58 protein-coding genes, 1 tRNA gene and 1 riboswitch (2 of these 60 only partly in view) are annotated in these 54,159 nt (G+C 72.2%); of the genes, 38 read left to right on the forward strand and 21 right to left on the reverse strand.

The genetic code is table 11. From position 1 onward, the window contains the following. The 7 genes from ACE101_RS19135 to ACE101_RS19165 form a co-directional block, all read right to left on the reverse strand. On the reverse strand, positions 1-114 hold the start of the coding sequence (locus tag ACE101_RS19135) for a TadA family conjugal transfer-associated ATPase (protein WP_379132719.1). The gene continues 1,338 nt to the left of window position 1, outside the view; only the first 114 of its 1,452 coding nucleotides appear in the window; it begins with the start codon at positions 112-114; the stop codon falls past the left edge of the window. A 112-nt stretch (positions 115-226) separates the two neighbouring features. Next, positions 227-1,471: a CpaE/TadZ family protein gene (locus ACE101_RS19140; protein ID WP_379132722.1), complete on the reverse strand. Its 1,245-nt coding sequence runs from the start codon at positions 1,469-1,471 to the stop codon at positions 227-229. 102 nt (positions 1,472-1,573) lie between these two features. After that, the gene (locus tag ACE101_RS19145; RefSeq protein ID WP_379132725.1) at positions 1,574-2,314 is read right to left on the reverse strand and encodes a CpaD family pilus assembly protein; all 741 of its coding nucleotides are present in this window, start codon (positions 2,312-2,314) and stop codon (positions 1,574-1,576) included. 56 nt (positions 2,315-2,370) lie between these two features. After that, a complete protein-coding gene (locus ACE101_RS19150) occupies positions 2,371-3,864 on the reverse strand; it encodes a type II and III secretion system protein family protein (RefSeq protein ID WP_379132727.1) in 1,494 nt (497 codons plus the stop codon). 38 nt (positions 3,865-3,902) lie between these two features. Continuing rightward, entirely contained in the window at positions 3,903-4,706 is an 804-nt protein-coding gene (cpaB, locus tag ACE101_RS19155; protein WP_379132730.1) for a Flp pilus assembly protein CpaB, read from the reverse strand. 167 nt (positions 4,707-4,873) lie between these two features. Beyond that, on the reverse strand, positions 4,874-5,380 hold the full coding sequence (locus tag ACE101_RS19160) for an A24 family peptidase (protein ID WP_379132732.1): 507 nt from the start codon (positions 5,378-5,380) through the stop codon (positions 4,874-4,876). Positions 5,381-5,581: 201 nt separating this feature from the next. Further along, a complete protein-coding gene (locus ACE101_RS19165; protein ID WP_379132735.1) occupies positions 5,582-5,746 on the reverse strand; it encodes a Flp family type IVb pilin in 165 nt (54 codons plus the stop codon). Between the two features lie 298 nt (positions 5,747-6,044). On the opposite strand from ACE101_RS19165, the gene ACE101_RS19170 reads away from it, so the two are divergent. Beyond that, complete coding sequence (locus ACE101_RS19170; protein ID WP_379132737.1) at positions 6,045-6,527, forward strand: pilus assembly protein N-terminal domain-containing protein; 483 nt, start codon at positions 6,045-6,047, stop codon at positions 6,525-6,527. A gap of 88 nt (positions 6,528-6,615) precedes the next feature. Here ACE101_RS19170 and ACE101_RS19175 read toward each other — a convergent pair whose 3' ends face one another. After that, positions 6,616-7,137: a retropepsin-like aspartic protease family protein gene (locus ACE101_RS19175; protein WP_379132739.1), complete on the reverse strand. Its 522-nt coding sequence runs from the start codon at positions 7,135-7,137 to the stop codon at positions 6,616-6,618. 323 nt (positions 7,138-7,460) lie between these two features. Here ACE101_RS19175 and ACE101_RS19180 point away from each other — a divergent pair, with 323 nt between their 5' ends. The 3 genes from ACE101_RS19180 to ychF all read left to right on the forward strand — a co-directional run bounded on the left by ACE101_RS19180 (position 7,461) and on the right by ychF (position 9,979). After that, positions 7,461-8,114, forward strand: a complete 654-nt coding sequence (locus ACE101_RS19180) for a 50S ribosomal protein L25/general stress protein Ctc (protein WP_379132742.1) — start codon at positions 7,461-7,463, stop codon at positions 8,112-8,114. A gap of 83 nt (positions 8,115-8,197) precedes the next feature. Next, positions 8,198-8,809: an aminoacyl-tRNA hydrolase gene (gene pth, locus ACE101_RS19185; RefSeq protein WP_379132745.1), complete on the forward strand. Its 612-nt coding sequence runs from the start codon at positions 8,198-8,200 to the stop codon at positions 8,807-8,809. Between the two features lie 72 nt (positions 8,810-8,881). After that, positions 8,882-9,979, forward strand: a complete 1,098-nt coding sequence (gene ychF / locus ACE101_RS19190) for a redox-regulated ATPase YchF (protein ID WP_379132748.1) — start codon at positions 8,882-8,884, stop codon at positions 9,977-9,979. Positions 9,980-10,154: 175 nt separating this feature from the next. Here the strand turns inward: ychF and ACE101_RS19195 are convergent, their stop codons facing one another. Then, positions 10,155-10,349 (reverse strand): hypothetical protein, encoded by a 195-nt coding sequence (locus tag ACE101_RS19195; protein ID WP_379132751.1) that lies wholly within the window; start codon positions 10,347-10,349, stop codon positions 10,155-10,157. 50 nt (positions 10,350-10,399) lie between these two features. Here ACE101_RS19195 and ACE101_RS19200 point away from each other — a divergent pair, with 50 nt between their 5' ends. The 8 genes from ACE101_RS19200 (at position 10,400) to ACE101_RS19235 (ending at position 17,792) form a co-directional block, all read left to right on the forward strand. Then, a complete protein-coding gene (locus ACE101_RS19200; RefSeq protein ID WP_379132753.1) occupies positions 10,400-10,726 on the forward strand; it encodes a hypothetical protein in 327 nt (108 codons plus the stop codon). 81 nt (positions 10,727-10,807) lie between these two features. Beyond that, positions 10,808-11,473, forward strand: coding sequence for a deoxyribonuclease V (nfi, locus tag ACE101_RS19205; RefSeq protein ID WP_379132755.1), 666 nt, complete (start codon positions 10,808-10,810; stop codon positions 11,471-11,473). Between the two features lie 130 nt (positions 11,474-11,603). Beyond that, positions 11,604-12,608 carry a MaoC family dehydratase gene (locus ACE101_RS19210; protein WP_379132758.1) on the forward strand — a complete coding sequence of 335 codons (1,005 nt, stop codon included), beginning with the start codon at positions 11,604-11,606 and terminating at the stop codon, positions 12,606-12,608. A 283-nt stretch (positions 12,609-12,891) separates the two neighbouring features. After that, positions 12,892-13,902 (forward strand): transglycosylase SLT domain-containing protein, encoded by a 1,011-nt coding sequence (locus ACE101_RS19215; RefSeq protein ID WP_379132761.1) that lies wholly within the window; start codon positions 12,892-12,894, stop codon positions 13,900-13,902. A gap of 109 nt (positions 13,903-14,011) precedes the next feature. Then, entirely contained in the window at positions 14,012-15,226 is a 1,215-nt protein-coding gene (gene pcaF / locus ACE101_RS19220; protein ID WP_379132763.1) for a 3-oxoadipyl-CoA thiolase, read from the forward strand. A 217-nt stretch (positions 15,227-15,443) separates the two neighbouring features. Further along, positions 15,444-16,439, forward strand: coding sequence for a helix-turn-helix transcriptional regulator (locus ACE101_RS19225; protein WP_379132765.1), 996 nt, complete (start codon positions 15,444-15,446; stop codon positions 16,437-16,439). Between the two features lie 150 nt (positions 16,440-16,589). Next, a complete protein-coding gene (gene cysE / locus ACE101_RS19230; protein ID WP_379132767.1) occupies positions 16,590-17,447 on the forward strand; it encodes a serine O-acetyltransferase in 858 nt (285 codons plus the stop codon). Between the two features lie 147 nt (positions 17,448-17,594). Further along, entirely contained in the window at positions 17,595-17,792 is a 198-nt protein-coding gene (locus tag ACE101_RS19235) for a DUF3126 family protein (protein ID WP_379138797.1), read from the forward strand. A 168-nt stretch (positions 17,793-17,960) separates the two neighbouring features. Here the strand turns inward: ACE101_RS19235 and ACE101_RS19240 are convergent, their stop codons facing one another. After that, positions 17,961-18,620, reverse strand: coding sequence for a hypothetical protein (locus ACE101_RS19240; RefSeq protein WP_379132769.1), 660 nt, complete (start codon positions 18,618-18,620; stop codon positions 17,961-17,963). Between the two features lie 238 nt (positions 18,621-18,858). Between ACE101_RS19240 and ACE101_RS19245 the strand changes: the two genes are divergently transcribed. Next, positions 18,859-19,188: a DUF6949 family protein gene (locus ACE101_RS19245; RefSeq protein ID WP_379132772.1), complete on the forward strand. Its 330-nt coding sequence runs from the start codon at positions 18,859-18,861 to the stop codon at positions 19,186-19,188. A 261-nt stretch (positions 19,189-19,449) separates the two neighbouring features. Here the strand turns inward: ACE101_RS19245 and ACE101_RS19250 are convergent, their stop codons facing one another. Beyond that, entirely contained in the window at positions 19,450-20,142 is a 693-nt protein-coding gene (locus ACE101_RS19250) for a transglutaminase-like cysteine peptidase (protein WP_379132775.1), read from the reverse strand. A gap of 146 nt (positions 20,143-20,288) precedes the next feature. After that, a complete protein-coding gene (locus ACE101_RS19255) occupies positions 20,289-20,900 on the reverse strand; it encodes a transglutaminase-like cysteine peptidase (protein ID WP_379138800.1) in 612 nt (203 codons plus the stop codon). Positions 20,901-21,197: 297 nt separating this feature from the next. Here ACE101_RS19255 and ACE101_RS19260 point away from each other — a divergent pair, with 297 nt between their 5' ends. The 10 genes from ACE101_RS19260 (at position 21,198) to ACE101_RS19305 (ending at position 29,120) form a co-directional block, all read left to right on the forward strand. Beyond that, complete coding sequence (locus ACE101_RS19260; RefSeq protein WP_379132778.1) at positions 21,198-21,824, forward strand: cysteine hydrolase family protein; 627 nt, start codon at positions 21,198-21,200, stop codon at positions 21,822-21,824. Positions 21,825-22,054: 230 nt separating this feature from the next. Continuing rightward, positions 22,055-22,282 carry a hypothetical protein gene (locus ACE101_RS19265; protein ID WP_379138803.1) on the forward strand — a complete coding sequence of 76 codons (228 nt, stop codon included), beginning with the start codon at positions 22,055-22,057 and terminating at the stop codon, positions 22,280-22,282. A 96-nt stretch (positions 22,283-22,378) separates the two neighbouring features. Continuing rightward, a complete protein-coding gene (locus tag ACE101_RS19270) occupies positions 22,379-22,765 on the forward strand; it encodes a PilZ domain-containing protein (RefSeq protein WP_379132780.1) in 387 nt (128 codons plus the stop codon). Positions 22,766-23,262: 497 nt separating this feature from the next. Next, positions 23,263-24,324 carry an MBL fold metallo-hydrolase gene (locus ACE101_RS19275; protein WP_379132783.1) on the forward strand — a complete coding sequence of 354 codons (1,062 nt, stop codon included), beginning with the start codon at positions 23,263-23,265 and terminating at the stop codon, positions 24,322-24,324. 176 nt (positions 24,325-24,500) lie between these two features. Then, positions 24,501-25,964 (forward strand): PAS domain S-box protein, encoded by a 1,464-nt coding sequence (locus ACE101_RS19280; protein WP_379132785.1) that lies wholly within the window; start codon positions 24,501-24,503, stop codon positions 25,962-25,964. Then, the gene (gene fixJ, locus ACE101_RS19285; protein WP_379132787.1) at positions 25,954-26,565 is read left to right on the forward strand and encodes a response regulator FixJ; all 612 of its coding nucleotides are present in this window, start codon (positions 25,954-25,956) and stop codon (positions 26,563-26,565) included. The genes ACE101_RS19280 and fixJ overlap by 11 nt, the downstream gene beginning before the upstream one ends. Before the next feature lie 115 nt (positions 26,566-26,680). After that, positions 26,681-27,055 carry a response regulator transcription factor gene (locus ACE101_RS19290; RefSeq protein ID WP_379132790.1) on the forward strand — a complete coding sequence of 125 codons (375 nt, stop codon included), beginning with the start codon at positions 26,681-26,683 and terminating at the stop codon, positions 27,053-27,055. Positions 27,056-27,297: 242 nt separating this feature from the next. Beyond that, positions 27,298-27,954 (forward strand): hypothetical protein, encoded by a 657-nt coding sequence (locus ACE101_RS19295; protein ID WP_379132793.1) that lies wholly within the window; start codon positions 27,298-27,300, stop codon positions 27,952-27,954. A 265-nt stretch (positions 27,955-28,219) separates the two neighbouring features. Beyond that, positions 28,220-28,933, forward strand: coding sequence for a hypothetical protein (locus ACE101_RS19300; RefSeq protein ID WP_379132795.1), 714 nt, complete (start codon positions 28,220-28,222; stop codon positions 28,931-28,933). Positions 28,934-29,043: 110 nt separating this feature from the next. Continuing rightward, positions 29,044-29,120, forward strand: a tRNA-Arg gene (locus tag ACE101_RS19305). A 25-nt stretch (positions 29,121-29,145) separates the two neighbouring features. On the opposite strand, the gene ACE101_RS19310 is transcribed toward ACE101_RS19305, so the two are convergent. Then, positions 29,146-30,603: a cobyric acid synthase gene (locus tag ACE101_RS19310; RefSeq protein ID WP_379132797.1), complete on the reverse strand. Its 1,458-nt coding sequence runs from the start codon at positions 30,601-30,603 to the stop codon at positions 29,146-29,148. A 162-nt stretch (positions 30,604-30,765) separates the two neighbouring features. Here ACE101_RS19310 and ACE101_RS19315 point away from each other — a divergent pair, with 162 nt between their 5' ends. After that, positions 30,766-31,620, forward strand: coding sequence for an outer membrane protein (locus ACE101_RS19315; protein WP_379132800.1), 855 nt, complete (start codon positions 30,766-30,768; stop codon positions 31,618-31,620). Between the two features lie 60 nt (positions 31,621-31,680). Here the strand turns inward: ACE101_RS19315 and cobO are convergent, their stop codons facing one another. Both cobO and cobU read right to left on the reverse strand, forming a co-directional pair. Continuing rightward, entirely contained in the window at positions 31,681-32,286 is a 606-nt protein-coding gene (gene cobO / locus ACE101_RS19320; RefSeq protein WP_379132803.1) for a cob(I)yrinic acid a,c-diamide adenosyltransferase, read from the reverse strand. A gap of 2 nt (positions 32,287-32,288) precedes the next feature. Further along, positions 32,289-32,822 carry a bifunctional adenosylcobinamide kinase/adenosylcobinamide-phosphate guanylyltransferase gene (gene cobU, locus ACE101_RS19325; RefSeq protein ID WP_379132805.1) on the reverse strand — a complete coding sequence of 178 codons (534 nt, stop codon included), beginning with the start codon at positions 32,820-32,822 and terminating at the stop codon, positions 32,289-32,291. A gap of 77 nt (positions 32,823-32,899) precedes the next feature. Then, a riboswitch (cobalamin riboswitch) is annotated at positions 32,900-33,100 on the forward strand. A gap of 30 nt (positions 33,101-33,130) precedes the next feature. On the opposite strand from cobU, the gene ACE101_RS19330 reads away from it, so the two are divergent. The 9 genes from ACE101_RS19330 (at position 33,131) to cobJ (ending at position 42,782) form a co-directional block, all read left to right on the forward strand. After that, on the forward strand, positions 33,131-33,307 hold the full coding sequence (locus ACE101_RS19330; RefSeq protein WP_379132807.1) for a CbtB domain-containing protein: 177 nt from the start codon (positions 33,131-33,133) through the stop codon (positions 33,305-33,307). Between the two features lie 82 nt (positions 33,308-33,389). Beyond that, entirely contained in the window at positions 33,390-34,154 is a 765-nt protein-coding gene (locus ACE101_RS19335) for a CbtA family protein (RefSeq protein ID WP_379132810.1), read from the forward strand. Continuing rightward, the gene (locus tag ACE101_RS19340) at positions 34,151-34,507 is read left to right on the forward strand and encodes a DUF1636 family protein (RefSeq protein WP_379132813.1); all 357 of its coding nucleotides are present in this window, start codon (positions 34,151-34,153) and stop codon (positions 34,505-34,507) included. The genes ACE101_RS19335 and ACE101_RS19340 overlap by 4 nt, the downstream gene beginning before the upstream one ends. Next, on the forward strand, positions 34,504-35,538 hold the full coding sequence (gene cobW / locus ACE101_RS19345) for a cobalamin biosynthesis protein CobW (RefSeq protein ID WP_379132815.1): 1,035 nt from the start codon (positions 34,504-34,506) through the stop codon (positions 35,536-35,538). Before ACE101_RS19340 ends, cobW begins: the two co-directional genes overlap by 4 nt. Before the next feature lie 171 nt (positions 35,539-35,709). Beyond that, positions 35,710-39,096, forward strand: a complete 3,387-nt coding sequence (gene cobN, locus ACE101_RS19350) for a cobaltochelatase subunit CobN (RefSeq protein ID WP_379132818.1) — start codon at positions 35,710-35,712, stop codon at positions 39,094-39,096. Beyond that, positions 39,093-40,574, forward strand: coding sequence for a ferredoxin-like domain-containing protein (locus tag ACE101_RS19355; protein ID WP_379132821.1), 1,482 nt, complete (start codon positions 39,093-39,095; stop codon positions 40,572-40,574). The genes cobN and ACE101_RS19355 overlap by 4 nt, the downstream gene beginning before the upstream one ends. Then, positions 40,571-41,203 carry a precorrin-8X methylmutase gene (locus tag ACE101_RS19360; RefSeq protein ID WP_379132824.1) on the forward strand — a complete coding sequence of 211 codons (633 nt, stop codon included), beginning with the start codon at positions 40,571-40,573 and terminating at the stop codon, positions 41,201-41,203. Before ACE101_RS19355 ends, ACE101_RS19360 begins: the two co-directional genes overlap by 4 nt. Beyond that, positions 41,203-41,994, forward strand: a complete 792-nt coding sequence (locus tag ACE101_RS19365; RefSeq protein ID WP_379132827.1) for a precorrin-2 C(20)-methyltransferase — start codon at positions 41,203-41,205, stop codon at positions 41,992-41,994. Before ACE101_RS19360 ends, ACE101_RS19365 begins: the two co-directional genes overlap by 1 nt. Then, positions 41,991-42,782 (forward strand): precorrin-3B C(17)-methyltransferase, encoded by a 792-nt coding sequence (gene cobJ, locus ACE101_RS19370; RefSeq protein ID WP_379132829.1) that lies wholly within the window; start codon positions 41,991-41,993, stop codon positions 42,780-42,782. Before ACE101_RS19365 ends, cobJ begins: the two co-directional genes overlap by 4 nt. Here the strand turns inward: cobJ and ACE101_RS19375 are convergent. Then, entirely contained in the window at positions 42,749-43,510 is a 762-nt protein-coding gene (locus tag ACE101_RS19375) for a cobalt-precorrin-6A reductase (RefSeq protein WP_379132832.1), read from the reverse strand. The two genes, cobJ and ACE101_RS19375, sit on opposite strands and share 34 nt — an antisense overlap. Between ACE101_RS19375 and cbiE the strand changes: the two genes are divergently transcribed. From cbiE to cobM, 3 genes are read left to right on the forward strand one after another with little or no spacing between them, the layout of a single operon-like run. Beyond that, positions 43,509-44,753 (forward strand): precorrin-6y C5,15-methyltransferase (decarboxylating) subunit CbiE, encoded by a 1,245-nt coding sequence (gene cbiE / locus ACE101_RS19380; RefSeq protein ID WP_379132835.1) that lies wholly within the window; start codon positions 43,509-43,511, stop codon positions 44,751-44,753. The genes ACE101_RS19375 and cbiE overlap by 2 nt on opposite strands. Further along, positions 44,750-45,274, forward strand: a complete 525-nt coding sequence (locus tag ACE101_RS19385) for a cobalamin biosynthesis protein (RefSeq protein ID WP_379132837.1) — start codon at positions 44,750-44,752, stop codon at positions 45,272-45,274. Before cbiE ends, ACE101_RS19385 begins: the two co-directional genes overlap by 4 nt. Then, entirely contained in the window at positions 45,271-46,044 is a 774-nt protein-coding gene (gene cobM, locus ACE101_RS19390) for a precorrin-4 C(11)-methyltransferase (protein ID WP_379132840.1), read from the forward strand. Before ACE101_RS19385 ends, cobM begins: the two co-directional genes overlap by 4 nt. A gap of 166 nt (positions 46,045-46,210) precedes the next feature. Here the strand turns inward: cobM and ACE101_RS19395 are convergent, their stop codons facing one another. The 5 genes from ACE101_RS19395 to ACE101_RS19415 all read right to left on the reverse strand — a co-directional run bounded on the left by ACE101_RS19395 (position 46,211) and on the right by ACE101_RS19415 (position 52,514). Next, the gene (locus tag ACE101_RS19395) at positions 46,211-46,540 is read right to left on the reverse strand and encodes a hypothetical protein (protein ID WP_379132843.1); all 330 of its coding nucleotides are present in this window, start codon (positions 46,538-46,540) and stop codon (positions 46,211-46,213) included. A 327-nt stretch (positions 46,541-46,867) separates the two neighbouring features. Further along, positions 46,868-48,937: a transketolase gene (gene tkt / locus ACE101_RS19400; RefSeq protein ID WP_379132846.1), complete on the reverse strand. Its 2,070-nt coding sequence runs from the start codon at positions 48,935-48,937 to the stop codon at positions 46,868-46,870. A 34-nt stretch (positions 48,938-48,971) separates the two neighbouring features. Continuing rightward, on the reverse strand, positions 48,972-50,801 hold the full coding sequence (locus ACE101_RS19405) for a glycoside hydrolase family 15 protein (RefSeq protein ID WP_379132848.1): 1,830 nt from the start codon (positions 50,799-50,801) through the stop codon (positions 48,972-48,974). Positions 50,802-50,874: 73 nt separating this feature from the next. Further along, positions 50,875-51,540 carry a hypothetical protein gene (locus ACE101_RS19410; RefSeq protein WP_379132850.1) on the reverse strand — a complete coding sequence of 222 codons (666 nt, stop codon included), beginning with the start codon at positions 51,538-51,540 and terminating at the stop codon, positions 50,875-50,877. A gap of 137 nt (positions 51,541-51,677) precedes the next feature. Next, on the reverse strand, positions 51,678-52,514 hold the full coding sequence (locus tag ACE101_RS19415; RefSeq protein ID WP_379132852.1) for an alpha/beta fold hydrolase: 837 nt from the start codon (positions 52,512-52,514) through the stop codon (positions 51,678-51,680). A 368-nt stretch (positions 52,515-52,882) separates the two neighbouring features. Here ACE101_RS19415 and ACE101_RS19420 point away from each other — a divergent pair, with 368 nt between their 5' ends. Both ACE101_RS19420 and ACE101_RS19425 read left to right on the forward strand, forming a co-directional pair. After that, positions 52,883-53,497, forward strand: a complete 615-nt coding sequence (locus ACE101_RS19420; RefSeq protein WP_379132855.1) for an ANTAR domain-containing response regulator — start codon at positions 52,883-52,885, stop codon at positions 53,495-53,497. Next, a protein-coding gene (locus tag ACE101_RS19425) for a CmpA/NrtA family ABC transporter substrate-binding protein (protein WP_379132858.1) crosses the window boundary here: on the forward strand, positions 53,494-54,159 show its 5' portion. 342 nt of this gene lie beyond the right edge of the window; 666 of the gene's 1,008 nt are visible here — the first part of the coding sequence; its start codon is at positions 53,494-53,496; its stop codon lies off the right edge, out of view. Before ACE101_RS19420 ends, ACE101_RS19425 begins: the two co-directional genes overlap by 4 nt.

Genomic DNA, 54,159 nt, shown 5'->3' on the forward strand with positions numbered 1-54,159 from the left:
CGCGCGCGGCGGGCTCGCGTCCTGAAGGACGGGCGCGATCGCCGCCTGCGGAGCGGGCGCGGCGGGCGCAGCCGCGGGCTTGGGGGCCGTCGCTCCGGGTCTCCTGCCGAACATGGGTCCTGCGACACCTTCGCTTCGGTCGTGCCCGGTCCTCCGCGACCCGCCACGACCGGCACGGGATCACGGCCTCGTCCGGCCCCCGGAATGCCCCCGCCGCCCGGGGAGCTCAGGAGGCCTTGCGCCGCGCGAGCTTGGCGAGGAGCGGCTCCAGCAGCGTCGGACGGGTCTTCTTGGTCTCGGCGCGCCCGGTCACCGTGCCCGCGAGATCGGCGAGGATGTCGGTGACCCGGCTGCCGGCCTGCACCTCGGCCAGCATCTGGCCGTTATTGGCGGCGGCACCGAACAGGGCGGGATCGAACGGCACCACGGCCGCCGCGGTGACGTCGAGGGCCTTGGCGAACTCGGCCGCGGCGATCTCCGGCCGCTTGGGCATGCCGACCTGGTTGAGCACGAGGCGCGGCGCCCGGTCGTTGGGCCGGGACTGGCGCAGCAGATCGAACAGGTTGCGGGCGTTGCGCAGGGAGGCGAGTTCGGGGGCCGCCACGATCAGGATCTCGTCGGCGCCGATCACCGTCTTGCGGCTCCAGGCCGTCCAGACATGCGGCACGTCGAGGACGATGCAGGGCACCATCCCGCGCAGGATGTCGACGAGCCCGTCGAAGGCGCCCTCGCCGAAATCGTTGGTGCGGTCGAGCGTCGCCGGCGCCGCGAGCAGGCTCAGGTTGTCGGTGCATTTCGACAGCAGGCGGTCGACGAAGTTCGCGTCGATGCGCTCGGGCGCGAACAGCGCCTCGGCGATGCCCTGGGGCGGGTCCTGGTTGAAGTTGAGCCCGGCCGTGCCGAAGGCGACGTCGAGATCCGCGATCACCGTCGAGGTGGCATGGTCGCGGGCGATCGCCCAGGCGAGGTTGTGGGCCAGCGTCGAGGCGCCGACGCCGCCCTTCGCCCCGACGACCGCGACGGTCCGGCCGAGCGGGTCGGCGCCGGGCTCGGCGAAGAGGTCGGAGATCGCGCCGATCACCGTCACCGGATCGACCGGGGCGATCAGGTACTCGCTCACCCCGCGCCGGATGAAGTCCCGGTAGAGCAAGACGTCGTTGATGTGGCCGATCACCACCACCTTGGTGCCCGAATCGCAGACCTCGGCGAGGCTGTCGAGCTGGGCGATCGGGCTCGTCTTGCCGCCATGCATCTCGATCAGCAGCACGTTCGGGGTCGGCGCGCTGCGGAAGGCCTCGGTGGCGGCGGCCGTGCCGCCCATCTGGACCTTCAGATGCGCCTTCTGCATCCGGCGGTCCTCGGCCGCGCTCTCGATCACGGCAGCGACGTCCGGGGTCTCGCAGAAGGCCTGGATCGTGATGCGGGGAACCGGGGCGATCACCCGTTCGGCCGGGTCGGTTCTGTCAGGCATGGAGCGGCTCGCGGACTTCCCCCAGGTAATCCTGGCCCAGGTGTTGCTGGTTCCTGTGTTGCAGGCGACGGCGGTGCCGGCGCGGCACCGGATCCCCGCGAGTCACTGCCCGACCTGCGACCTCACGCTGGCCTGCCCATCCTGCTTCCAAGTGGTTGACGGATCCTTGCCGGTGCGCAGGCTCTCGATGTTCTGCGTGCGCGTCACCGTGTCGATGCGGCCCTCCTGGCGGCCGCGCACCAGATCGACCGGGTCGGCGACTTGGCTCGCGAAGTTCGAGCGCGTGGAGCAGCCGTAGTTCCAGGGCGACTCGTTGCGCAGGTCGAAGCCGGCATCGCTCACCCCGAGATCCTGGGGCCACAGCCCGCAGGCGCCGCTCACCTTGGCCTGCATGCGCTGGAAGCTCAGCCGCACCGGCGCCGTCACCGCGGGGTTGGCCACCGCGTAGGGCGCGACGACGAGTTCCCGCGCCGGGACGCCCCGGCTCACCGCCCGCTCGCGCAGGGAGGCGGCCGTGCGGGCGACGGCGGGGCCGGGCACCTGCGCGCCGCGCGGCACCTCGATCACCAGGACGCCGCGGCCGTAGCGGCGGTATTCGAGCAGGAAGGCGTCGACGTCGTCGGCTTGGCGCGGGTCGATGTGGCCGATGCCGGTCACGAAGACGTCGAGGGAGCGCGGCGCGTCGGCGAGGACGATCGGGTGACGGGCCGCCACGGAGGAGGGGTAGATCGACCCGGTGGTGGCGGCGCGGTTGCCGACGCAGGCGCCGAGCGACAGCGCGAGCGCTCCGATGCCGGCGGCGCGCACGGCGGGCCTGGAGACTTTGCGCAGGGTGCGGATCATCGCGGGCGTCCGTGGTGTCGGGGGCGAGAGGGCGGGCGAGGGGGGCTGGACGGACGCTAGTCGGTGATGAAGCCGAAGCGGCCGTGATAGGCCTTCGCGGCGAGGGGCGCGGCGCCGACCACGCCGTAGAGCCGGTTGAAGCGCCCGAGCAGGACCGCCTGGCCGTCCGTCGCCTCGACGAAGCCGTCGTCGGGCCGCTTGATCTCGGCCGGGTCCATCGGCTTGGCGATGAAGGGCGTCACCATGATCATCAGCTCGGTCTCGTCGCGCTGGTAGTCGCGCGAGCGGAACAGGGCGCCCAGGACCGGCAGGTTCATCAGCGCCGGCAGGCCCGTGATGGCCGCGCGGTTGCGCTGCTGGATCAGACCCGCCGTCATCATCGTGGCGCCGGAGGCGAGTTCCACCGTGGTCTCGGAGTTGCGGACGGTGAAGCCCGGGATCGCCGTCGTCTCGCCGCTGAAGTTGATGTTCAGCGTGTTCTGCTGGTCGATCTCGGTGACGTCGGTCCCGACCCGGATCGAGATCCGGTTTTCCGACAGGACGACGGGCGTGAAGGTGAGGCTGACGCCGTAGGGCTTGAAGGTGACGCTCGGCGTGCAGACCTGCGAGCCCGTCGTGGCGGCCGAGCAGGCGAGGCTCCCCGGGACGGGGAGCTGGCCGCCCGCCGTGAACTTGGCGGCCTCGCCCGAGATCGCCGTCAGGGTCGGCTCGGCGAGGATGCGCGACACGCCCGCCTGCTCGAAGGCCTTCAGAGTGGCCTTGAGGGAGGCGCCGCCCCCGAAATTGACGGTGCCGGTGATGGCGTTCCCGCTCGGGAAGCGCCCGCCGTTGAGGGCGAGCGGCGCCACGTTGGTGAAATCGAGGTTCGACCAGCCGCCGCTCAGGTTGACGCCGAACTGCTTCAGCACCGAGCGGGACACTTCGACCACGGTGACGCGCAGCATCACCTGATCCTTGCCGCGGATGGTGATGTTGTTGATCACCGTGCCGCGGGCCGGCGTGCCGCCGCCGCCGATCCCCACGAAGGCGTTCGCGACGTCGATCGCCTGCTGCGCCTCCGCCGCGGAATTGACCGTGCCCGAGAGCAGCACCGAATCCCCGGCCGCGCGGACGTCGAGCCGCGCGGCGGGAAGGCTGGTGGCGAGGGTCTGGCGCAGGACGTTGAGGTCGCGGCCCACCGTCACGTCGAGGGAGGCGATCTGGCGCCCCTCGGCATCCATCACGAAGATCGAGGTGGCGCCGTTCTCGACGCCGATGATGAAGACCTTGCGGGTCGAGCGCACGACGGCGTTGGCGACCTTCGGGTTGGCGACGAAGACCTCCTTGGCGTCGCGCGGCAGATCGACCACCAGGGAGCGCCCCTGCGTGAGGTCGACGCGCCGGGCGATGTCCGCCTCCTGCGGCCCGACCGACAGCACGGGGGCCGGCATCGCCGGGGCGCGCTGCGGCGCGGGACCGGGCGCCGCCTGGCTCGCCGTCCCGGGGGCGGCCGCGAGGAGCCCGGCCGCGATGCAGGCGTGGAGCGGCCGGAGGAAGGGAAATCTCGTCATGACGCGGGCTTTCTCGGCGCGGCTCACAGGTCTGCGGCTCACCGGCGGGGCGCTTGGTTGGAGACGCCGTAACGGACCACGGTCAGGCCGGCTTCCCTCGGGGTCTCGGGACTCTCGGGCGGCGCCTGACTGGCGTCCGAGAGGCTGCGCAGGGCGAGGGAGAGCTGGCCGGTCTTCTGGGCGAGGGTGATCTGCTCGGCTTGGGCGGGGGTCAGTTCGAGCGTCGCGGTGTCGCCGGTGACCACGCGCTCGCCGTTGCGCTCCTGGATCGTCTGCCCGACCGCCAGCACCCGCACGTTCTGCAGGATCGTCCCGGCGGTCTGGACCTCGGCGGAGGTGGCGCGGGAGGCTTCCTCGTCGCGGGCGGTGCGCAGCACGTCGACGCGGTCGTTCGGCAGGATGAACCCGCCCGCGGTGTTGCTGCCGCGCGAATCGATGGAGATGGCGACGGCGCGCATGCCCGAGGGCAGGATCGCCGAGAGGAAGCCGCTGCCGTTGGCCTTGATCAGCTTCTCGCGCCGGATCGGCTCGCCGCCGAGGAACGGGTTGCGCACGAAGGAGCCGACCGTCTCGTCGAGCGCCTTCGGGTTCTGCTCGCGCTGGACGAAGCCGTCGTTGAGGGCCGTCTTCGGCCAAGCCTGCCAGCGCAGATCCGCGGGCTTGAGGATCTGTCCCATCGGCAGGTCGGCCGCCGCCACCAGCACCTCGGCCGTTTCGGCGGCCACCGGGGCCGCGGGCATCGGCGCCGGCGGAGGGAGCGGTGGGCTGCCGCTCATCATGTAGAACGCCGCCAGGCCGGTAACGGCGGCGACGCCGATGAGGAGGGCGCGGGAAGAGTTCATGGACGAACCGGAACGGACGCGGACGGCACGGCGCCGTCGTCCCGCCCAGGTGACCATCCATTCCTCAAATTAAGGTTAACCGTTTCCTGCCGACCGCTTGGCGGCCCTGTTCCACGATCCGCCCCGCGGCATCGGCCGCAGGATCGAGGATCCGGGTACGGTCCTGTTCAGCTTCCGAGCAGCGGCCGCCACATCGGCGCCGCCGGGCAGACGATCAGGGCCGCGATGGCCAGCGCGATGCCGTAGGGCACGCCAGTGCGGCGATCGTGCAGGCGCAGGGCCCAGGGCCACGACAGGGCGATGCGGGGCAGGGGATAGATCCGCGCCTGGAGGATCAGCAGCGTGAGCAGGCCGCCCGCCAGGGAGGCCACCACCACGTAATCCGCCAGCGGCTCGAAGCCGAGCCACAGGGCGGTGGCCGCCGCGAGCTTGGCATCGCCGCCGCCGATCAGGCCCAGGGCGAACAGCGTGAAGGTCAGGGCGAGCGTCAGCGCTCCGGCCCCGAGATGGAGCCCGACCTCGCCCCATGACAGCCCGAGCGCCAGCGCGGCGGCCGGGAACGCCGCGACGAGGATCAGCGAGAGGGCGTTGGGGATCGTCATCGTCAGGAGGTCGCTCGCGGCCGCGTAGGCCATGACGAACGGGAAGACGACGAGGAGGGCGATGCTGGCCATGCCGTCGGGGCTCGCGCGTGGTCCAAGGGTGCCGCGCCATCCGGCGGCAGGCGCGGAACGCGGCGGGGTCGTCGGTGACGGGCCCCCGAAGCGGCCGACGCGCCGGGCGACCGGATCACTCGCGGTCCACGCGGATGATCCGATCTCCGTCGCCGGGGATGAGGGCGAGACGGCCGCCGCCTGGGGGCCGGCCCGTAGCCGTCACTTGAGGTTGCCGGCGACCTTCATGAACATCGAGTTGAGGTTGGTGCCGACCGTGTTCGCGGCGGTGATCAGCGCCACGGCGATGAGGGTGGCGAGCAGTCCGTACTCGATGGCGGTGGCGCCGCTCTCGTCCTTGGCGAAACGCTTCAGCATGGTCTTCATGGCCCTGTTCCTTGACCTCTTTGCCGGTACATTCCCTCGACCTGCGTCTCACCGCCGAGCGGAACTGACGAGACGCTAAGTCGGGTCCCGTTGAGGTTGAGTTAAAGCGATCGTCGCCGCGGCCCATTCAAGGCGGAGCGGGGCGATTGGTTAATGAAGGATGAGGCCGACGAGCGCGGATTCTGCGTCCGCTGCCGGCCTTCGCCCGATTTGAGCGAGCGGAGAGCGGGTTAGCACTTCCTCAACCATCCCTGCCCCTATGATGCGACCGCCCTTTGACCGCCCGAGGCCCGATACGATGCGTCCGCAGACCGCACGACCGCGCGCTCCGTCGAGCGCCGCCGCGCTGCTTCTCGCGGCGCTGGCCTGCGCCCCGGGCGCCGGGCGCGCCGCCGAGACCGATTCGTCCGTGGTCGTGGTCTCGGTGGACAACGCGAAGATCATCCGGCTGCCCGACCGCACGGCGACGGTGGTGGTCGGCAATCCGATCATCGCGGACGTCTCGCTGCAACGGAACGGCATCGTCGTCCTCACGGGAAAGAGCTTCGGCAGCACCAACCTGATCGCGCTCGACGCGGCCGGGACGATGCTGGCGGAATCCTTCATCAGCGTGCAGGCGGCGAACTCGTCCGTGGTGACGGTGCAGCGCGGCCTGGAGCGCGAATCCTATTCCTGCACTCCGGCCTGCCAGCCCTCCGTTCAGCTCGGCGACGCCCAGCGCTACTTCAGCGAGGTCAGCACCCAGGCGGGCCAGCGCAACAGCCTCGCCACCCCCAAGTAATTCTCCCCCAAGTAATTCTCCCCCAAGTAATCTCGCCATCCCCGCGTAATCGGGCCGAAGTGATCCCGCCGAGGTAATCCGCTTCCGGTCAGCCGCGCAGGGTGAGGCGCCCGCCCGCGACCTCGAAGCCGCGCAGCCGGCGCAGGAACGACATGCCGAGCAGGCTCGTCTGGAGCCGGCCGCGCGGCAGGACCACCGCTTCGACGTCGCGGACCGTGATTCCCTCGATCCGCATCTCGCCGATCCGCACCGCGGCGGCGTTCACGACACCGTTGGCGGTGTGCATCGGCTGCCGGAAATCCCGCTCGCTCACCCGGATGCCGGCCTGTTCCGCATCCTCCTGGGTGAAGGCGCAGAGCGTCGCACCCGTATCGACCAGCATGCGCACCCGGCGTCCCGCCACGCGGGGATGCACGGCGTAGTGGCCGTTCCAGTCCGGTTGCAGGACGACGCTGGCGGGGCCGCCCGCTGCGGAATCCGGGGCGGCGGCCAGGACCGCGGTGTCCGGCCGCTCGCGCGGCAGGGCCGCGGCGAAGCGCTCGACGACGCTGCTGCCGAGGCAGGCGGACACCACCAGAACACCGAGCGCCCAGCGCAGCGGACTCGTCATCGCCGTTTCCTCGTCGGGGCGCCCATCCTCTGCCGGCCATGCTTAAGGACTCGGCGTGGCGATGCCGCAGGGGCGGGGGTGGGCGCCCGCCATGGTTTGAGAAGGCTTTCCGCGACCGGGGACCTCTCCCGGGAGGCCGGCCGGGCCGATGCCGCACGATCCTTGCCCGATCCTTGCCTTCGCGGAGGGGCGGCGCTATAAGCCCGCCCGCGCAGCCGGACACCCTTGGAGGCCGGGGCGCGGCGACGTCGGTTCACAAGGCCGCTCTCCATCGGGGCGGCCTTCGGCGTTTGAGCCACTCACACAATCTGAAGGATCACGCCATGAGCGCCGTGAAGCCGCTTGAGGCCGTGGCACGCGACCGGGTCGGCAAGGGGGCCGCCCGGGCCGTTCGTCGCCAGGGTCGAGTACCCGCCGTCATCTACGGGGGCAACCAGTCGCCGCAGTCGATCTCGCTCGATGCGAACCAGACCCACCACCTGATCTACGGCGGCGGCTTCCTGACCACCGTGTTCGAGATCTCGGTCGGGGGCCGGAAGATCCGGGCGATCCCGCGCGACTACCAGCTCGATCCGGTCAAGGACTTCCCGCTGCACGTCGATTTCCTGCGCGTGACGGCCGGCCAGAGCGTCGCGGTCGAGGTGCCGGTGCACTTCGTCAACCAGGACGCCGCGCCGGGCCTGAAGCAGAAGAGCGGCACGCTCAACATCGTCCACCACACGGTGGCCCTCGAAGTGTCGCCCGACGCGATCCCCGACGCGATCGACGTCGACCTGACCGGCAAGGACATCGGCGACACCATCCACGTCTCCGATCTCGTGCTGCCGGCCGGCGCCAGCCTCGCGCTCGATGCGTCCGACACGGTTGCGACCATCGTGCCGCCGACCATCCTCGGCGCCGAGGCCGAGGCCGAGGCGGCTGCGGTGGCCGAGGCCGCCCGGGCCGAGTCGGCCGCCGAGGCCACCAAGGAGGGCTGAGCCCCGCGGCTCGGCTGCCCTCCAGTCCCAGCGCCCCGGCTCACGGCCGGGGCGTTTTTCCGTTCGGGGAGCGTTGATCCGGCATGCGGCTGTTCGTCGGCCTCGGCAATCCCGGGTCCCGCTACGCGGGCAACCGGCACAATATCGGCTTCATGGCGCTCGACGCCGTCGCGCGCCGCCACCGCGCCGCCCCCTGGCGCCGCAAGTTCCAGGGCGAGGCGAGCGAGGCCGTTCTCGGCACGGAGCGCGTGCTGCTGCTCAAGCCCGAGACCTACATGAACGAGTCCGGCCGGGCGGTCGCGGAGGCGCAGCGCTTCTACAAGATCGCCCTCGAGGACGTGGTGGTGTTCCACGACGAACTCGACCTCGCCCCCGCCAAGCTGCGGGTGAAGCGCGGCGGCGGCAATGCCGGGCACAACGGCCTGCGCTCGATCACGGCGCTCTGCGGCAACGAGTATTGGCGCGTGCGCCTCGGCATCGGGCATCCGGGCGACAAGGCGCTGGTGCACGCCTACGTGCTCAACGATTTCGCCAAGGCCGAGCGGCCCTGGGTCGACGATCTCTGCGACGCGATCGCCGATCACGCGGCCGTCCTCGCCGCGGGCGAGGACGCGAATTTCCAGAACAAGGTCCACCTCGCCCTCCAGGGCCGGGGCTGGGACGAGGTGAAGCGCGTCGGTGACAAGCAGGCTTGACCCGACCGCCCCAGACCACAATCCGGGAGGATGCGCCGGTGGCCGGCCGCTCCCCGCCACGAGGATGAACCGATGGGCTTCAAATGCGGCATCGTCGGCCTGCCGAACGTCGGCAAGTCGACGCTCTTCAACGCGCTGACGCAGACGGCGGCCGCCCAGGCGGCGAACTATCCCTTCTGCACCATCGAGCCGAATGTCGGCGAGGTGGCGGTGCCCGATCCGCGCCTCGACGACCTCGCCCGCATCGCCGGCTCGCGCGAGATCATCCCCACGCGCCTGACCTTCGTGGACATCGCCGGCCTCGTGCGCGGCGCCTCGAAGGGGGAGGGGCTCGGCAACCAGTTCCTCGCCAACATCCGTGAGGTCGATGCCATCGCCCACGTGGTGCGCTGCTTCGAGGACGGCGACGTCACCCATGTCGAGGGCAAGATCGATCCGATCGCCGATATCGAGACGATCGAGACCGAGCTGATGCTCGCCGATCTGGACAGCCTGGAGAAGCGCCTCACCGCTCTCGAGAAGAAGGCCAAGGGCTCCGACAAGGAGGCCAAGGAGGTGCTCGACCTCGTGCAGCGCGCGCTGCCGCTCCTGCGCGACGGCAAGCCGGCCCGCCTCGTGGAGCGCAAGCCCGAGGAGGAGCGCCTGTTCTCCCAGCTCGGCCTGATGACGGCCAAGCCCGTCCTCTACGTCTGCAACGTCGAGGAAGGTTCGGCGGAGAGCGGCAACGCCCAGTCGCAGGCGGTGTTCGCGCGGGCCGCCGCCGAGGGTGCCAAGGCGGTCACCGTCTCGGCCAAGATCGAGAGCGAGATCGCCGTGCTGCCGCCCACCGAGCAGGCGGAGTACCTCGACGCCATCGGCCTCACGGAGCCCGGTCTGAACCGGGTGATCCGCGCCGGCTACGACCTCCTCGGCCTCATCACCTACTTCACGGTGGGGCCCAAGGAAGCCCGGGCCTGGACCATCACCCAGGGCACCCGCGCCCCCGCCGCGGCCGGCGTGATCCATACCGACTTCGAGAAGGGGTTCATCCGGGCCGAGACCATTGCCTACGCGGATTACGTCTCGCTGAAGGGCGAGGCGGGCGCCCGCGAGGCCGGCAAGCTGCGGCTCGAAGGCAAGGATTACTTGGTGCAGGACGGCGACGTGCTGCATTTCCGCTTCGCGAACTGACCGGCGAGGCCGCAAGCCGGCCTCGCGAGATCCATCGGGCTTCACCGAGCGCCTCTCACGCGCGTGAGAGGCGCTTTTCGCTGGGCGTGCCGGAGAGCCGGGACCGGCCTCCGCCCGGCAATCGCCGGGCCGTCCTCGTGGAGGTCCCCGCGCCGACGCGATCGCCGGATGAGCTTCATATGTCGCGCCGAATTCCTTCTCTTAGCTTCATGATGCCGATCCCGGTATCGCGATCGCGTCGCAAGCCATCGATCGGGTCGGCATCATGAATGCTCTGGTGAAAATACGAAGTTTCCTGTGCGATGACCGGGACGCCAAGATTGATGCGGCGTGCGTGGTCTTCCGGCTCGGTCCCGGCTTCGCCATTCATGCCGTCTATGGAATGCGGCAGGCGACGTGACGGCGTGCCGGATCGGCAGGATGACCAAATTGCTCGCCATCGAATTTGACATCCGCCCAATCCGGCCGTGCGGTCTCGATCCGAGTCGGAGGTTTTTGCGCCGGGGCGTGGTTTGTCGGTTTGAGAATGTCATGAAAAAGGAAGCAAGACGACAATCTCTATTGCTGCGGTCGGGACGGGAGGGCGACTCGGGAACCTATGCGGTGCGAGCCAGCGACGGCGCGACCGCGATTGCGGGCACTGCGAAACACGTCCACCGGTTCGATCACATCGAAGTCTGCGGCTCGATGTCGGGCAGGCCGGCGCATGGGCTGATGGGCAGGCCCGGCCATTCCGCACGCGTTTGAGCGGGGTTCGCCGGCTCCGGGGCATTCTCACGCCGGTGCCGCGCGGTATGTCATCCCGATGCTGCAACCCGAAGTGTGCCCATGAGGATTCATCCGCGCCACGCCTGGGACGTCACCCCAGCCGAGGCTGTCGCCCTGCAAAGACAGCTGGCCCGCGAGGTGGTCGCGGACCGGCCGATCGACCTCTCCGCCGTGCGGGTCGTCGCGGGCGTCGATGTCAGCGTGAAGGAGAACCGCTCGCACGCGGCCGTGGTGGTCTCGACCTTCCCGGATTTCCGCGTGGTCGAGACGGTGACGGTCGAGCGCCCGACACCGTTTCCCTACGTGCCCGGCCTGCTCAGCTTCCGCGAGGGGCCGGTGCTGGAGGAGGCCTTCGAGCGGCTCACCAGCGAGCCCGACGTCTTCCTGTTCGACGGCATGGGCACGGCCCATCCGCGGCGGATCGGCATCGCCTGCCACATGGGCCTGTGGCTGGAGCGGCCGACGATCGGCTGCGGCAAGACCCGCCTCTGCGGCCGCAATGCGCCGCTGCCGGAGGAGAAGGGCGCGCAGGTGCCGCTGATCGACCGGGGCGAGACCATCGGGGCGGTGGTCCGCACCCGCACGGGCACGCATCCGCTCTTCATCTCGCCCGGCCATCGCGCCGATATTCCGAGCGCCGTCGCCCTCGTCCTCGCCTGCTCGCCCAAGTTCCGGCTGCCCGAGCCGATCCGCCAAGCGCACAAGGCCGCCGGCGCCTTCGGCTGAGGCTGGCGGCGCTTTCGGCCGAGGCTGGCGGCGCCTCCGTCCGAGGCGGGCGGCGCCTGCGACTGAGGCTGGCTCCGGACGCGGCCGGATGGTAGCCGGAACATCGGTCCCGGCTGCCCGGTTGCGCACGATGATCCGCTATCATTTCGAAGATCTCGATCCCGGCTTCACGCTCTCGGGCGGTCCGGTCACGATCACGCGCGAGGACATCGTCGGCTTCGCGCGCGCCTTCGACCCACAGCCGTTCCATCTCGACGAGGAGGCAGCCCGTGGCAGCCTGCTCGGTGAATTGATCGCCTCCGGTTGGCACACCTGTGCGCTGGGCATGCGGCTCGTCGCCGAGAGCTTCATCCTGCAATCGAGTTCGATGGGCGCACCGGGGGTCGACGAGGTGCGCTGGCTGCGTCCGGTCCGGCCCGGCGACAGGCTCACCTCGCGCCTCACCGTCCGCGAGAGCCGACCCTCCGCCTCGAAGCCCGATCGCGGCTTCGTGCGCTTCCGGCTCGACCTCGCCAACGGCGCGGGCGACGGAGTGATGACCCAGGATTTCTGGGCGATGTTCGGCCGCCGCGGTGCCGCCCCGCTGCCGCCCCGCGCGATGCCGCCCGCGACCGACGCGCCCGTCCCGGCCGAGGATCGGCCTGCGGTCTTCCCGGCCGGGCCGGTCGAGACGCTGGCGATCGGAGCGACCTATGATCTCGGCTGCTACCACTTCACGCGCGACGAGATCCTCCGCTTCGCGCGCGCCTTCGACCCGCAGCCCTTCCACACCGACGAGGCGGCGGCGCGGGCGAGCCATTTCGGCGGCCTTTGCGCCTCCGGTTGGCACACCGCCGCCGCCTGGATGAACCGCATGATCGCCGCGCGGACGCGCGGCGTCGCGCTGGCCCGGGAGCGGGGCGAGCCGGTGGCGGCGAGCGGCCCCTCGCCGGGCTTCCGCGACCTGGAATGGCTGAAGCCCGTCTATGCCGGCGACACCATCCGCTACGCCGCGACGATCACCGAGGCCCGCCCGTCCCGGTCCCGTCCCGGCTGGGGGCTCGTCGGCCATACCGCGACGGGCGTGAACCAGCACGGCGATCCCGTCTTCAGCTTCAAGGGCGCGTGGCTCGCGCAGATGGGGCCGGGCGCCTGACCGGCCCCGCCGCACATTCGGCGGCGATGCCGGGCGCAGACCCAATAAGAAACGATTAAACCCAAGGATTTACGCCGTTAATCACAGGATTCGACGGGCGTTCCGCCTGCGGCACGCCCGTCTGTGCTGCTGCAGCCACAGCGTGGGATGAAACCGGGCGAGCGCTGCCGTTTCTCCCCGGCCTGTTACTGCCAAGTCTCTTTCCTGCCGCATTTGGAACGGACCACGGCAGCCGTCTCCGGGTGTGCGCTCGCGCACATGCCCTCCAGCAATGGGTCCGTGCATGCGCCAAGGCCTCACTCTCGCTATCCTTGCTGTCGCGGTGCCCGGTCAGGCCCTGGCCCTGGAGACCCCCCGCGACAACATCGATGCGCTGATCGAGGCCCAGGCGCGGGCGAACGGCGTCCCGGCGAGCTTCATCCACCGCGTGGTGAAGCGCGAGAGCGGCTACAACCCGCGCGCCGTCGGGCGGGGCGGGGCCCTCGGCCTGATGCAGATCAAGCACGGCACCGCGCGGGCCCTGGGCTACAGCGGCCCGGCCTCGGGCCTGCTCGATGCGCGGGTGAATCTCACCTACGGCGTCGCCTACCTCGCCGGCGCCTACAAGACCGCCCGGGGCAACGAGGCGCAGGCTTACAGCTACTACGCGCGGGGCTACTACTACGCCGCCAAGCGCGCCGGCATCCGCACCGACGTGGCGGAGCTCGAGCCGCCGCCGGAACTGCCGGCCCAGGCTCCGGCCAATCCGCTCAACCAGTTCTTCGGCAAGATCTTCGCTCCCACCCGGACGGCCGCCGTCGCCACCGCCTCCGCGGATCCCTCCGTCGCGGCCCTGTCGAGCGCGATCCCGCCGCAGGGCGCGGCGGCCCCGGCCCCCGCCGTCGAGACGCCGCCCGCCGCCGCTCCGGCGCAGCCCGCCCCGCCGACGATGACGCACGTGCCGCTGCCGCCCGAGCGCCCGGCCCCGGTCACGGCGCTCGCCTTCGCGGCGGCCTCGCCGGTCTCGGGGCTGCCGGTGCCGACCTATGGCCTGCGCGGCGGCCTCGCGGCAGCGCCGCAGGCCTCCGCGCCGACGATCCAGGCGGCAGCGTCGGCGCAAGCCGCGGCCCCGGCCGTGACCACCGTCGCCGCCGCGGCGCCGGCCGCGGCAGTGGAGGCGGAGCCGGAGCGGATCTCGATCCCGCTGCCGCCGCGCCGGCCGCCGGAATTCCGCCACTTCGTCGCGAAGAAGCCCGCGCCCGCGGCGCCGATGACCGCCTCTGCCGCGCCCGAGACCGCTCCGGTCAGCCAGTAAGGGCCATCCCGGCTTTCCCGATCCGGTTTCCGTTCCCCGTCGAACGCCGCTATGATCCGCCGTACCGCATTTTCGAAAGCGCGGCCGGTCAGGATCAGGGAGAGGCCTCATGGGCGAGACGCGGGACGTCTACATCTGCGATTTCGTGCGCACGCCGATCGGCCGCTACGGCGGCGCGCTCGCGGCGGTGCGGGCGGACGATCTCGCGGCCATCCCGCTCGCAGCCCTCCTGCACCGGCATCCCTCGCTCAAGGAGGGCGTGGACGAGGTCGTCCTCGGCTGCGCCAATCAAGCGGGCGAGGACAACCGCAACGTGGCCCGCATGGCGCTCCTGCTGGCGGGCTTGCCCGAGCGCGTCCCGGCCCTGACCGTCAACCGGCTCTGCGCGTCGGGGCTCGACGCGGTGGGAGCCGCCGCCCGCGCGATCCGGGCCGGCGACATCGACCTCGCCCTGGCGGGTGGCGTCGAATCGATGACGCGCGCGCCCTTCGTGATGGGCAAGAGCGAGGGCGCGTGGCAGCGTCAGGCGGAGATCTACGACACCACGATCGGCTGGCGCTTCATCAACCCGGTGCTCAAGCACCAGTACGGCATCGATTCGATGCCGGAGACCGCCGAGAACGTCGCGGAGGATTATCAGGTCAGCCGTGCCGATCAGGATGCCTTCGCGCTGCGCTCCCAGCAGCGGGCGGGGCGGGCACAGGCCGACGGGACCTTCGCGGACGAGATCGTCGCGGTGGAGATCCCGACCCGCAAGGGTGATCACCTCCGCGTCGACCGCGACGAGCATCCGCGGCCCGAGACCACGGCGGAGGGACTCGCCAAGCTCAAGCCCTTCGTGCGCCGGGACGGCACCGTCACGGCGGGCAACGCGTCCGGCGTCAACGACGGCGCGGCGGCGCTGGTGCTGGCGAGCGCCGCGGCGGTCGAGCGGCACGGCCTCACGCCCCGCGCCCGCGTGCTCGGGCTCGCCTCCGCGGGGGTGCCGCCCCGCGTGATGGGGATCGGGCCGATTCCGGCCGTCCGGGCGCTCTGCGAGCGGCTCGGGGTGACGCCCTCGGATTTCGACGCGATCGAACTCAACGAGGCCTTCGCCTCGCAATCCCTCGCCTGCCTGCGGGGCCTCGGCCTTCCGGACGACGCCGAGCACGTCAATCCGCATGGTGGCGCCATCGCGCTGGGCCACCCGCTCGGCATGTCGGGGGCCCGCATCGCCGGGGCGGTGGCGCGCGAACTCGCGCGACGCGGCGGGCGGCTCGGGCTCGCCACGATGTGCGTCGGGGTGGGGCAGGGGGTCGCCCTGGCGATCGAGCGGGTCGGGTGAGGGCCGCGAGGCGGAACGCCCCTGCGCCGGCCCGGTTCTTGCGCGTGCGGGGCGGCTGCGGCCCGGATCGCAGGTCCGTTCGCCGGTGTGCGATGCAACACGACCTGTCGCCAGCCCGCTCCCTATGCGGTAATCAGATGGTTCGGCCGGTCAGGGCCGCCCGACCCTAAGGTCCGTCGGGTGGCGGGTCCGAGCCCTCTCATGAGTTTGCAAGGCGATGCCCTCTGGTCCCTCCCACACTCTCGCGCGTTCCTCCTCCGATCCGCAGGCCGCCGCGAGCGGCGCGATCCAGGACCGTTCGGTGCACGGCACCGTGCAAGGCACGGGCGAGGACGCCGAGAGCCGCTTTCTCGCCGAACTCGGCCAGCGCGTGCGCACGGCCCGCGCCGTGCGCGCCATGTCCCGCAAGATGCTGTCGCAGACCTCCGGCCTGTCCGAGCGCTACATCGCGCAGCTGGAGACCGGGCAGGGCAACGTCTCGATCATCCTGCTGCGCCGGGTGGCGAACGCCATGGGCGTGCGGCTGGAGGATCTGATCGCCCCCGTCGACAGCTCGCCGGACTGGCCGGTGGTGCGCGACCTGCTGCAGACCGCAGGCCCCGCGCAGGTGGCCGAGGCCAAGCGCATCCTCTCGGGCGTCGGCGGCACGCAGGCCGGCGAGGCCGGTCCCCTCCGGGTCGCGCTGATCGGCCTGCGCGGGGCGGGCAAGTCCACCCTCGGGCGCATCCTCGCCGAGCGGCTCGGCTGGCGCTTCGTCGAGCTCAACCGCGAGATCGAGCGCGAGAACGGCCTCTCGGTGGCGGAGATCTTCGCGATCTACGGCCAGGAGGGCTACCGGCGCCTCGAACAGACCGCCCTGCGCCGCTTCGCCGTCGACGAAGGCCCGCTGGTTCTCGCAACCGGCGGCAGCATCGTCGCCGAGCCGCTCACCCTCGATCTCCTCCTGTCCTCCTTCTACACGGTGTGGCTGAAGGCGCGGCCGGAGGAGCATCTGCGCCGCGTGCGCGAGCAGACGGCGCTCGGCGTCGCGCCGGCGCGCCTGCCCGACAACGACCGCGCCCTGCACGAATTGCGGGCCGTGCTGATGAGCCGCGAACCGCTCTACGCCCGGGCCCGCGGCGTGCTCGACACCGCCGACCTCACGGTGGCGGAGACCGCCGGGCGCCTGACGGGCCTCGTCGAAGGACATTTCGGCCTGCGGCAGCGCCGCTGACGGACCCTCCCGCGCGGAGCAGGGCGGGGGCGACGGAGCCCCCCTTGCCGGGGGCCGGCCGTGTCCCCAGCCTATGCGGAGGATTCCGCTTGAAGTATGGGGGGTGTGCGCAACGATGCGGCCGGATCCCTCCTGCCGAGGAGAAGATCGATGTCGTCCACCTCGTCCCCCTCCCACTCTCGCCAGGATGCGATCGCCGGAGTGGTCGATCCGGTCTGGCGGCGGCTGCGCCAGGAAGCCGAGGTGGTGGTGCGCGACGAGCCACGCCTCGCCTCCTTCATCGTCGCCACGGTCCTCAACCACGGCTCGCTCGAATCTGCGGTGTCCCATCGGGTCGCCTCGCGGCTCGGCCACCCGGCCCTCTCGGCCGACCTGATCGCCCAGAGCTTCGCCGAGGCCGTGGCGGACGATCCCCGCATCGGCCAGGCCTTCCGGGCCGATATCGGCGCGGTGATCGACCGCGATCCGGCCACGACCCGCGCTCTCGAGCCGATGCTCTACTTCAAGGGCTTCCACGCCATCCAGGCTCACCGCCTGGGCAACTGGCTCTGGTCCCGCGGGCGCCGCGACCTCGCCCTCTACCTGCAGAGCCGGTCCTCCGAGGTCTTCCAGACCGACATCCATCCGGCTGCCCAGATCGGGCGCGGCATCTTCCTCGACCACGCCACCGGGCTCGTCGTCGGCTCGACGGCGGTGATCGAGGACGATGTCTCGATCCTCCACGCGGTCACCCTCGGAGGCACCGGCAAGCATGGTGGTGACCGGCATCCGAAGATCCGCCACGGCGTGATGATCGGAGCGGGCGCCAAGATCCTCGGCAACATCGAGGTCGGAGCCTGCGCCCGGGTCGCGGCCGGCTCGGTGGTGCTCCACGCGGTGCCACCCTCCACCACGGTGGTCGGCGTGCCGGCGCGCGTGGTGGGCTCGGCGGGCTGCTCGGATCCCGCCCGGGCGATGGACCAGCTGATCGGCTTCGACCACTTCGTCCACGCGATGGACGGCATCTGACCTGCGTGCGTTCCGGCGCTTGCCCCGCCGGCCCCCGCATGGCAAGGCGGATGCCCATCTCCCGGCCGCCCGCGCTCGGGCTCGCCCGCCGCGCGGCCGGGACGTCCTCACGGCAAACGCGAAGAGGCCAGCGTGAACAAGTCCGAAATGGCGAAGGTGGAGGGTTACCTTCGCCGCAAGTTCGCCAACCACTCCCTCCGTCTCGTCGGCCGTCCCAAGAAGACGGATTCCGCGGAGGTCTATCTCGGCGAGGAGTTCATCGGCGTGCTGTCGGTCGACGATGAGGACGGCGATCGCTCCTACAACTTCTCGATGGCGATCCTCGATACCGATCTCGAGGACTGATCGCAGGTTTCTCTCGAAAACCTCAAGACGTAGCGCGGCGAGCGGGGTCAGCGCCGGCCTGCCGGCACGAGCCTGCGCGCGGCCGTGGCCGTTTCGGCCGAACCGGTCACGGCCCGCCCATCCGCCTCCGGGCTCCCCGGCCCGCCATCCGCTCTCGGCGGCGAACGCTCAGCCGTTCGTCGTCGGCGCGATGCCGAAGGCCCGTTCGAGGGCCTGGAGCGCCCCGTTCCAGGCCGGCAGCCGGTCGGCGGCGAAGCGCAGCCGGAACGAGAGATCGCCCGCCTGGACCTCGCTCAGGCAGGCGGTGTCCGGCGCGGAGACTGCGACCTCCACGGCGCAGCGCGCCGCGAAACGGCTGCCATCCGCCTGGGCGAGATAGAGATCCTCGCCCTCGAAGGGGGAGCCGGCCTTGAAGCGCCGCCGCACCAGCCCGTCGGCGAGAGGTTCGACCTGGGCCGTCAGGAAGCGGGCGTAGCGCCGGGCGGGGCTCAGCGGCGCCTCCGTGGCGGGGGCGCGGGTCACGGTGACGTGGAGGCGGTCGGAGCCGCCGGGAGCCGCGAGATCGCTCCAGGGAATCACGAGGTCGAGCCGCTCGGCCGCGGCGTCCCCCGAGACCGGGCCGGCGAACCACGCGGCCGGCAGACCGACCCGGCGCCCGGCCGGGTCGACGGCGCTGCGCAGCCCCACGGGAGCGGGCGCCCGGGTGAGCCACGCCGCGAGGAGCCCGGTGCCGGCGAAGGTCCCCGTGAGGGTGAGCGCGCCGACGACGACGACGATCCGGTCGATCGGGATCCGGCGAGGCGCGGCGGCCCGCGCCCTTCGGCCCATTGCGACGCCTGCTCCCGCACCCATCGCCGTCGCCCCCGGTCGCGGCCGCGCGCAGCGCGGCGATCCCGGGAACGATCCGCCGCGAGGCTTAACGCCGGCTTACCGAAAGGCGCGATGTCTCGGTAGTCTCCCACGGGGACTGGGGCTGCACGCCTGTGGATAACGAAATCTTAACCATAACAAATCGTTAGCGTGCCGGCAGAGTGGTCTCCGTCCAGATCGTGCGACGGAGCCGACCATGACGCTGACGCCGACGGCCTTCGAGAACCTTCAAACCCTGGTGCTCGGCCTCGCCTTCGCGGGCTTGCTCGCCAGCGGCTTCGAGCTCCTCACGGCGCGCCGGGCGAGCTTCGGCCTGCTGCAGGGCGGGGTCGTGGCGGCGATCGCCTCGCTGCCGCTGCTGGCCTTCGGCGCACCCTTCATCATCCTGCGCAACACCGTGCGCGGCCGGCGGATCGAGGGGCGCCCGATGCCCTTCGTCATGCTGGCGACGATGATCGCCTGCGCCTGGAGCCTAGTCTCGGGCCGCCTCGTCCTCGACCTCGCCCAATTCGTCGCCGGGGCCTGATCCGGCTTCGCCCGGGCCGGGATCCTCGCGAGCGGTGTGGGACCATTGCTGCCGATCGGGTCGGGGCGTCGTGGGGGGGCTCGAGGGGCCTCTCATGCCGTGAGGGCAGTTTGACCGATTCGACGGCAATCGCCCGCGCCCTCAGGGATGAGGGCGCGAGGATGTGACGGCGGCTGGGAGCCGCCAAACGGCGTCCGGTGATGACGGGGGCCGGAGCGCTGGCCCTCCTGTTTCCGTCGCCGGCCCCGGGAAGATGCCGCTTCAGCGATTGGCCGTGGTGACCGGCGAGGCGACGCCGTTGAGGGACACCCAGGCCAGGCCGTCCTGGCCTTCGCGCTTCACGTAGGTGTAGCCGGTGCGCTGCCAGGGCAGGATCGCGTTCGTCTTGTTGTCGAGGATGTAGTCGCCCCGATCGGTCCGCACCATCAGCACGGCGTGGCCTTCCCCGATCTCATCGATCACCACCGTCATGCGCAGGGCCCGGCGCGGCAGGCCGCGCTCGACCAGCATCCGACGCTTGAGCAACTGGTAATCCTCGCAATCGCCGTAGCCGTCATCCGGAAAGTCCCAGCGGTCGACCACGCCCCAATGGGCTTGGTCGACGAGGGGCTTGATCCGCGTGTTCACCCGCCGGTTCACCGCCGCCAGGGTCTTCATCAGCGCCGGCGTCAGGGTGATGGTCGCCGCCTCCTTGGTGTCGACGGCGCATTCGTTCGGGTAGCGCTGGCAGAAGTCGGTCCAGGCGCTCACCGGCTTGGCGCTGCCGCCGCGCTCGATCGCCGCGCTGGCATCGGGGAGGGCGGCGAGGGTCTGCGTCTGGGCCTGACCGGTCGCGCCGCCGATCAGCAGGGTCGCGCCGAGCAGGCTGAGCTGCGCGGCGCGCGCGCATCGCGAGAACAGGCCCTGGCGGTCGACACCGCTCGCCCGGCCAAGGCCGTCTACCACAACCCGCATCTGCCCCATCGACCTGTGTGCATCGTTCTTGCACGCAGGCTGCCACGGGGGCCGGACCCGCTCAACCGAAAAATTTAAACCTTGATGAACGCCGCCGCCGCATTTCGGTTCCAATTCGACACATCTATTTTGCAGCCGATTCGGGGTCAGCGGTTCGCGGTCATGGTCGGTCCGGTCGCTCCGCCCAGCGAGACCCATGCGACGGCGTCCTGGGACTCGCGCTTGATGTAGGTGTAGCCGGTGCGGTGCCAGGGCAGCACGGCGCTGGTCTTGTTGTCGAGCACGAGGTCGCCGCGGTCGGTGCGCAGCATCAGCACGGCATGGCCCTCGCCCTTCTCGTCGATCACCACGGTCATGCGCATGGCCCGGCGGGGCAGGCCGCTCTCGGCGAGCAGCTTGCGCTTGAGCAGCTGGTAATCCTCGCAATCGCCGCTGCCGTCCTCGGCGAGGTCCCAGCGGTCGGGCACGCCCCAATGCTCCTGATCGGTGAGGGGACGGATGCGGGCGTTCACGCTGCGGTTGATCGTGATGATGGTCTGCCACAGGCGCGGGCTGAGGCTGATCAGGTCGGGCTCGCTGGCATCCACCGCGCATTCCGAGGCGTAGCGCTGGCAGAAATCCACCCAGGCCGCGATGGGCCGGGCCGGGCCCAGGCTGGGCGCGGCGAGGGTCGTGGCGGGCAGGGCCGCCAGCGTCTGCGCCTCCGCGGCACCGCTCCCCAGGATCAGCGCGAAGGCAATCCCCACGCCGCCGATCATCCGCCGTGCGATCCCGTCCTTCGTCCCCGTCATCGGTGCCGTCCCCGTTCGTTGCAGGCACCATGGCGGCGGCCGGGCTCGGGTCCGCTGAAATCGTTCCGCTCAATTTTATCGATGTCCGGCGCTGACTTCGCCGGGCGCAGTTACGCCGAAAAGTGGGTCATGAGATCTCAGGACATCCGGGCCATCGTCTTCATCGCGGAGAAACCATGGCGACGGCGGCGAAACACTGATGGTCCCTGCGGGGTTGTCCGGCTCCGGGCTCGGTCCGGGGCAAGACCTGAGGAGAACGCCGCCATGGGCATACCGACACCTGCCGACACCGATGCGCTGCCGAACGGGCCGCTCGATGCCGCCACGGTGCATCTGTGCGTCGACATGCAGAGGCTCTTCGCCGAGGAGACCGCGTGGCACACGCCGTGGATGGAGCGGGTGCTGCCCCGCGTGCGCGAACTCGCCGAGCGGTTTCCGGAGCGCACCATCTTCACGCGGTTCGTGCCGGCGCAGCGGCCGGGAGAGGGGCGGGGCAACTGGCGGCGCTACTACGAGCGCTGGGCCTGCATGACGATCGAGCAACTCGGCGCGGAGCGGGTCGACCTCGTCCCCGCTCTCGCGCAGTTCGTGCCGCCCGCAACGGTGGTCGACAAGCACGTCTACTCGCCCTGGCTCGAACCCGGTCTCGACCGCCTCCTGCGGGAGCGGCAGGTGGAGACGTTGGTCGTCACCGGGGGTGAGACGGACGTGTGCGTGCTCGCCACGGTCCTCGGCGCGGTCGATCGCGGCTTCCGGGTCGTCCTCGCCACGGATGCGCTCTGCTCCTCCAGCGACCAGACCCACGACGCCATGCTGACCTTGTACCAGCAGCGCTACGGCCAGCAACTCGAGACCGCGACGACCAGACAAATTCTGCGCAACTGGACCTGATCTCACGCAGGACATTTTCCCGGACGCCAATCATCCGGGCCTCCCATTTCGTAGAAGCACTCGAAATTGGGGCACACGCCAATGTGATAATTCGTACCGGAACCTTCCTCGTCGGCGCTTTCAGCCCGCGCAAGATCTGTGCTACAAGATCATTCCGCACGACATAGTCTCGTCGGATTTGACGGGTAGGAGGCACAAGGCTGATGAGCGCCGATGCCGGAGGCGACCCGATGCGAAGCTACAACCTCTTCCGCCTGAAGGATCCGAACGGCCTGGTCTGTGCGGTTCCGGAAGATTACGCCGTGCCGTCCTTCGTCACGGGCGCGCGCTGGATCTTCGATGGCAAGCTCGACGGTACTGTCGCCCGTCCGCTCGGCTTCGACCGGGCCGCCGCGGCCACGGCGGTGCGCTTCAACGGGTTCTACCTGTTCCAGCGCGCCGATGGCGGTCCGGCCTGACCTCTGGGTCCACGATCGCGGCGAAGATTCCTTAAGGCTCATGCCGCAAGATCTCCGCCGCCGGCCCCGTGCGGCCGGATCGCTGGATGAAGCGGAATGTCTGAACTGCGCAAAGAGGCGCGTCTGCGGACCTTCCTGAAGGGCCGCATCGTCTACAACAACGGCAATGCGTCCATGGATTGCCTGATCCGCGACCTGTCGGCGACCGGGGCGCGGCTGACGCTGAGCCAGACGGCGGTGCTGCCGGAGGTCTTCGACCTGCACATCCCCGCGAAGGACAAGCTCTACCGGGCGACCCTGCGGTGGCGCCGCAGCGACGGCGTCGGCGTCCTGTTCCAGGAGGACCGGGTGCCCGTCGCACCGGTGGCCGACACCTCGGTGCCGACCCTCCTCCAGCGCATCCGTGATCTCGAGACCGAGAACGCCACCCTGCGCCGTCTCCTGGCGGAGGCCGAGGTGGCGATGATGGAGAAGATCGCCTGACTGCGCCGCCGGGTGGTTCCGGCCCGGGCATCATTGGGCGATGCGGTCACCGGTTCGGCCGATGATCAGGGGACGAGACCTTCGGGATGGCCCCCCGCGTGACGCGCCGCGGGCGGGCCGAGAGCCGTCAAGAACGGCGAAGGGCCGCTCCGTTGCCGGAGCAGCCCTTCCATTGCCGGGCCGCAGCCCGGCGGAGTCCTCAATCGTACGCTCAGGCGCGAAGGCCGGAGGCGACGATCCAGGTCAGGTCCGCCGGTGACGGCTGATGACAATGAGACACTGGATCACCTCCTTTCGGTTGTTGACGACACGCCGAATGTGGAAGCGCTGCCCTCGCGGCGCAAGCGGCCCGCCCCGCGGCCAAACGGCCCTGGTGTCGCGTCTTGACCGCGGCCATGGAGAGGCCACGTAAAGCCGAAGGCGGTCCGGCGTCGCCGCCCGCCGCGGGTTTCCGCTGGACCGCAGCCGGCACCCTTCCGGGATCGACTTCGAGGCTCATGAAGCGCAGGCGTCTCCTCCGGCTCGCAAGCGCCGTCACCGTGATGACGCTGGGCGGCGTCGGCTATGCCGCGCACCGGCGCAGCGCGAACCCCTATTATCGCGGTCCGGTCAGCGATCATTTCGACGGGACGCGCTTCCTCTCGCCCGGTCAGCCGCAGGACAAGGGCCTCGGCGAACTCGCCCGCTGGCAGCTCGGGGGCGGTCGCGAGAGCTGGCCGGCGCAGGTCCCGAGCCCCTTCGCCCCCGACATGCCCCCGGAGCGCGTGGACGGCCTGCGGGTCGTCCATATCGGCCATGCCAGCCTGCTGATCCAGGTGGCCGGCCGCAACATCCTGATCGACCCCGTCTATGCCAAGCGCGCGAGCCCCGTCGGCTTCGCGGGACCCAAGCGCGTGAACCCGCCGGGCCTCGCCTTCGGCTCCCTGCCGCCCATCGACGCGGTGCTGATCACCCACAACCATTACGACCATCTCGACGGGCCGACCCTGGCCCGGCTGTGGGCGGAGCATCAGCCGCTCTTCGTCGCCCCGCTCGGCAACGACGCCATCATCCGCTCCTACGACGCGACGATCGCGGTGGAGAGCCGTGACTGGGGCGAGAGCGTCGATCTCGGCGGCGGCGTCACCGCCCACCTCGTGCCCGCCTACCATTGGTCCGCCCGCGGGGTGAACGACCGCCGCATGGCGCTGTGGTGCGCCTACGTGCTCACCACGCCGCACGGCACGCTCTACCACGTGGGCGATACGGGGTACGGCGACGGGGCGATCTTCCGGGCCGTGCCCGAGCGCTTCGGGCCCGTGCGCCTCGCGACGCTGCCGATCGGCGCTTACGAGCCGCGCTGGTTCATGCAGGCGCAGCACGTGAATCCGGAGGAGGCCGTGCGCATCGCCGGCGATGTCGGGGCCGCGCAGGCGCTCGGGCATCATTGGGGAACCTTCCGGCTCACCAACGAGGGGGTGGGGGAGCCGGCCGCCGCCCTCGCGGCGGCGCTCGAAGCCGCCGCCCTGCCGGCCGACCGGTTCCTGGCGCTGCGGCCGGGGCAGGTCTGGACCGGCTGACCCCTTGGGATCCCAGGGCGGCCGATCCCCGGGCCGGTGCACGCAGTCTGGAGGTCGCCCGCCGCCCGAACTATGCTGGTCGCCATCGGAGCCTCGGGGTGGAGGGGAGCTTGGATCACGCGACCGGTCCGGTCGAGACGCGGTGTGCCGGTGCCCCGGGCCAGCCAGCGGCCGCGATGGACGTCGCCGTCGTCACCCTCGATCGCGACGGCCGGATCACCGGCTGCTCCCCGGGCCCCGATCACGGCAGCGCGTGGCAGGCGGAGGCGGTCGCCGGCCGGCCTTTCTCGGTGCTCCTCCCCGCCGGGGAGGCCGCCGGCAAGCCGGAGCGGATCCTCGCCATCGCCCGGGAGAGCGGACGCTACGAGGAGCAGGGCCTCTGGCTCGGTGCCGACGGGAAGCCCTGTCCCGCCCGCGTCCTGATCCTGCCCCTGCGCGACCCTGCGGGCGAGGTCCGGGGCTACACCCTGATCCTCTGGCCCGTGACCGAGCGGTTCGCCGCCGAGGAGGCCCTGCGCACCCGCGAGGCGCATCTGCGCTCCATCCTGGAGACGGTGCCGGACGCGATGGTGGTCATCGACGAGCAGGCCCGCATCCAGTCCTTCAGCGCGACGGCGGTGCGCCAGTTCGGCTACGTGCCGGAGGAGGTGGTGGGCCGGAACGTCAGCCTGCTGATGCCCGAACCCTATCGCAGCCAGCACGACGCCTACATGGCCCGCTACCGCGCCACGGGCGAGCGGCGCATCATCGGCATCGGGCGCGTCGTGGTGGGCCAGCGCAAGGACGGTTCCACCTTCCCGATGGAACTCTCCGTCGGCGAGATGCGCTCGGGCGGCGTGCGCTACTTCACCGGCTTCATCCGCGACCTCACCGAGCGGCAGCGCACCGAGACGCGCCTGCAGGAACTGCAGTCCGAACTCGTGCACATGTCCCGTTTCACGGCGCTCGGCGAGATGGCCTCGACGCTCGCCCACGAGATCAACCAGCCGCTCACCGCCATCGCGAGCTACCTCAAGGGCTGCCGCCGGCTGCTCCAGCGGATGCAGGGGCCGGAGGTGCCGCTCCTGATCGACGCGGTCGGGCAGGCCGCCGACCAAGCGCTCCGGGCCGGCCAGGTGATCCGCCACCTGCGCGACTTCGTCTCCCGCGGCGAGAGCGAGCGCCACATCGAGGGCCTGCCCAAGCTGATCGAGGAGGCGAGTGCGCTCGCTCTCGTGGGCGCCAAGGAGCGGGGGGTGCGCGTCACCTTCGCCTTCGATCCGGACGCGCCGCTGGTGCTGGCGGACCGCATCCAGGTGCAGCAGGTTCTGCTGAACCTGATCCGCAACGCCATCGAGGCGATGCAGGAGGCCCCCATGCGCAGGCTCCAGGTGTCGACCCGGGCCCGCCCCGGGGAGGGCTTGGTCGAGATCGGCGTCTCCGATACAGGCACCGGCATCGCGCCCGAGATCACCGCCCGGCTCTTCCAGCCGTTCGTGACCACGAAGGCGCACGGGATGGGGGTGGGGCTTTCCATCTGCCGCACGATCGTCGAGTCCCACGGCGGGAAGATCTGGGTCGAGTCGCGGCCGGGGGAGGGAACCGACTTCCGGTTCACCCTGCGCATGGTGGACAGGCGGGAGCTGGACGATGTCGGGTGACGCGGTCGTGCACGTGGTGGACGATGATCTGGCGGTCCGGCAGTCGCTCGCCTTCCTGCTCGCCGCGGACGGCCTGCCGGTGCGCCTGCACGAATCCGCCAGCGCCTTCCTGGACGCCGCCGCGGAGGTGACCGGCTGCATCGTCACCGACGTGCGGATGCCGGGCATCGACGGCATCGAGCTGCTGCGCCGCCTCCGTCAGCGCGGCAACCCGCCCCCGGTCATCGTGATGACCGGCCACGCGGACGTGCCGCTGGCCGTCGCGGCCATGAAGGAGGGGGCGGTCGACTTCATCGAGAAACCCTTCGACGACGAGGTCTTCCTCGCGGCCGTGCGCGCGGCGCTGGAGTGCTCGCGGCGCAGCGCCGGCCAGGACGAGGCCGCGGCGGCCATCCGCCGCCGCATCGCCTCGCTCTCGGACCGGGAGCGGCAGGTGCTGGACGAACTCGTCGCCGGCAAGGCCAACAAGGTGATCGGCCAGGACCTCGGCATCAGCCACCGGACGGTGGAGATCTACCGGGCCAACGTGATGAGCAAGATGCAGGCCGGCAGCCTCTCGGAGCTGGTGCGCATGGCCCTGACGGCCGGGCAGGAGCGGTAGGACACTTCCGCCGCCGACTGACCCTCCGGCGAGGCCGGTGCGAGTTGAGGCACATCAAGGCGCCGTCCCGGGCGGAGGCCTATCCCTCGCAGCCGACTGGGAAACCGCCCGCACCATGCCACCACTCACGGGGCCGGTCCTCATCGTCGACGATGACGAGGCGGTCCGCCACGCTCTCAAGTTCGCTCTGGAGCTCGAAGGGCTCGACGTGCGGCTCTACGAGGACGCCGCGCATCTCCTGTGCGATGCCGGCCTGCCGGGGACCGGGTGCCTCGTGATCGACTACCACATGAAGGACATGAACGGGGTCGAGCTGGTCGACCGGCTGCGCAGCCGCCGGGTGGCGCTGCCCGCCATCCTGATCACCGGGCGGCTCACCGACGACCTCCGCCGGCAGGCGGCCCGCGCCGGCTTCCGGCAGGTGGTGGAGAAACCGTGCGAGGACGGCTCTCTCCTCGACGGGATCCAGGCGGCGCTCGCCGTGTCGTAACTCCCTGACCGCGACGCGGCGTCCCGACGATCCGCGCTCGCGCCGCGCTGCACCGCTGCCGCAGGCGCTTCGCGCCTCTCCACCGCCATCGCCGGTGAAAGGGGCACGCAGCGCTTGCGGAAGCACTTCCTTGTCCTATCACTCCGACGAACAACCGTCGCCGACGAACCGCAGGCCCGGCCTGCACGACGACGGCGCCGCGATTCCGGGGGGAACACGCAGCCCTTCGACGCCGGTCAGGGATGTTGATGATGCGCCGTTCTATCATCATCGCGATGGCGATCGCCGCAGCCACGGCCCATCAGGCGCGTGGCGAAGCGGCCGGGTCGGCGGCCCGGGACGCGCGCCCCGTGCGCCTCTACATGATGCGGGGCCTCGGAGACCGGCTCACCTCGTCCGGCATCGACGATTTCGCCGCCCGCATCGGCGAGCTGCGGCCGAGCACCGTCATCCGGGTAGGGAACTGGTACGATTGGGAGGAAATGGCCGCCGACGCGCTCGCCAATCCCCAGGCCCGCATCGTGATCGTCGGCTACTCGATGGGGTCGCAATCGGCCGCCCGGGCCGCCAACCGCCTTGCGGCCAGCGGGATCGACGTGAAGATGATCGGCATGGACCCGTACTGCGTCGGGTCCGAGGTCGATGCCAGCCCGCATATCAGGGCGGTCAACATCTACATGAACAGCTGCGGCGGCGCTGCCCAGGGTCAGATCATGGGGGCCGACAACATCCGGCTCGGCGACGGCACGGGTGGCTTCTCCGACCATTTGGCGTTCCCGTCGAATCCGCTCGTGCAAACGATGGTCTACGACGAGGTGTTCAGGGACGATTTCGCGGCGCGGCGCTCCGGGAGCACGGTTGCCCGGGTCCGCCCGAAGCGTCATGCGACGCTGCGGTGAACGGATCGTCGGTTCGCGGCTACGGCCCCGCGAGGTGGCCGGTCCCGCCGAACATCGCGTGATCGGCATCGTTGATCTCAGCCGATCGTGCCCGCCCGGCTGCATTGCGACCAGGGCGAATGGTTGCCGGCCGTCCCTTCTTGCCGTGTTTACTATCAATCGTGGATGATCATTGGCCACGATTGGGTATTCTGGTGTCCATGACGACGAATAGGGGTGCCACTCTGCTCGTCGAACCGTTCGTTGCGTTGCCCGATGCGAGCCCATGCGCGACCTCGCTCTTCACATGCCGGATTGGGCTGCCGCCTGGGCGGCGCTCGGGACCGGCGTGGCGGATGGCCTGAACGCGCTCCGGCGGCTCGACGCGAACGGCCTCCTGCTGCTCGGGATCGCCGTCCTGCTGGTGCTGCTCTGCGGCCTCCTCGCTCGGCTGAGCGGGACGCTCAGTCGGTTCTCACGCCGGCAGCTCGGCTTGGTCACGGATCTCGCGCAGGCCGCTTCCGCCGCGACCCACTATCAGCGCGAGATGAGCGAGCGGCAGCTGCGCGCCTATGTCGACGTGGCGGCGGTCTCCTTCCACCGCTTCGCACCCGGGCAGGAACTCGTCATCCGGGTGGAGGTGCGCAATCACGGCCTCACGCCGGCGCTGGATCTGCTCGCCCGGATCACCCTCGCGGTGCTGCCGTTCCCGGCCTCGGACCTGCCGGAACCCGAGGCGCCCCCGGCCGACGGCCGGCCCTTCGTGCTGGCCGCGCGGGAGGGCCGGGCGATCCTGCAGCACATGGACATCACCAACGCCGCGGGCACGGCGGAGCGGCTGCTCACCGGGGAACTCGGCCTCTACGTTCTCGGCAACGTGACCTACGCCGACGTGTTCGGGCACACCCACACCTCCACGATGAGCATGGTCGCCAGCGGCGAGCAGGTGAAGACCAACCAGCCCTTCACCCGCTGCGAGGCCGGCAATCACATCGCGTGAGGCCCGGGACCGCGCCGCGCCGGGCGTGACCGATCCGCCGGTGATCCGGGGCCTTGACCGGGGCTGCGGGCCGTGGCTTCTGAATTCCCGTCGGCCCCATGTCGGCGATCGGCCCCGTAGCTCAGCTGGATAGAGCAGCCGCCTTCTAAGCGGCAGGTCGTAGGTTCGAGCCCTACCGGGGTCGCCATTGCCGCAGCCGCGGCCCGGTCCGATCAGCCCGCCGCGAGGGCCAGCAGCGCGTCGCAGGCGACGTGCCGTTCGAGGTGCTCGGCCAAGCGGTCGAGCACGGCCTCGATCCCGGCCTCGTAGGCGTCGCCGGAGGAGGCGGTGCCGAGCCGGCCGAGCCAGAGCGCGCGCTGGCGGTCATCCGCGAACAGGCCGTGGACGTAGGTGCCCAAGACGCGGCCATCCGCCGAGATGGCGCCGTCCGTGCGGCCATCCGCGAAGCGCAGGAGCGGGCGCGCGGCATCGGGCCCTCGCGTCTCGCCGAGATGCATCTCGTAGCCGGAGAAGGGCGTGCCGTCCGGCAGGCTCGTGCCGGTCACCGCGGCCAGGCGCTTGTCCGGGGTCATGACGGTGGCGACGTCGAGGAGGCCGAGGCCATCCACCGCGCGCATCGCCCCCTCGATCCCGTGCGGATCCTCGATCCGCCGGCCCAGCATCTGGTAGCCGCCGCAGAGGCCGAGGACCCGGCCGCCGCGGCGCACATGCGCCGCGAGGTCGATGTCCCAGCCCTCGGCCCGGAACGCGAGGAGATCCGCGATCGTGGTCTTGGAGCCCGGCAGGAGGACGAGATCGGCCTCGGCGGGCAGGGGGCGGCCGGGCTCGACCAGCACCACGCTCACCCCGGGCTCCGCCCGCAGGGGGTCGAGATCGTCGAAATTGGCGATGCGGGGCAGCACCGGCACCGCGATCACCCGTGCTCCGGGACGCTCCGCACCCTTGAGCCCGAGCGCGTCCTCCGCCGGGAGCCGGGCGGCCTCGGGGAAATGCGGGATCAGGCCCAGCGCCGTCCAGCCGGTGCGGGCGGCGATCAGGTCCATGCCGTCCGCGAACAGGCTCGGGTCGCCCCGGAACCGGTTGACGAGAAAGCCGCGAATCATCGCGGCATCCTCCGGGTCGAGCACTGCCCGGGTGCCGACGAGGCTCGCGATCACCCCGCCGCGGTCGATGTCGCCGAGGAGCACGACGGGCGTTCCGCTCGCGCGGGCAAAGCCCATATTGGCGATGTCGCCCGCCCGCAGGTTCACCTCGGAGGCCGAGCCCGCCCCCTCGACCAGCACGAGATCGGCCTCCGCCCGCAGCCGCGCGAAGCTGTCGAGCACGGAGGCGAGCAGGCGCGGCTTCCAGGCTTGGTACTCCCGCGCCCGGGCATTGCCGACCCGGCGGCCCTGCACCACCACCTGCGCGCCGGTCTCGCTCTGGGGCTTCAGCAGCACCGGATTCATGTGAACGGTGGGCGCGACCCCGGCGGCGCGCGCCTGGAGCGCCTGCGCCCGCCCGATCTCGCCGCCATCCGCCGTGACCGCGGCGTTGTTCGACATGTTCTGCGGCTTGAACGGCCGCACCCGCAGGCCCCGCCGGGCGAAGGCCCGCGCGAGGCCGGCCACGATCAGCGACTTGCCGACATCCGAGCCGGTGCCTTGGATCATCAGGGTGCGGGCGGTCATCGGCGATCGTCCGGGCGGAGGGCGGGGCGCGCAGGCTTAGCAGACCGATCCCATGGTGAGAAACCGTCACTTGCGCGGGCGCTGTTGCGCGCCCGCCATAGGGAAAAGCCACGCTTCACGGTAGTTATGCAGCATCTGTGCAATCAACCCGGACGTGCGCCGATGCTCAAGACTGCTCTTCTGACCGGCGCCGCCACGGCGCTCCTCGCCGGTGCCGCCGCCGCGGCCGACCTGCCCGCCCGCGCGGCCCCGCCGCCGGCCATCATCCCGATCCCTGTCTTCTCGTGGACGGGCTTCTACGCCGGCCTCCACACCGACTACGTCTTCACCGACCGCCAGCGCATCACCACCACCGGCAACGACCCGCTCACCATCGGCAACGTCGCCGCGTTGCGCCGGGCCCCGGTGATCAACACCGAGGTCGACGGCTTCGCCAATATCGGCGGCGGCTTCGGCTACAACTATCAGTTCACGCCGGGCAACGGCTTCGTGGTCGGCCTCCAGGCCGACTGGGCCTGGACCGACCTCGCCAAGAACCGCGGCTATCTCAGCCCGACGGTTCCGGTGTTCGGCAGCGCCTACCAGCAGGGCCTCGACTGGCTCGGCACGGTGGTCGGCCGCGCGGGCTACGCCTTCGACCGGTTCTTCATCTTCGGCATGGGCGGTCTCGCCTACGGCGACGTGACCACGGGCGCGACCTTCTTCAACCCGGCCGGCGCGCTCGCCTATACGGGCCGCGTCACCGACTTCAAGACCGGCTACGCCTATGGCGGCGGCATCGAGTACGCCATCCCGGCCGACAGCTTCCTCGCCCGGCTCAACCTGCTGAGCTTCGTCGGCGTCCAGACCGCGGCGGTGACGCTGAAGGCCGAGTACCTGCACTACGACCTCGGCAACCGCACGGTGCTAATCAACAACGTCGGCCTGCCGGGCGCGACCGGCTCCTACAACGCGCGCTACCACACCGAGGGCAACCTCGTGCGCGCGGGCTTCAGCTACAAGTTCAACGGCCTCTGAGCCGCGATGCGTGAGCGGGGCGGCCCGGCAGGGCCATCCCGCCGCAAAAGCGCAGGGGGCTCAGAACTCGATCCCCTCCTGCGCCTTCACCCCCGCGGCGAAGTGGTGCTTCACCTGGGCCATCTCGGTCACGAGGTCGGCCGCCGCGATGAGGTCGGGCTTGGCGTTGCGGCCCGTCACGACCACGTGCAGATCCGGCCTGCGCGCGCCCAGAACCGCCACGATCTCGGCGAGGGGCAGGTACTCGTAGCGCAGCGCGATGTTGAGTTCGTCGAGGATGAGGAGGCGGATGCTCTCGTCCTCCATCAGGCGCCGGGCCTGGGCCCAGGCGGCCTCGGCGGCGGCCACGTCCCGCGCCCTGTCCTGGGTCTCCCAGGTGAAGCCCTCGCCCATCGTGTGCCAGGCCACCTGATCGCCGAACCGGTCGAGGGCGAAGCGCTCGCCGGTCTCCCACGCGCCCTTGATGAACTGCACCACGCCGACGCGCCAGCCGCGGCCGAGCGCCCGCAGCATCAGCCCGAAGGCCGCCGTCGACTTGCCCTTGCCGGGGCCGGTATGGACGATCAGCAGACCCTTCTCGATGGTCTTGCCCGCGACCTCGGCGTCCTGAACGGCCTTGCGCTTGGCCATCTTGGCCCGGTGCCGGGCCTCCTCCTCGGTCTCCATCCTCACTCTCCCTTCACGACGAGCGGCAGGCCCGCCACCACGAGGACGACCCGGTCGGCGATGGCCGCGAGCCGCTGATGCAGCCGCCCGGCCTCGTCGCGGAAGCGCCGGGCCAGCGCGTTGTCGGGCACGATGCCGAAGCCGACCTCGTTCGAGACCAGCACCAGCGGCCCCGCGTGCCGCGCGCAAGCGTCCACGAGCGCCCCGGTCTCGGCGGCGAGATCCGCCTCCGCCAGGAGCGCGTTGGTGAGCCACAGGGTCAGGCAATCGACCAGCACGGGCCGCCCGGGCTCCGCCGCGCCGAGCGCGCCGGCGAGGTCGCGGGGCGCGTCGCGGGTCTCCCAGCCCGCGGGCCGGCGGGCCCGGTGCTCGGCGATGCGGGCCCGCATCTCGTCGTCGTAGGCCTGCGCCGTGGCGACGTAGATCCAGGGCGCCGCCGCCGCCTGGACGAGCCGCTCGGCATAGGCGCTCTTGCCCGAGCGGGCGCCGCCGAGCACCAGGGTCAGGCGGGGCAGGGCCGCTGCGTCACTCGCCACCTTGGGTCTCCCCCACAAATCCAAGCCGCGATTCCCTTCGGCCGAGCCCGTGCCGATTGCAAGCCCGGGTCCGAGCCGCTAGTTTCCGCCGCGACGGTGCCTCGGCGACGAGGTGAAAAGGGAACGCGGGACGGGGTGTCAGCCCCGAAGCCGCGGCTGCCCCCGCAACTGTGAGCGGCGCGCATGCCCGCCATCGGCCACTGGAGCGATCCGGGAAGGCGGTGGGCACTTCATCAACGCCGCGAGCCAGGAGACCTGCCGTCACCCGCTGTCTCTCAACGCCGCCGGCGGGGCGGCAGGAGTTCGTCATGGTCGCTGTCACCCGTACCCTTTCCCCCGCGCTCGCCGGCGAACGGCTGACCGCGGTGCTCGTCGCCGCCGTCCTGGGGCTCGGCCTGCTCTTCGTGTCGGGCTTCTCCCCGGCCGTCGCGCTGCACAACGCCGCGCACGACTGGCGCCACGCGCACAACTTCCCCTGCCACTGAGCGCTCGCACGCTCACGTCAGTGCTGGCCCCGCCCGGCGCCCCATGCGCCGGGCGGGCGCTTGCCATGCGGGAATCCCATCCATGACGATCCGATTGATCTCCGCGGCCCTCGTCGCGGGCTTCCTGGCCGCCTGCGTGGCGTCCGGGCTGCAATTCGCCCTGACCTCGCCGCTCATCCTCGAAGCGGAGAAGTACGAGAACCATGCGGGCCTGACCGCCCCCGAGCCCGGCCCGGCCTCGCTCATCGTTCTCGCCCATGCCGAGCACGGCGCCGGCCATGCCCCGGCCGGCACGGCGCCGGATGCCGGGGCTTCGGAGTGGCAGCCGGCGCCCGGCCTGCCGCGGCTCGCCTTCACGGCGCTCGCCACGCTGGTGAGCGGGGTCGGCTACGCGCTCGTCCTCGGCGCGGTGCTGCTGGCGACCGGACGGACGATCACGCGCGGGGAAGCCCTGCGCTTCGCCATCGGCGGCTTCCTCGCCGCGAGCCTCGCCCCGGCGGTCGGCCTGCCGCCGGAACTGCCCGGCATGGGCGGCGAGGCGCTGGAGCTCCGGCAGGCGTGGTGGGTCGCGACGGCGCTCGCCACCGCGGCGGGGCTCTACCTCATCGCCATCCGCGGCGGGGCCGTCGCGGCGGCGGCGGGCCTCGCGCTGATCGTGGCGCCGCATGCCTGGGGGGCGCCGCACGTGGCCGAGAGCGGCGCGCTGCCGGCGGCGGTGGCGGCGCAGTTCGCGGCCCGCTCGCTCGCGGTGGCCTTCGTGTTCTGGACGGTGCTCGGCCTGTCCTTCGGCTGGGCCTGGGACGCCGTCGCCCGCGAGCGCACCGGCCGCGGACGGGTGGCCGCATGAGCGTCACCCTCTACGTCTGCACCACCTGCCGGGCGGAGGGCGATCCGCCCGAGGGGCCGCGGGCCGGGGCCCGGCTGCACACCGCCCTCGCCGAAGCCTTCACGGGCGAGGCCGTGCGGGTCGAGCCGGTGGAATGCCTCTCGGTCTGCAAGCGGCCCTGCACGGTCGCGGTCGCCTCGCCCGGCCGCTGGACCTACGTCTACGGCGATCTCGACCCGGCCAACGCCGCCGCCATTCTCCGGGACGGGCTGCCGCGCTACGCGGCGACGCCCGACGGCATCGTGCCCTGGCGCGAGCGCCCGGAAGCCTTCCGCAAGGGCGTCGTCGCCCGCATCCCCCCGTTTCCCGCATGACCCTGCTTCAGAAGATCCCCTGCACGATCGTCACCGGCTTCCTCGGCGCGGGAAAGACCACGCTCGTGCGCCACGTGGTGGAGCACAACGACGGCCGGCGCCTCGCGATCATCGTCAACGAATTCGGCGATGTCGGCTTCGACGGCTCGCTGCTCGCCTCCTGCGGCGTGCCGGGCTGCGACGAGGACGCGGTGGTGGAGCTGCCGAACGGCTGCATCTGCTGCACGGTGGCGGACGATTTCGTGCCCGCCCTCAACCGTCTGCTCGACCGGCCCGAGCCGCCGGAGCACATCCTGATCGAGACCTCCGGCCTCGCCCTGCCCAAGCCCCTGGTGCAGGCCTTCAACTGGCCGGCGATCCGCTCGCGGGTGACGGTGGACGGCGTCGTCGCGGTGGTGGACGGGCCCGCGGTGGCCGCGGGCGCCTTCGCGGACGACCCGGAGGCGCTCCGGGCCCAGCGCGCGGCCGATCAGGCGGTGGACCACGACAACCCGCTGGAGGAGGTGTTCGAGGACCAGCTCCTCTGCGCCGACCTCGTGGTCATGAACAAGGGCGACCTCCTCGATGCCGAGAGCCGCGCGCGGGTGCGGGCCGAGATCGAGGGACACCTGCCGCGGGCGGTGAAGCTCGTGGAGACGGCGCACGGCGCCATCGACCCGCGGGTGCTGCTCGGCCTCAACGCGGCGGCCGAGGGCGACCTCGCGGCGCGCCCCTCGCACCACGAGACCGAGGAGGACCACGACCACGACGATTTCGACAGCGTGGCGGTCCCGGTCGCGGCGGCGGGCTCGCCGGACGATCTCGCGGCCCGGGTGGCGCGGGCCGCGGAGGTGCCGGGCGTGCTGCGCATCAAGGGCTTCTGCGCCGTGGCCGAGAAGCCGATGCGGCTGGTGGTGCAGGGGGTGGGCCGGCGCATCGCCCACCATTACGACCGCCCCTGGCGGGCCGGAGAGCCGCGCGACGGGCGCCTCGTGGTGATCGGCCTGTCGGGCTTCGACCGTGATGCGGTCGCGACGGCCCTGAAGGGGTAGGATGACGGGCGTGCAGCGGGCGTCTCGCCCTCTGCCGGGGTCCCGGGGCGGCGCCGAGGACCTCGAACCCGGCCTTGGAACAGGAGGGCATCGCATGCCCGAGCCCGCGGCGCGGCGCTGGACCGTGCAGCATCTCCCGTTCGGACGGACCGAACTCGCGGGTGGCGCCTGATGCATCTCCTGCGCATCGATACGGTCTCCCTGGACGAGGGCGAGGCGGCGGTGGATCTGGGCCAGTCGCCCGGCGACGTGGTGGTCCTGTCCTTCACCGATTCGGACCTCGCCGGGCTTGCCGCCGCGCAGGCGGAGGCGGCGCGCGCGGCGGCGATGCCGAGCCTGCGCCTCGCCAAGCTCGCGCAATTGCGCCACCCGCTCTCGGTCGATCTCTACGCCGAGCAGGTGATCGCGCGGGCGCGCTTCGTGCTGGTGCGCTGCCTCGGCGGGCTCGATTACTGGCGCTACGGCATCGAGCGGCTGGCCGGGATCTGCCGGGCGGGGGGCATCGCGCTCGCGGTCCTGCCGGGCGACGACCGGCCGGATCCGCGGCTCGCCGCGTTCGGGACGGTGCCGGAGGCGCTGCGCGAGAGCCTCGACGGCTATTTCCGGGCCGGCGGATCCGAGAACCTGCGGCAGATGCTCCTGCGGATCGCGGCGGAACTCGGGGTGCCGGTGCGGGCGGAGCTGCCGCGGGCGCTGCCGCGCGGCTTCGTGTGGTGTCCCGGCTGCGGGGTGGCGGACGCATCGCGCATTCCGGCCGCGCCGCGGCTATCCGGCAACGATCGAAGTGCGGGGAGCCCCTCTCCCACCCGCGAGAGGGGAGGTGCGCCCGCGTCGTCCCCGAAGGGTCCCGGTGGCACTGCCCTTGTCCTCGTCTACCGGTCCGCCATCCTCGGCGGCGACACGGCGCCGGCAGCATGGCTCGCGGCGGCGCTGCACGAGCGGGGCCTCGCCCCCGTCATCGTCGCGGTGTCGAGCCTGAAGGATCCAGAGGCGATCGCCGTCGTGCGCGAGGTCATCGCGGCGCACCCGCCCGACGTGATCGTGGCGGCGACCGCCTTCTCGGCGCGGGAGGAGGCCGGCTTCGTGCTCGACGCGGCGGGCTGCCCGGTCATCCAGGCTTTCACGGTCGGGGCGCCGCGGGCGGCCTGGGCGGCTTCCGCGCGGGGACTCGGGGCCGCGGATCTCGCCATGCAGGTGGCGCTGCCGGAATTCGACGGGCGGCTCTCGGGCTTCCCGATCTCGTTCAAGGAGGCGGTGTCGGAGGCCGAGGGGTTCTCCGAGCGCCGGGCGATCCCCGATTTCGCCGGCTGCGCCGCGCTCGCCGCCCGTGCCGCCGCCTGGATGCGGCTCGGCCGATCGCCCCGGGCCGACAGACGTCTCGCGCTCGTCCTGTCCGACTACCCGGCCCGCGGCGGCCGGGCGGGTTTCGCGGTGGGGCTCGACACGCCCGCGAGCGCGGTCGCGATCCTCGATCTCCTCGCGGCCGAAGGGTTTTCGGTCCGGGACATCCCCGCCCCCGAGGCGCTGATGCGGGCGCTCACCGAGGGCGCGCCCGGCCTCGCGGTGACGCTCGATGCCTACCGGGCGTGGCTCGCCCGGCTGCCGGCGGAGGCCCGCGCGGCGCTTCGGGCGGCCTGGGGCGAGCCGGAGGCGGATCCGGCCCTGCGCGACGGGGCGTTCCGCTTCCGAGCGGTGCGGGCCGGAGAGGTCCTGGTGGCCTTGCAGCCGGACCGCGGGCGCGGCGGTGAGGCCGAGGCGCGCAAGGTGGGCTACCACGACCCCGATGCGGTGCCCTCGCACGCCTATCTCGCCTTTCACCTCGCCCTGCGCGCGGGCTGCGACGCGTTGATCCATCTCGGCACGCACGGCACCACCGAGTGGCTGCCCGGCAAGGCCGTCGCGCCCTCCACCCTCTGCTGGCCGGCCCTCGCCATCGGCGCGCTGCCGGTGATCTACCCGTTCATCGTGGACGATCCGGGCGAGGCGGCCCCGGCCAAGCGGCGGCTCGGGGCGGTGACGGTCGGGCATCTCACGCCCGAGACCGCCGCGGCCGGGCTCGATCCGGAGGCGGGGGCCCTGCGCGAGCTGGTGGAGGAATACGCGGCGGCGACGGTGCTCGACCCGCGGCGGGCCGGGCTGATCGCGCGGGGCATCCTCGACCGGGCGGAGGAGGCGGGCCTGCTCGGCGCCGCCGGCATCGACCGGGCGACCCCGATGGAGGATGCCCTCACCGCCCTCGACGCGCATCTGTGCGACCTCGCCGAGGTGACGATCCGCGACGGGTTGCACGTGTTCGGGCAGGCGCCGGCCGGTCACGAATCCTCCGCGGCCGGCGAGCGCGCGGGGCTGCTCGCGGCCCTCGACGGGCGCTTCGTCGTGCCGGGACCGGCGGGCTCGCCCTCGCGCGGCCGGCGCGACGTGCTGCCGACCGGGCGCAACCTGACCACCCTCGACCCCCGGGCGCTGCCGACCCGCGCCGCCGCGCTGCTCGGCGAGAGGGCCGCCGCCGAGGTGGTGCGCCGCTACCTTCAGGACGAAGGCGACTATCCGCGCCGGATCGTGATGGATCTCTGGGCCTCGCCGACCCTGCGCACGGGGGGCGAGGATCTGGCGCATGCGCTCGCCCTGATGGGCGTGCGCCCGAGCTGGGACCACGCCTCGACGCGGGTGACCGGCTTCGAGGTGCTGCCCCTCGCGCTCCTCGACCGGCCGCGCATCGACGTGACGGTGCGGGTCTCGGGCGCCTTCCGCGACACCTTCCCGGAGGCGCTGGCGCTCCTCGACCGGGCCGCCCGGGCGGTCGCCGCGCGCGAGGAGGAGGAGGCCGACAACCCGCTCGCGGCGGCGCGGCGGCGGGGCGAGGCGGTGGCGCGGGTATTCGGCGCCGCGCCCGGCCGCTACGGGGCCGGCGCCGCGGGCCTCGCCCTCGACGGCGCCTGGGCGGAACGGGCCGACCTTGCCCGCGCCTACCTGGCCGCGACCGCACCGCTCGTCGGCGCGGAGGAGGCGGATTTCGCGGATCGCGTGGCGGGGGCGGACGCCTTCGTGCACGCCTTCGACGTCGCCGAGCGCGACCTCCTCGACGGCGACGCGGCGGCCGATGCGCTCGGCGGCTTCGCGGCGGCGGCCGGCCTGAGCGGCGCGGCGCCGGCCCTCTACAGCCTCGACGTCAGCCGGCCCGAGGCGCCCCGCGCCCGCACGGCGGCCGAGGACGTGGCGCGGCTGGTGCGCGGGCGGCTCGCGCATCCCCGCTGGATCGAGGCCCAGCTCCGGCACGGCTGGCGCGGCGCGCAGGAACTCGCGCAGGGCCTCGACGCGGTCTTCGTGCTGGCCGCGACCAGCGACGCGGTGAGCGACGCCGATCTCGACCGGCTCTATGGCGCCTATGTGGGGGACCTCGCGGTGTTCGAGCGCGTCGAGTCGGCGAATCCGGATGTCGCGCGGGCGATCCTCGATCGCTTCGAGGATCTGCGCCGCCGCGGGCTGTGGCGCAGCCGGCGCAACTCGCTCGCCGCGCTCGACGACCGCGCGGCGCAAGGCCGGGAGGCGGCGGAATGAGGCCCGCGCCCCGCCGCGGCTGGTGCCCCGGCGTCGCCCGGCCGATGCCGACCGGTGACGGCCTGCTGGTCCGCGTCCATCCACCGGCCGGGATTCTCACCGCCGCGCAGGCGCGCGCGGTGGCGGAGGGCGCGCGGACCGGCGGCAACGGGCTCATCGACGTGACGGCGCGGGGCAACCTGCAGATTCGCGGCGTGACCCCGGAGACGCACGCGGCGCTGAACCGGCAGATCGACGCGGCAGGCCTCGGCGACCGGCGCGGCGACGGCGGCCCGCAGCGGCTGACGCTGAGCTCGCCCCTGGCGGCGCTCGATCCCGGATTGCTCGCGGTCATCGCGGCGGTGGAGGCCGCGGGCCGGTCCGTGCCGGGCTTGCCGGCGAAGACGCTGGTCGTCGTGGAGGGCGAGGCCTGCGGACTGGGGGCGGTGGAGGCCGATCTCCGGGTCCGGCGCATCGGGGCGCTCTCCGAGGGAGGCTGGTGGTCCCCGGTCGACCGCCGAGGGGGGGCGGGATCGTTCCGGTTGCCAGGGCCTCTCCACGCGAGCGGCATGGCTGTCCGGGAAAATCAGGCACGGGTGACCCCTCTCCCGGGTGGGAGAGGGGCAGGCGGGGAGTGGGGAGGCCTGGACCTTCTCCGTTCCAGCGTCGGTGCGGGAGTTGATGCAGAACGCGAGCTTTCGGCCCCCGCAGCCTACGCCCTGGCCATCGCCGGCCAGGAGGAGCCGATCTGGGCCGCGCCCGTCGCCGCCAGCCGGATCGGACCCGCCGTCGCGGCGATCCTGGCGGGGTTCGCGCAAACCGGCGCGCGCCGCATCCGCGATCTCGATGCGGCGGCGCGGGCGGATCTGCTCGCGGCCGCTGGCCTCGCAGCGGGCGATCCGCTTCCGGCACCCGCGCCGCCCCCCGCGCCCGGCCTTCATCCCCTCACGGATGGCCGCGTCGCGCTCCTCGCCGAGTTGCCCTTCGGCCGCTGCGACGCGGGCCGGCTCCTGCGCCTCGCCGCGGCGAGCGAGCGCGACGGCGACGGTCAAGTCCGGCTGACGCCCTGGCGCGGCGTGATGCTCGCCGCGCCGGACGGCCCCGGCGCGGCGCGGCTGCGGGCGGCCGCCGTGGCCGCGGGCCTGATCGTCGTCCTCGCGGATCCGCGGCGCGCGGTCGCGGCCTGCCCGGGCGCGCCCGCCTGCGCCTCCGGCGGCACCGCGGCGCAGGCGGATGCCGCGCGCCTCGCCGCCGCGCGGGCGGACCTCGCCTCCCTCGGCCTGACGATCCACGTCTCCGGCTGCCCGAAGGGCTGCGCGCATCCCGCGCCCGCCGACCTCACGCTGGTCGGCCAGCCGGATGGGCGCTACGGGGTGGTGCCGGGGGGACAGGCCGGGGCGGAGCCCTCCCTCAGGCTCACTTTCGAGGCGGTGCTTGAACGGCTAAACAGCGCCGTGACCGCCACCGACCTCATCCACGCGTTTCGGGAGCCCGCATGAGCACGCGCCTCGACTACATCCGCGATGGCGCCGCGATCTATGCGCGCTCCTTCGCGATCATCCGTGCCGAATCCGACCTCTCGCGCTTCGAGGGCGCGGCCGAGCGGGTGGTGGTGCGGATGATCCATGCCTGCGGCATGACCGATCTCCCGGCGGACGTCGTCGCCTCGCCGGATTTCGCGGCCGCGGGCGAGGCCGCCCTGCGGGCCGGCGCGCCGATCCTGTGCGACGCCCGCATGGTGGCCGACGGCGTGACCCGGGCCCGGCTTCCGGCGGGCAACGACGTGATCTGCACCCTCGGCGACCCGCGCGTGCCGGGACTCGCGGCGGAACTCGGCACGACCCGCACGGCGGCCGCGATGGAGTTGTGGCGCGAGCGGCTGCCCGGCTCCGTCGTGGCGGTGGGCAACGCGCCGACCGCCCTGTTCCGGCTGCTCGAACTCCTCGACGAGGGCGTCGCGCCGCCCGCCGCCATCATCGGCGTGCCGGTGGGCTTCGTGGGCGCGGCGGAATCGAAGGAGGCGCTCGCGGCGGACGGCCGGGTGCCGTTCCTGATCGTGCGCGGGCGGCGCGGCGGCAGCGCCATGGCGGCGGCGGCGGTGAACGCGCTGGCGAGCGAGGCCGAGTGATGGAGGGGTTGAGCGTATTGCCGCCCGCCGGGCCGGATTGTCGGGAGGAGCGCCCGGCGAGCGCCGTCACCGGCACCCTCTACGGCGTCGGCATGGGGCCGGGCGATCCCGACTACCTGACCGTGCGGGCGGTGCGGGTGCTGGAGCGGGCGCACCACCTCGTGCATTTCTGCAAGGCGGGCCGGCGCGGCAACGCCCGCACCATCGCCGATGCGGTGGTGCGCGATGCCGCCCGCGAGTGGCCGCTCGCCTATCCGTACACGACCGAATTGCCGCCGGACGACGCCACCTACGTTTCGGCCCTGGCGCGGTTCTACGACGAGGCGGCGGAGGAGATGGCCGCCGCACTCGGGGCCGGGCGCGACGTGGCGATCCTCTCCGAAGGCGATCCGTTCTTCTACGGCTCGTTCATGCATCTGTGGCGGCGCCTGAAGGACCGCTTCCCGGTCGAGGTGGTGCCGGGCGTCACCGGCATGTCGGGCTGCTGGACGAGGGCCGGCACGCCGATCACCTGGGGCGACGACGTGCTGACCGTGCTGCCGGCGACGCTGCCCGGCCCGGTGCTGGCGCGGCGGCTCGCCGAGACGGATGCGGCGGTGATCATGAAGCTCGGTCGCCACCTGCCGAAGGTCCGCGCCGCCCTGGCGGAGGCCGGCCTGCTCGCCCGGGCGGTCTACGTGGAGCGCGGCACCATGGCCGGCGAGCGCATCACGCCGCTCGCCGAGAAGCCCGACGACGACGCCCCGTACTTCTCCATGGTCCTGGTGCCCGGTGAGGGCCGCCGCCCATGACGACGTCCGAGGGGCGGGGGGCGGCCCCCGCCGGCTCCGTCTGCGTGATCGGCCTCGGGCCCGGGGACCCGCGCTACGTCACGCCCGCCGCCGCGGCGGCGCTGGCGGAGGCCGACGACCTGATCGGCTACGCGCCCTACGTCGCCCGCGTACCGGAACGGCCGGGTCTGACCCGCCACGCCTCCGACAACCGGGTCGAGGTGGAGCGGGCGCGCCACGCGCTGGAACTCGCCGCGCAGGGCCGCCGGGTCGCGGTGGTGTCGGGGGGCGATCCGGGCGTGTTCGCGATGGCGGCCGCCCTGTTCGAGGCGCTCGACGGCGGCGACCCGGCCTGGCTCCGGCTCGCCATCACGGTGGAGCCCGGCATCACCGCGATGCTCGCGGCGGCGGCCCGGGCGGGGGCGCCGCTGGGAGGCGATTTCTGCGCGATCTCGCTCTCCGACAACCTCAAGCCCTGGGACGTGATCACCGCGCGGCTGGAGGCGGTGCTGCGGGCGGATCTCGTGATCGCGCTCTACAACCCGATCTCGCGGGCGCGGCCCTGGCAGCTCGGGGCGGCCCTGGGCCTCGCGGCCGAGCACCGGGCGCCGGAAACGCCGGTGATCCTCGCCCGCGCGATCGGCCGGCCGGACGAGGCGGTGCGGATCCTCACCCTCGCGGAAGCCCGGGACGCGCCGGCCGACATGGCGACGCTGGTGATCATCGGCGCTGCGGCGACGCGGCTGGTGGAGCGGCCGGACGCGCCGCCCTTCGTCTACACGCCCCGCCGGGTGGAGGCGGCGCGATGAGCCTCCAGCCACGCGAGAGCGGCCTCGGGGCTGTCCACCGCCTCGACCGCGGGCAGGGCGGGCTGGCGCACGATCACCACGGGGAGGCCGAGCGCCCGGGCCGCCGCGATCTTGGCGTAGGTGGCGCCGCCGCCGGAATTCTTGGTGACCAGGACCTCGGTGCGGTGGTCGCGCATCAGCGCCCGCTCGTCCGCCTCGGAGAAGGGCCCGCGGGCCGTGACGGCGACGAGATCGGGCACCGGCAGCGCCTCGCCCACGGGCTCGATGGTGCGCACCAGATAGGCGTGCTGCGGGGCCGCCGCGAAGGCGGCGAGTTCCAGGCGTCCGACCGTGAGGAAGACGTGCCGCCGCGCCGCGCCGAGGGCCGGCACGGCCGCGGCCACGCTGTCGACCTCGAGCCAGTGGTCGCCGGCCTGCCGGTGCCAAGCCGGGCGCCGCAGGGCGAGCAACGGGCGCTTCGAGTGGGCGCAGGCCTGCGCGGCATGGCGCGAGATGCGCTGCGCGAAGGGATGGGTGGCATCGATCACCGCATCGACGCCCTCCGCGGCGAGCCAGCGCGCGAGCCCTTCGGGGCCGCCGAAGCCGCCGATGCGCGTGTCGAAGGGTGCCGCGACCGGGGCCGCGGTGCGGCCGGCCAGCGACAGGATGGGACGGAAGCCGGGACGATCCGCGAGATGGCGGACGAGGGCGGTCGCCTCCGTGGTGCCGCCGAGGAGGAGGATGCGCATGGGCGCCTTCTCGCCTGAGCCCGCCTGCCTGTCGAGCACGGGGCCCTGGCTGGCGATCGTGGGGATCGGCGAGGACGGCCGGGCCGGGCTCTCGCCCGCGGCGGCGCGGGCCCTCGATGGGGCGGGCCTCGTCGTCGGCGGCCGGCGCCACCTCGCGCTCGCGGGCCCGCTCGCCGCCGAGACCCTGTCCTGGCCGAGCCCGATCCACGCCGCCTATCCGGCGATCCTGGCGCGGCGGGGGCAGCCGACCTGCGTGCTCGCGACCGGCGACCCGTTCCATTACGGCGTCGGGGCGGAGCTCGCCCGGCTGGTGCCGCCCGCCGAGATCGCCTGCTATCCGCTTCCCTCGGCCTTCAGTCTCGCGGCGTCGCGCCTCGGCTGGCCGCTCGCGGAATGCGCCTGCCTGACCGTCCATGGCCGGGCTCCGGAGCGGGTGATCCCGCACCTGCAACCCGGTGCGCGGCTCCTCGTCCTGTCCTGGGACGGCACGACGCCGGGCCGGCTCGCCGCGCTGCTGACGGAGCGCGGCTTTCCCGAATCGCGCCTGACGGTGCTGGAGGCGATGGGTGGCCCGCGCGAGCGCCGCCGCGAGGGACGGGCCGCCGGCTTCGCCGAGACGGCGATCGACCCGCTCAACACGCTGGCGATCGAGGTCGTGGCCGGGCCGGAGGCGCGGGTGATCCCGCTCAGCCCGGGCCTCGCGGATTCCTGGTTCGAGAGCGACGGGCAGCTCACCAAGGCTGAGATCCGGGCGATCACGCTCGCGGCCCTGCGGCCACGGGCCGGGCAACTGCTGTGGGACGTGGGCGCGGGTTCCGGCTCGGTGTCGATCGAGTGGTGCCTGCGGCATCCGGCGAACCGGGCGATGGCGATCGAGGCGCGGGAGGAGCGGGCGGAGCGGATCGGCCGCAACGCGCGCGCCCTCGGCGTGCCGGATCTCGCGGTGGTGCGCGGCCGGGCGCCGGAGGCGCTGGCGGATCTGCCGCCGCCGGATGCCGCCTTCATCGGGGGTGGGGTCTCGGATCCCGCGCTGGTCGCGGCCGTGTGGGCGGCGCTGCCGGGAGGCGGGCGGCTCGTCTGCAACGCGGTGACGCTGGAGAGCGAGCCGGTTCTGATCGAGGCGCATCGGCGCCACGGCGGCGCGCTGCGGCGGATCGCGGTGGCGCGGGCCGAACCCGTCGGCCGGATGTACGGCTGGAGGCCGGCCATGCCGGTGACGCAGTGGGCGGTGACGAAGCCGTGAGCACGATCATCGGCCACCCCGCGGCTGTCCGGGCGGAGCCGGCCGTCCTCATCGCCCGGGGCGTGCCGGACGGCCTCCCGGGCGCGGCGCGAGCGAGCAATCCGGACGAGGCGCCGGCCGCCCCCGCCATCCGCCCCGTCATCGCCGGCGTCGGCTTCCGGCACGCGACCGCGCCGGACGAGATCGCGGCGCTGGTGCGCGACGCGCTCGCGCAGGCCGGTCTCGCCCCCGCGCGGCTCGGCGCGCTCGCCACCGCGGAGGACCGCGCCGCCGAGGCCGCCCTGCGGGAGGCCGCAGCCATCCTCGGCGTGCCGGTGATCGGCATCGCCGTCGACGCCCTGCGCGAGGCGGGACGGCGCGTGGTCACGCGCTCGGCCCGCATCGAGGCCCTGCGGGGCGTCGGCTCCCTGGCGGAGGCCGCGGCGCTGGCGGCGGTCGGGCCCGGGGGCCGCCTCGTCCTTGCCCGCATCGCGAGCCCGGGCGCGACCTGCGCGCTCGCCGCATCCGGAGATCCGTCGTGACGATCCACTTCATCGGGGCGGGGCCGGGTGCGGCCGACCTCATCACCGTGCGCGGGCGCGACCTGATCGCCCGCTGTCCGGTCTGTCTCTACGCGGGCTCGATCGTCGCGCCGGAGATCCTGGCGTGGTGCCCGCCGGGCGCCCGGCTCATCGACACGGCGCCCCTCGACCTCGACGCGATCCTGGCCGAGATGCGGGCGGCGCACGAGCGGGGCGAGGAGGTGGCCCGGCTGCATTCGGGCGATCTCTCGATCTACAGCGCCGTGGCCGAGCAGACCCGGCGGCTCGACGCGCTCGGGATTCCCTACACGCTGACGCCGGGGGTTCCGGCCTTCGCGGCCGCCGCCGCCAGCCTCGGGCGCGAGCTGACGGTGCCGGAGGTCGCACAATCGGTGGTCCTCACGCGTACCAGCGGGCGCGCCTCGGCCATGCCGGCGCCGGAGCGGCTCGCGACCTTCGCCGCGACGCGGGCGACCCTCGCGATCCATCTCTCGATCCATGTCATCGCGCAGGTGGCGGCGGAGCTGATCCCGCATTACGGGGCCGATTGCCCGGCCTGCGTGGTCTACCGGGCTTCCTGGCCGGACGAGCGCGTGCTGCGCGGCACGCTTGGCGGCATCGCCGGGCAGGTGGCGGCGGCGCGGCTCGACCGCACGGCGCTGATCCTGGTCGGGCCCGCGCTGGCAGCCGGCGACTTCCGGGAGAGCGCTCTCTACTCGGCGGGCTACGACCGGCGCTTCCGGCCGGGCGGGGCGGTTTCGACGGCGTAAGGGCTGAGATCGTTCATGATCGGGGGCAAGATCCGTCGGGATGGCAGCCTTGGCAATGTCGATCAAGGGAGTTGCGTCCGGTGTTCGGCGATGCGGTTGTAAGACCAGCGGACGGAATTCTATAAAGAAAATCTACGATTCAAGATGATGGGAATTATCACTCAACTCAGTGCGCTGCCGGGAGATATCTGACAGCGGCGATGATGATGCCGGCGAGGGCAAAGAGCATCGCGCCCAGCTTGATGGTCATCCGCTGCTCCAGCAGCTTGATTTCCGATCGGACCGCAGCGAATTCGGTCTTCATCTCCGAGCGAAGCGAGACGATCTCACCCCGGACCGCGGCGAATTCTGCGTTCATCTCCGACTTCGTCGGGAGACCGTCCTGGACCGTCTCCGCGAGCGCCGCGGCCAGCCCTTCCGCCTGCTCGGGCGGGAAATGGGCCGTGTCCCGAAGGGTCCGGGCGAGTTTCAGGGTGTCGAAGGCGGCCAGACTCATGCGGAGTGCATAGCACGGCCAGGGTAGTCTTCACAGGGCTCGGTGTCCCAAGTCCCCGCAGATCATCCCAAGCAGGAGGAAGATGATCGCAGGTGCGCGAGAGACGACGCGACATGCCGTTGATGATCCCGGCCGCACCATGCAGGATGAGTGCCCACCCGGAGCCGCGATGAAACACGGCCGCCGCTACCGCTTCGCCGTGCGCTCCGTCGGAGGTGGCGGCGCGGCAAGGCCATCGGCCGCGCCGCGCGTGATCTCGGACATTCGGCCCGACTGGCACCGGGCGATGGGGCCGCTCTCCCGCCCGGGAGAGCGGCGCGGCCGGCCCTACTTCTTCACCCGTGCGAGCTGGGCGCGGGCAGCCTCCAGCACCTTGGCGGAGGTGAAGCCGAACTTGGTCTGAAGGTCCTTGATCGGCGCCGACGAGCCGAAGGTGTGCATGCCGATGATCGTGCCGGCGCTGCCCGCATAGCGGTCCCAGCCGATCACCGTGCCCTGCTCGACCACCACCCGCGCCGTCACCGCCGGCGGCAGCACGCTCTCGCGATAGGCCTCGTCCTGGCGCTCGAACAGCTCCCAGGACGGCATCGAGACCACGCGCACCTTCGCGCCCTCCGCCGTCAGCGTCTCGTAGGCGCCGACGCAGAGCTGCACCTCGCTGCCCGTGCCGATCAGGATCAGCTCCGGCTCGCCCTCGCAATCCGCCATCACGTAGGCGCCCTTGGCGAGGCCGGCGGCCGGCGCGTACCGGTCGCGGTCGAAGGTCGGCAGCGGCTGCCGGCTCAGCGCCAGCACGGCCGGCTGGTGCTTGAGCCCCATGATCACCCGGTAGGCCTCCGCCACCTCGTTGGCATCCGCCGGACGGATGGTGAGCAGGCCCGGGATCGCCCGCAGCGACAGGAGGTGCTCCACCGGCTGGTGGGTCGGCCCATCCTCGCCCACGCCGATCGAATCGTGCGTGAAGACGTGGAAGATCGGCAGCTCCATCAGCGCGGCGAGGCGGATCGGCGGGCGCATGTAGTCGGAGAAGACCAGGAAGGTCGCCCCGTAGGCGCGCAGGCCCACGAGGCCGAGCCCGTTCACGATCGAGCCCATCGCGTGCTCGCGCACGCCGAAATGCAGGTTGCGGCCGCCGGGCGTGAACGGCCCGAGGGCCTCCTCGCCGTCGAGCTTGGTCTTGTTCGAGGGGGCGAGATCCGCCGAGCCGCCGAGGAGCCACGGCACCTTCGGGGCGATGGCGTTGAGCACCTTGCCCGAGGATTCGCGGGTCGCGAGGCCCTTGGCGTCGGCGGGGAAGCGCGGGATGGCGGCGTCCCAGCCCGCGGGCAGCTCGCCCTTGAGATAGGACGAGACCTCGGTGGCCAGCGCCTTGTCGCCCGCCTCGACCTCGGCCATGAGCGCCTGCCACTCGGCATAGAGTGCGGCACCCCGGGCGCCGATGCCCTCGCGGAAGTTCTCGTAGACGCCGTCCGGCACCAGGAACTCGGCGTCTTCCGGCCAGCCATAGGCGCGCTTGGCGCCCTTGACCTCGTCCGGGCCGAGCGCGTCGGAATGCGCCTTCGACGTGCCCGCCTTGGTCGGCGCGCCGTAGCCGATCACCGAGTTGACGATGATCAGCGTCGGGCGGTCCTGCGACTGCAGGAAGGTCTCGATGGAGCCGGCGACCGCGTGCACGTCGTTGGCGTCGGCCACCCGCAGCACCTGCCAGCCATAGGCGAGGAAGCGGGTCGCCACCTCCTCGCTGAAGGCGAGGTCGGTGTGGCCCTCGATGGTCACCGTGTTGGAATCGTAGATCCAGCACAGGTTGGAGAGGCGCAGGTGGCCGGCGATCGAGGCCGCCTCGCCCGAGACGCCCTCCATGAGGTCGCCGTCGCTGCACAGGGCGTAGACGTTGAAGTCGAACAGGGGCCGGTCGCCGGAGGCGAAATGCTCGTTGAGGAAGCGTCCGCCCATCGCCATGCCGACGGAATTCGCGACGCCCTGGCCGAGGGGGCCGGTCGTCACCTCGACGCCGGTGGTGAAGTGGTATTCGGGGTGGCCCGGGGTGCGGCTGTCGAGCTGGCGGAACTTCTTGATGTCGTCGAGGCTCACGGCCGGCTCGTTGCCGCCGTCCTTCTGGGCGACGCCCGCGAGGTGGAGCAGGCTGTAGAGCAGCATCGAGGCGTGGCCGACCGACAGCACGAAGCGGTCGCGGTTGGGCCAGGCCGGATGCGCCGGGTCGTAGCGCAGGTAGCGGTTCCAGAGCGTGAAGGCCACGGGGGCGAGTGCCATCGGGGCGCCCGCATGGCCGGAATTCGCCTTCTGCACGGCATCGATCGTCAGCGTGCGGATCGTGTCGATGCTGCGCTGGTCGATCTCGCTGATGCCGGCTTTCGCGGCGGTGTCGGCTGCGCTCATCTCGGGCCTCGTCGGGGTTGTCAGGCTGCTCAGGTCACGACTCTCGCGCCGCGTCCCGGTCGTCGCTGCGCTCCTTAGCGGGTCCGACCGCGCGACTGAAGTTCAGAAGCGTGTTGACGAGGGCGACGTGGCTGAATGCCTGCGGAAAGTTGCCCACCTGGCGCCGCGCCACCGGGTCGTACTCCTCGGCCAGCAGCCCGACGTCGTTGCACACGGAGAGCAGCCGCTCGATCATCTCCCGGGCCTCGTCGCAGCGCCCGAGGCGGATGAGGTTGTCCGCGTACCAGAAGCTGCAGGGCAGGAAGGCGCCCTCGCCGGCGGGCAGGCCGTCCGTGGTCTGGTTCTCCGTGTTGTAGCGCAGGATGAAGCCGTCGCGCATCAGGTGGCGGCCGATCGCCTCGACGGTGCCGATCACGCGCGGGTCGTGATGGGGCAGGAAGCCCACATGCGCGACGAGGAGGAGGCTCGCGTCGAGGTGCTTCGAGCCGTAGGACTGCACGAAGCTGTTGAGTTCGGGATCGAACCCCTTCGTGCAGACCTCGCGGTGGATCTCCTCGCGCATCGCGCGCCAGCGCGTCACGGTGGCGTCGCGCGCGCCCTGCCGGTTGTTCTTCTCGTAGAAGCGGATCGCCCGGTCGAAGGCGACCCAGGCCATCACCTTCGAGTGGACGAAGTGCCGCCGGCCGCCGCGCACCTCCCAGATGCCCTCGTCGGGCTCCCGCCAGACCTTCTCCAGATGGTCGAGAAGGGCGAGGCCGACCCGCACGCCGGTCTCGTCGCCCTCCAGGCCCCGCTCCTCCGCCTGGAACAGGGCATCGAAGATCTCGCCGTAGACGTCGAGCTGGAATTGCTGCGAGGCGGCGTTGCCGATCCGCACCGGCCGCGAGTTCTCGTAGCCCGGCAGCCAGTCGAGTTCGATCTCCGGCAGCAGGCGCTCGCCTGCGATGCCGTAGAGGATGTGCGCCTGTTCCGGGCTGCCGGCGACGGCCCGCAGCAGCCAGTCGCGCCACGCCCGCGCCTCTTCGAGATAGCCGGCATCCATCAGCGCCAGCAGCGTGAAGGTCGAGTCGCGCAGCCAGCAGAACCGGTAGTCCCAGTTGCGCACCCCGCCGATCGCCTCGGGGAGCGAGGTGGTCGGCGCCGCGACGATGCCGCCGGTCGGCGCGTAGATCAGCGCCTTCAGGGTGACGAGCGAGCGCGAGAGAATGTCGTCCCAGGGCGTGCCGCCCTGGCAGCGGCTCGACCACGTGTGCCAGGTGTCGGTGGTGCGGCGCAGGACCTTGCGCGGCTCGATCGGCGGCGGGTCGTCCTCGGCGGAGGGGCCGTAGCTCAGGATGAAGGAGCGGCTCTGCCCCGCCTCCAGGGTGAAGTCGGAGACAGTGGTGCGCCCGACCCCGCGCAGGGGCGCCTTCGTGCGCAGCACCAGCTTGTGGGGCCCCACGATGGCCCGCAGGTCGTCGTGCTCGTTGCGGGAGACCCAGGGCACGGCCGAGCCGTAATCGAAGCGCACGACCAGTTCCATGCGCATCGGCACGCTGCCGCTCACCCCCTCGACCAAGCGCACGAGGTGGAGGCCGTCGTCGACGGGCATGTAGTCGATCACCCGGACGGTCCCGGTACCGGTCTCGTGCGTGGTCTCCAGCACCAGCGTGCCGGGACGGTAGCGGCGCGTGACCCGCGCCTCAGCCACCGCCGCGGGGGCGATCCGCCAGTGCCCGTGCTCGGGCTTGCCGAGAAGCGCGGCGAAGCAGGCCGGCGCGTCGAATCGCGGCCAGCACAGCCAGTCGATGCTGCCGTCGCGGCTGATCAGGGCGGCGCTGCGGCCGTCCCCCACCAGAGCGTAATCCTCGATCCGCGACGCCATGGATGCCTCTGGGAGAATGCCCGGCATCCGGAAGTAGCGTCGCGGCGCGAACGGTCCAGCCGCAGGCGCTGACTCAGGGGTGCCGGTCGATCAGCTCCAGCATCGCGCTGCCCGCCTGCACCACCCCGTCGCCGAGGGCCGAGACGGTGCGCACCACCTCGCGGCCGGTCTGGACGACGCGGGGCAGAGCGAGAGCGGGGAAGCGGGGCGTCTCCGGGGCCGGCGTCTCGGACGGTTCGGTGGCGGCGACGTGCAGGGATTCGGGCCGCGGCGGCGGGCGGATGCCCGCGAGGGCCGGCGGGTTCGCGGGGCGGTGCGCCGCCTGACGCCTCGGGCCGCCGCGCCCCTCGGGGGCCTGAACCGGCCCGCGCGGGGGCAGGACCGGCACGGCATCGCAGATCGGCTTGATCTGCGCGTCGTCGGCCTCGGCCGGGGCCGTTCCGGCCGCCGTTGCGGGGATCAGCGGGAATTGCTGCTCGAACTCGAGCGGGAAGGGCCCCCGCACCCGCCGCGGGCCATCCTCCGGCACGGCCTGGAACGGGTCGTTCACCGGCAGCGGCGCCACGGTCGCGACGTGCCCGGCGGGAGCGCGCGGCGGCGCCTCGCGCCAGTAGAGCGAGCCAGCGGCGAGGCATGCGGTCACGCAGAGCGTCGGCAGGAGCGGGAGGTAGCCGAGCGAGGCCCCGGCACCGGCCACGGATCCCGGCTTGCTTCCGCGCAGACCGTCGAACTCGCTCATCGAGCCTCACCTCCGTTCGCTGACCGTGAGCCAGTGAGCCCCACCTTTGCGGCTGAAGCGGGGCCGTTTCTTTGCGACGGCGTTTCCCCGCGCCACAGAGGTTAAGAGCCGCGGAGGTCGAGCGCGGCCGCTCGGCCTCACTCCTCCACGAAAGCGAGCAGATCGGCGTTGATCACCTCGGCATGGGTGGTCAGCATCCCGTGCGGATAGCCCGGATAGGTCTTCAGCACGCCGTTCTGCACGAGCTTGACCGAGAGCCGGCCGGCATCGTCGATGGGCACCACCTGATCGTCCTCGCCGTGCAGGACGAGGACCGGCACGGAGATCGCCTTCAGATCCTCGGTCTGGTCGGTCTCGGAGAAGGCCTTGATGCCGTCGTAATGCGCCTTGGCATCGCCGGCCATGCCCTGGCGCCACCAGTTCCGGATCACGCCCTGCGAGGCCGCGGCGCCCGGACGGTTGAAGCCGTAGAAGGGGCCCGAGGCGACGTCCAGGAAGAACTGGGCCCGGTTGGCGGCGAGCGCGGCGCGGAAGCCGTCGAACACCGCGATCGGCGTTCCGCCGGGATTCGCCTCGGTCTTCAGCATCAGCGGCGGCACGGCGCTGACCAGCACCGCCTTGGCGACGCGGCCCTGCGGCTCGCCGTGGCGCGCCACGTAGCGCGCGACTTCGCCGCCGCCGGTGGAGTGCCCGATATGCACCGCGCCGCGCAGATCGAGATGCTCGACGACGGCCGCGGCGTCGGCGGCGTAATGGTCCATGTCGTGACCGTCCCCCACCGGCGCCGAGCGCCCGTGCCCGCGGCGGTCATGGGCGACGACGCGGTAGCCCTTGTCGAGGAAGAACAGCACCTGGGCGTCCCAGTCGTCCGAGGAGAGCGGCCAGCCGTGATGGAAGCAGATCGGCGTCGCATCCTTCGGTCCCAGATCCTTGTAGAAGATGTCGACGCCGTCCTTCGTGGTGACGTAGGGCATGACGGGCTCCTTCTCGATTCTGCGGAACGACAGGGTTCCCGCCCTGCGCCGATCGGCCTGCCGGCCGGCGGGATGCCCCGGTCGGGAGGTGGATCGCGCGATGCCTAGCGCCAGGGCGCGATCGCCGATTGTCGGATCGAAAGGCGATTTGAATCGTCCCGCTGTTTCGGCAGGATTCGCCGGGGTCGATCCCGGCTCCGGCCGGGCCCCGCCGAACTCCGTCCGATGGGAGACCTGTCATGCCGCCACCCTATCAACCGACCGCCTTGGGTCCGGCGCCGGTCTCGGACCTTCCTCTCATTCGGAAAGTCGGGGCGAGGCCGTAGAACGCCACCACCCCGGCCCGACACTTGCCTGTTTCCGCCCGCATGTCCGAACGCGTGACCTCCCCCTCCTCTCCCGACCAGAGCCTGACCATCGCGGTCGTCGACCCGAGCCGCGCGCGCGCGGCCGTCCTCGAGGAGGGGCTGCGCGGGCTCGACGGCGCCCGGGTCGTGGTGATCCCCGATACGGTGGACCTCCTCGACCGGCTCTCGGCGCTCTCGCCCGACGTCGTGGTGATCCACCTCGAGAGCCCGAGCCGCGACCTCCTGGAGCAGATGTTCGGCGTCTCGCGGCTGGTGGAGAAGCCGGTCGCCATGTTCGTGGACCGCAGCGACGCGCCGATGATGCAGGCTGCCGTCGATGCGGGCATCTCCGCCTACATCGTGGACGGGCTCAAGGCCGACCGGATCAAGCCGATCATCGAGATCGCGATCCACCGCTTCAACGCCTTCGCGCGGTTGCAGCGGGAACTGACCGAGGCCCGCAACGAGCTGGCCGACCGCAAGCTGATCGACCGGGCCAAGGGCATCCTGATGAGCGCCAAGGGCCTCTCGGAGGACGAGGCCTACCGGCAGATGCGCCGCAAGGCCATGAACGAGAAGCGCAAGATCGTCGACATCGCCCGGGCGATCGTCACCGCGGCGGACCTGCTCGGATGAGACTCCAGATCGGATACGTGCCGCTCACCGACGCGGCCGTGGTGATCGCCCTGGGGGAGCGCGGCTTCGCCGCCCGCGAGGGAGTGGCGGTCGATCTCGTCCCGGAGCCCTCCTGGGCGACGCTGCGCGACAAGCTCGCCCTCGGCCTCCTCGACGGCGCCCACATTCTCGCGCCCCTGGCGCTCGCGAGCCATCTCGGCCTGAGCGGACCGCCCGCGAGCCTGATCGCCCCGGTCTCGCTCGCCCGCAACGGCAACGCGGTCACGCTGTCCCTCGCCCTTTGGGAGGCGATGAACCCGGTCTCCGACGCCCTGCCGGAGGTGGCCCGGGCGCTCGCGGCGGTGGCGGAGGAGCGCTCCGCCGCCGGGCAACCGCTCACCCTCGCGACGGTGCATCCCTTCTCCAGCCACACCTATCAGCTGCGCCGGCTCCTCGCCCTCGGCGGCTCCAGCCTCGGCCATGTGCGCCTCGTGGTGGTGCCGCCGCCGCGCACGGTGGAATCCCTGGAGCGCGGGCTGATCGACGGCTTCTGCGTCGGCACGCCCTGGAACAGCGTCGCGGTGGCGGCCGGTGTCGGGCGCATCGCGGCGCTCGGCTGCGAGATCGCCCCCTTCTGCCCCGAGAAGGTGCTGGTCCTGCCCGCCGAGATGGAGGAGCGCGCG

The organism is Methylobacterium carpenticola (genome assembly GCF_042748905.1).
GTDB lineage: Bacteria > Pseudomonadota > Alphaproteobacteria > Rhizobiales > Beijerinckiaceae > Methylobacterium > Methylobacterium carpenticola.

Coding starts and splice junctions, on each gene's coding strand:
- ACE101_RS19140 (WP_379132722.1), bottom strand. CDS start 1,471: ATGCCTGACAGAACCGACCCGGCCGAACGGGTGATCGCCCCGGTTCCC.
- ACE101_RS19145 (WP_379132725.1), bottom strand. CDS start 2,314: ATGATCCGCACCCTGCGCAAAGTCTCCAGGCCCGCCGTGCGCGCCGCC.
- ACE101_RS19150 (WP_379132727.1), bottom strand. CDS start 3,864: ATGACGAGATTTCCCTTCCTCCGGCCGCTCCACGCCTGCATCGCGGCC.
- cpaB (WP_379132730.1), bottom strand. CDS start 4,706: ATGAACTCTTCCCGCGCCCTCCTCATCGGCGTCGCCGCCGTTACCGGC.
- ACE101_RS19160 (WP_379132732.1), bottom strand. CDS start 5,380: ATGGCCAGCATCGCCCTCCTCGTCGTCTTCCCGTTCGTCATGGCCTAC.
- ACE101_RS19165 (WP_379132735.1), bottom strand. CDS start 5,746: ATGAAGACCATGCTGAAGCGTTTCGCCAAGGACGAGAGCGGCGCCACC.
- ACE101_RS19170 (WP_379132737.1), top strand. CDS start 6,045: ATGCGTCCGCAGACCGCACGACCGCGCGCTCCGTCGAGCGCCGCCGCG.
- ACE101_RS19175 (WP_379132739.1), bottom strand. CDS start 7,137: ATGACGAGTCCGCTGCGCTGGGCGCTCGGTGTTCTGGTGGTGTCCGCC.
- ACE101_RS19180 (WP_379132742.1), top strand. CDS start 7,461: ATGAGCGCCGTGAAGCCGCTTGAGGCCGTGGCACGCGACCGGGTCGGC.
- pth (WP_379132745.1), top strand. CDS start 8,198: ATGCGGCTGTTCGTCGGCCTCGGCAATCCCGGGTCCCGCTACGCGGGC.
- ychF (WP_379132748.1), top strand. CDS start 8,882: ATGGGCTTCAAATGCGGCATCGTCGGCCTGCCGAACGTCGGCAAGTCG.
- ACE101_RS19195 (WP_379132751.1), bottom strand. CDS start 10,349: ATGAATGGCGAAGCCGGGACCGAGCCGGAAGACCACGCACGCCGCATC.
- ACE101_RS19200 (WP_379132753.1), top strand. CDS start 10,400: ATGACCAAATTGCTCGCCATCGAATTTGACATCCGCCCAATCCGGCCG.
- nfi (WP_379132755.1), top strand. CDS start 10,808: ATGAGGATTCATCCGCGCCACGCCTGGGACGTCACCCCAGCCGAGGCT.
- ACE101_RS19210 (WP_379132758.1), top strand. CDS start 11,604: ATGATCCGCTATCATTTCGAAGATCTCGATCCCGGCTTCACGCTCTCG.
- ACE101_RS19215 (WP_379132761.1), top strand. CDS start 12,892: ATGCGCCAAGGCCTCACTCTCGCTATCCTTGCTGTCGCGGTGCCCGGT.
- pcaF (WP_379132763.1), top strand. CDS start 14,012: ATGGGCGAGACGCGGGACGTCTACATCTGCGATTTCGTGCGCACGCCG.
- ACE101_RS19225 (WP_379132765.1), top strand. CDS start 15,444: ATGCCCTCTGGTCCCTCCCACACTCTCGCGCGTTCCTCCTCCGATCCG.
- cysE (WP_379132767.1), top strand. CDS start 16,590: ATGTCGTCCACCTCGTCCCCCTCCCACTCTCGCCAGGATGCGATCGCC.
- ACE101_RS19235 (WP_379138797.1), top strand. CDS start 17,595: ATGGCGAAGGTGGAGGGTTACCTTCGCCGCAAGTTCGCCAACCACTCC.
- ACE101_RS19240 (WP_379132769.1), bottom strand. CDS start 18,620: ATGGGCCGAAGGGCGCGGGCCGCCGCGCCTCGCCGGATCCCGATCGAC.
- ACE101_RS19245 (WP_379132772.1), top strand. CDS start 18,859: ATGACGCTGACGCCGACGGCCTTCGAGAACCTTCAAACCCTGGTGCTC.
- ACE101_RS19250 (WP_379132775.1), bottom strand. CDS start 20,142: ATGCGGGTTGTGGTAGACGGCCTTGGCCGGGCGAGCGGTGTCGACCGC.
- ACE101_RS19255 (WP_379138800.1), bottom strand. CDS start 20,900: ATGATCGGCGGCGTGGGGATTGCCTTCGCGCTGATCCTGGGGAGCGGT.
- ACE101_RS19260 (WP_379132778.1), top strand. CDS start 21,198: ATGGGCATACCGACACCTGCCGACACCGATGCGCTGCCGAACGGGCCG.
- ACE101_RS19265 (WP_379138803.1), top strand. CDS start 22,055: ATGCGAAGCTACAACCTCTTCCGCCTGAAGGATCCGAACGGCCTGGTC.
- ACE101_RS19270 (WP_379132780.1), top strand. CDS start 22,379: ATGTCTGAACTGCGCAAAGAGGCGCGTCTGCGGACCTTCCTGAAGGGC.
- ACE101_RS19275 (WP_379132783.1), top strand. CDS start 23,263: ATGAAGCGCAGGCGTCTCCTCCGGCTCGCAAGCGCCGTCACCGTGATG.
- ACE101_RS19280 (WP_379132785.1), top strand. CDS start 24,501: ATGGACGTCGCCGTCGTCACCCTCGATCGCGACGGCCGGATCACCGGC.
- fixJ (WP_379132787.1), top strand. CDS start 25,954: ATGTCGGGTGACGCGGTCGTGCACGTGGTGGACGATGATCTGGCGGTC.
- ACE101_RS19290 (WP_379132790.1), top strand. CDS start 26,681: ATGCCACCACTCACGGGGCCGGTCCTCATCGTCGACGATGACGAGGCG.
- ACE101_RS19295 (WP_379132793.1), top strand. CDS start 27,298: ATGTTGATGATGCGCCGTTCTATCATCATCGCGATGGCGATCGCCGCA.
- ACE101_RS19300 (WP_379132795.1), top strand. CDS start 28,220: ATGCGCGACCTCGCTCTTCACATGCCGGATTGGGCTGCCGCCTGGGCG.
- ACE101_RS19310 (WP_379132797.1), bottom strand. CDS start 30,603: ATGACCGCCCGCACCCTGATGATCCAAGGCACCGGCTCGGATGTCGGC.
- ACE101_RS19315 (WP_379132800.1), top strand. CDS start 30,766: ATGCTCAAGACTGCTCTTCTGACCGGCGCCGCCACGGCGCTCCTCGCC.
- cobO (WP_379132803.1), bottom strand. CDS start 32,286: ATGGAGACCGAGGAGGAGGCCCGGCACCGGGCCAAGATGGCCAAGCGC.
- ACE101_RS19330 (WP_379132807.1), top strand. CDS start 33,131: ATGGTCGCTGTCACCCGTACCCTTTCCCCCGCGCTCGCCGGCGAACGG.
- ACE101_RS19335 (WP_379132810.1), top strand. CDS start 33,390: ATGACGATCCGATTGATCTCCGCGGCCCTCGTCGCGGGCTTCCTGGCC.
- ACE101_RS19340 (WP_379132813.1), top strand. CDS start 34,151: ATGAGCGTCACCCTCTACGTCTGCACCACCTGCCGGGCGGAGGGCGAT.
- cobW (WP_379132815.1), top strand. CDS start 34,504: ATGACCCTGCTTCAGAAGATCCCCTGCACGATCGTCACCGGCTTCCTC.
- cobN (WP_379132818.1), top strand. CDS start 35,710: ATGCATCTCCTGCGCATCGATACGGTCTCCCTGGACGAGGGCGAGGCG.
- ACE101_RS19355 (WP_379132821.1), top strand. CDS start 39,093: ATGAGGCCCGCGCCCCGCCGCGGCTGGTGCCCCGGCGTCGCCCGGCCG.
- ACE101_RS19360 (WP_379132824.1), top strand. CDS start 40,571: ATGAGCACGCGCCTCGACTACATCCGCGATGGCGCCGCGATCTATGCG.
- ACE101_RS19365 (WP_379132827.1), top strand. CDS start 41,203: ATGGAGGGGTTGAGCGTATTGCCGCCCGCCGGGCCGGATTGTCGGGAG.
- cobJ (WP_379132829.1), top strand. CDS start 41,991: ATGACGACGTCCGAGGGGCGGGGGGCGGCCCCCGCCGGCTCCGTCTGC.
- cbiE (WP_379132835.1), top strand. CDS start 43,509: ATGGGCGCCTTCTCGCCTGAGCCCGCCTGCCTGTCGAGCACGGGGCCC.
- ACE101_RS19375 (WP_379132832.1), bottom strand. CDS start 43,510: ATGCGCATCCTCCTCCTCGGCGGCACCACGGAGGCGACCGCCCTCGTC.
- ACE101_RS19395 (WP_379132843.1), bottom strand. CDS start 46,540: ATGAGTCTGGCCGCCTTCGACACCCTGAAACTCGCCCGGACCCTTCGG.
- tkt (WP_379132846.1), bottom strand. CDS start 48,937: ATGAGCGCAGCCGACACCGCCGCGAAAGCCGGCATCAGCGAGATCGAC.
- ACE101_RS19405 (WP_379132848.1), bottom strand. CDS start 50,801: ATGGCGTCGCGGATCGAGGATTACGCTCTGGTGGGGGACGGCCGCAGC.
- ACE101_RS19410 (WP_379132850.1), bottom strand. CDS start 51,540: ATGAGCGAGTTCGACGGTCTGCGCGGAAGCAAGCCGGGATCCGTGGCC.
- ACE101_RS19415 (WP_379132852.1), bottom strand. CDS start 52,514: ATGCCCTACGTCACCACGAAGGACGGCGTCGACATCTTCTACAAGGAT.
- ACE101_RS19420 (WP_379132855.1), top strand. CDS start 52,883: ATGTCCGAACGCGTGACCTCCCCCTCCTCTCCCGACCAGAGCCTGACC.